Origin of the sequence: Snuella lapsa (assembly GCF_039539345.1) — a bacterium.
In the GTDB taxonomy this organism is placed as follows: domain Bacteria; phylum Bacteroidota; class Bacteroidia; order Flavobacteriales; family Flavobacteriaceae; genus Snuella; species Snuella lapsa.
Map to the genome: position 1 here is coordinate 1 of NZ_BAABCY010000064.1, position 57,671 is coordinate 57,671.

At 38.8% G+C, this 57,671-nt stretch carries 55 protein-coding genes and 1 tRNA gene (1 of these 56 running past the window's edge); 17 read left to right on the plus strand and 39 right to left on the minus strand.

Annotated features, from left to right (window positions below; all coding sequences use genetic code 11):
* Positions 1-130 precede the first annotated feature (130 nt).
* Entirely contained in the window at positions 131-1,318 is a 1,188-nt protein-coding gene (locus ABD792_RS11655) for a tRNA modification GTPase (protein ID WP_345006248.1), read from the minus strand.
* A gap of 86 nt (positions 1,319-1,404) precedes the next feature.
* Entirely contained in the window at positions 1,405-2,412 is a 1,008-nt protein-coding gene (gene fbp / locus ABD792_RS11660; protein ID WP_345006249.1) for a class 1 fructose-bisphosphatase, read from the minus strand.
* A gap of 120 nt (positions 2,413-2,532) precedes the next feature.
* Between fbp and ABD792_RS11665 the strand changes: the two genes are divergently transcribed.
* From ABD792_RS11665 to ABD792_RS11675, 3 genes are read left to right on the plus strand one after another with little or no spacing between them, the layout of a single operon-like run.
* The gene (locus ABD792_RS11665; protein WP_345006250.1) at positions 2,533-3,012 is read left to right on the plus strand and encodes a GNAT family N-acetyltransferase; all 480 of its coding nucleotides are present in this window, start codon (positions 2,533-2,535) and stop codon (positions 3,010-3,012) included.
* 1 nt (position 3,013) lies between these two features.
* Complete coding sequence (locus tag ABD792_RS11670; RefSeq protein ID WP_345006252.1) at positions 3,014-4,264, plus strand: aspartate kinase; 1,251 nt, start codon at positions 3,014-3,016, stop codon at positions 4,262-4,264.
* A gap of 22 nt (positions 4,265-4,286) precedes the next feature.
* Complete coding sequence (locus tag ABD792_RS11675) at positions 4,287-6,116, plus strand: GNAT family N-acyltransferase (RefSeq protein WP_345006254.1); 1,830 nt, start codon at positions 4,287-4,289, stop codon at positions 6,114-6,116.
* On the opposite strand, the gene ABD792_RS11680 is transcribed toward ABD792_RS11675, so the two are convergent.
* The 16 genes from ABD792_RS11680 to ABD792_RS11755 form a co-directional block, all read right to left on the minus strand.
* Entirely contained in the window at positions 6,113-6,532 is a 420-nt protein-coding gene (locus ABD792_RS11680) for an arsenate reductase ArsC (RefSeq protein WP_345006256.1), read from the minus strand. The genes ABD792_RS11675 and ABD792_RS11680 overlap by 4 nt on opposite strands.
* Before the next feature lie 57 nt (positions 6,533-6,589).
* The gene (locus ABD792_RS11685) at positions 6,590-7,084 is read right to left on the minus strand and encodes a GNAT family N-acetyltransferase (RefSeq protein ID WP_345006258.1); all 495 of its coding nucleotides are present in this window, start codon (positions 7,082-7,084) and stop codon (positions 6,590-6,592) included.
* A gap of 3 nt (positions 7,085-7,087) precedes the next feature.
* Complete coding sequence (locus ABD792_RS11690; RefSeq protein WP_345006261.1) at positions 7,088-7,582, minus strand: DUF6428 family protein; 495 nt, start codon at positions 7,580-7,582, stop codon at positions 7,088-7,090.
* Positions 7,583-7,603: 21 nt separating this feature from the next.
* Positions 7,604-7,927 carry an ArsR/SmtB family transcription factor gene (locus ABD792_RS11695; protein ID WP_345006263.1) on the minus strand — a complete coding sequence of 108 codons (324 nt, stop codon included), beginning with the start codon at positions 7,925-7,927 and terminating at the stop codon, positions 7,604-7,606.
* Between the two features lie 253 nt (positions 7,928-8,180).
* Complete coding sequence (locus ABD792_RS11700) at positions 8,181-8,600, minus strand: TM2 domain-containing protein (RefSeq protein WP_345006264.1); 420 nt, start codon at positions 8,598-8,600, stop codon at positions 8,181-8,183.
* Positions 8,601-8,662: 62 nt separating this feature from the next.
* Positions 8,663-9,427, minus strand: coding sequence for a sulfite exporter TauE/SafE family protein (locus tag ABD792_RS11705; RefSeq protein ID WP_345006265.1), 765 nt, complete (start codon positions 9,425-9,427; stop codon positions 8,663-8,665).
* A 22-nt stretch (positions 9,428-9,449) separates the two neighbouring features.
* Entirely contained in the window at positions 9,450-9,839 is a 390-nt protein-coding gene (locus tag ABD792_RS11710; protein WP_345006266.1) for a VOC family protein, read from the minus strand.
* Position 9,840: 1 nt separating this feature from the next.
* On the minus strand, positions 9,841-10,299 hold the full coding sequence (locus tag ABD792_RS11715) for a DUF1801 domain-containing protein (protein ID WP_345006267.1): 459 nt from the start codon (positions 10,297-10,299) through the stop codon (positions 9,841-9,843).
* 36 nt (positions 10,300-10,335) lie between these two features.
* Positions 10,336-11,271: a 2-hydroxyacid dehydrogenase gene (locus tag ABD792_RS11720; protein WP_345006268.1), complete on the minus strand. Its 936-nt coding sequence runs from the start codon at positions 11,269-11,271 to the stop codon at positions 10,336-10,338.
* Positions 11,272-11,377: 106 nt separating this feature from the next.
* Entirely contained in the window at positions 11,378-12,751 is a 1,374-nt protein-coding gene (mgtE, locus tag ABD792_RS11725) for a magnesium transporter (protein ID WP_345006269.1), read from the minus strand.
* A 17-nt stretch (positions 12,752-12,768) separates the two neighbouring features.
* Positions 12,769-13,542 (minus strand): 16S rRNA (adenine(1518)-N(6)/adenine(1519)-N(6))-dimethyltransferase RsmA, encoded by a 774-nt coding sequence (gene rsmA, locus ABD792_RS11730; protein WP_345006270.1) that lies wholly within the window; start codon positions 13,540-13,542, stop codon positions 12,769-12,771.
* Between the two features lie 43 nt (positions 13,543-13,585).
* Positions 13,586-13,909 carry a DUF4286 family protein gene (locus ABD792_RS11735; RefSeq protein ID WP_345006271.1) on the minus strand — a complete coding sequence of 108 codons (324 nt, stop codon included), beginning with the start codon at positions 13,907-13,909 and terminating at the stop codon, positions 13,586-13,588.
* 66 nt (positions 13,910-13,975) lie between these two features.
* The gene (locus tag ABD792_RS11740; RefSeq protein ID WP_425568154.1) at positions 13,976-15,757 is read right to left on the minus strand and encodes a tetratricopeptide repeat protein; all 1,782 of its coding nucleotides are present in this window, start codon (positions 15,755-15,757) and stop codon (positions 13,976-13,978) included.
* 266 nt (positions 15,758-16,023) lie between these two features.
* The gene (locus ABD792_RS11745) at positions 16,024-16,146 is read right to left on the minus strand and encodes a hypothetical protein (protein WP_345006274.1); all 123 of its coding nucleotides are present in this window, start codon (positions 16,144-16,146) and stop codon (positions 16,024-16,026) included.
* Between the two features lie 154 nt (positions 16,147-16,300).
* Positions 16,301-17,572 (minus strand): serine--tRNA ligase, encoded by a 1,272-nt coding sequence (gene serS, locus ABD792_RS11750; RefSeq protein WP_345006275.1) that lies wholly within the window; start codon positions 17,570-17,572, stop codon positions 16,301-16,303.
* A 139-nt stretch (positions 17,573-17,711) separates the two neighbouring features.
* Complete coding sequence (locus ABD792_RS11755) at positions 17,712-18,647, minus strand: bifunctional riboflavin kinase/FAD synthetase (protein ID WP_345006276.1); 936 nt, start codon at positions 18,645-18,647, stop codon at positions 17,712-17,714.
* A 79-nt stretch (positions 18,648-18,726) separates the two neighbouring features.
* Here ABD792_RS11755 and ABD792_RS11760 point away from each other — a divergent pair, with 79 nt between their 5' ends.
* Positions 18,727-21,570 carry a zinc-dependent metalloprotease gene (locus ABD792_RS11760; protein ID WP_345006278.1) on the plus strand — a complete coding sequence of 948 codons (2,844 nt, stop codon included), beginning with the start codon at positions 18,727-18,729 and terminating at the stop codon, positions 21,568-21,570.
* Positions 21,571-21,590: 20 nt separating this feature from the next.
* On the opposite strand, the gene pth is transcribed toward ABD792_RS11760, so the two are convergent.
* The 3 genes from pth to ABD792_RS11775 all read right to left on the minus strand — a co-directional run bounded on the left by pth (position 21,591) and on the right by ABD792_RS11775 (position 23,891).
* Entirely contained in the window at positions 21,591-22,223 is a 633-nt protein-coding gene (gene pth / locus ABD792_RS11765; protein WP_345006279.1) for an aminoacyl-tRNA hydrolase, read from the minus strand.
* An 84-nt stretch (positions 22,224-22,307) separates the two neighbouring features.
* Positions 22,308-22,931: a 50S ribosomal protein L25/general stress protein Ctc gene (locus ABD792_RS11770; protein ID WP_345006282.1), complete on the minus strand. Its 624-nt coding sequence runs from the start codon at positions 22,929-22,931 to the stop codon at positions 22,308-22,310.
* Between the two features lie 18 nt (positions 22,932-22,949).
* Positions 22,950-23,891, minus strand: coding sequence for a ribose-phosphate pyrophosphokinase (locus ABD792_RS11775; RefSeq protein WP_345006283.1), 942 nt, complete (start codon positions 23,889-23,891; stop codon positions 22,950-22,952).
* A 213-nt stretch (positions 23,892-24,104) separates the two neighbouring features.
* Here ABD792_RS11775 and ABD792_RS11780 point away from each other — a divergent pair, with 213 nt between their 5' ends.
* The 3 genes from ABD792_RS11780 (at position 24,105) to ABD792_RS11790 (ending at position 25,926) form a co-directional block, all read left to right on the plus strand.
* On the plus strand, positions 24,105-24,353 hold the full coding sequence (locus ABD792_RS11780) for a GIY-YIG nuclease family protein (protein WP_345006285.1): 249 nt from the start codon (positions 24,105-24,107) through the stop codon (positions 24,351-24,353).
* A gap of 14 nt (positions 24,354-24,367) precedes the next feature.
* A tRNA-Leu gene (locus tag ABD792_RS11785) sits at positions 24,368-24,449 on the plus strand.
* A gap of 238 nt (positions 24,450-24,687) precedes the next feature.
* Positions 24,688-25,926: a site-specific integrase gene (locus ABD792_RS11790; protein WP_345006286.1), complete on the plus strand. Its 1,239-nt coding sequence runs from the start codon at positions 24,688-24,690 to the stop codon at positions 25,924-25,926.
* On the opposite strand, the gene ABD792_RS11795 is transcribed toward ABD792_RS11790, so the two are convergent.
* From ABD792_RS11795 to ABD792_RS11865, 15 genes are all read right to left on the minus strand, one after another.
* On the minus strand, positions 25,910-26,722 hold the full coding sequence (locus ABD792_RS11795) for a DUF4138 domain-containing protein (RefSeq protein WP_345006288.1): 813 nt from the start codon (positions 26,720-26,722) through the stop codon (positions 25,910-25,912). The genes ABD792_RS11790 and ABD792_RS11795 overlap by 17 nt on opposite strands.
* A gap of 11 nt (positions 26,723-26,733) precedes the next feature.
* Positions 26,734-27,693, minus strand: coding sequence for a conjugative transposon protein TraM (gene traM, locus ABD792_RS11800; RefSeq protein WP_345006289.1), 960 nt, complete (start codon positions 27,691-27,693; stop codon positions 26,734-26,736).
* Positions 27,674-28,297 (minus strand): conjugal transfer protein TraK, encoded by a 624-nt coding sequence (locus tag ABD792_RS11805; protein ID WP_345006291.1) that lies wholly within the window; start codon positions 28,295-28,297, stop codon positions 27,674-27,676. Before ABD792_RS11805 ends, traM begins: the two co-directional genes overlap by 20 nt.
* Positions 28,298-28,343: 46 nt before the next feature.
* Positions 28,344-29,180 carry a hypothetical protein gene (locus ABD792_RS11810; protein ID WP_345006346.1) on the minus strand — a complete coding sequence of 279 codons (837 nt, stop codon included), beginning with the start codon at positions 29,178-29,180 and terminating at the stop codon, positions 28,344-28,346.
* An 8-nt stretch (positions 29,181-29,188) separates the two neighbouring features.
* Positions 29,189-29,776: a conjugal transfer protein gene (locus ABD792_RS11815; protein ID WP_345006292.1), complete on the minus strand. Its 588-nt coding sequence runs from the start codon at positions 29,774-29,776 to the stop codon at positions 29,189-29,191.
* A 25-nt stretch (positions 29,777-29,801) separates the two neighbouring features.
* On the minus strand, positions 29,802-32,225 hold the full coding sequence (locus ABD792_RS11820) for a TraG family conjugative transposon ATPase (protein WP_345006293.1): 2,424 nt from the start codon (positions 32,223-32,225) through the stop codon (positions 29,802-29,804).
* On the minus strand, positions 32,212-32,496 hold the full coding sequence (locus tag ABD792_RS11825; RefSeq protein ID WP_345006295.1) for a hypothetical protein: 285 nt from the start codon (positions 32,494-32,496) through the stop codon (positions 32,212-32,214). The genes ABD792_RS11820 and ABD792_RS11825 overlap by 14 nt, the downstream gene beginning before the upstream one ends.
* Positions 32,497-32,499: 3 nt before the next feature.
* A complete protein-coding gene (locus tag ABD792_RS11830; RefSeq protein ID WP_345006296.1) occupies positions 32,500-32,787 on the minus strand; it encodes a hypothetical protein in 288 nt (95 codons plus the stop codon).
* A gap of 297 nt (positions 32,788-33,084) precedes the next feature.
* A complete protein-coding gene (locus tag ABD792_RS11835) occupies positions 33,085-33,918 on the minus strand; it encodes a nucleotidyl transferase AbiEii/AbiGii toxin family protein (RefSeq protein ID WP_345006297.1) in 834 nt (277 codons plus the stop codon).
* Complete coding sequence (locus tag ABD792_RS11840; protein ID WP_345006298.1) at positions 33,893-34,909, minus strand: type IV toxin-antitoxin system AbiEi family antitoxin; 1,017 nt, start codon at positions 34,907-34,909, stop codon at positions 33,893-33,895. Before ABD792_RS11840 ends, ABD792_RS11835 begins: the two co-directional genes overlap by 26 nt.
* Before the next feature lie 92 nt (positions 34,910-35,001).
* Positions 35,002-35,691 carry an ATPase gene (locus ABD792_RS11845; RefSeq protein ID WP_345006300.1) on the minus strand — a complete coding sequence of 230 codons (690 nt, stop codon included), beginning with the start codon at positions 35,689-35,691 and terminating at the stop codon, positions 35,002-35,004.
* Complete coding sequence (locus ABD792_RS11850) at positions 35,688-36,227, minus strand: hypothetical protein (RefSeq protein ID WP_425568155.1); 540 nt, start codon at positions 36,225-36,227, stop codon at positions 35,688-35,690. The genes ABD792_RS11845 and ABD792_RS11850 overlap by 4 nt, the downstream gene beginning before the upstream one ends.
* A 6-nt stretch (positions 36,228-36,233) precedes the next feature.
* On the minus strand, positions 36,234-36,512 hold the full coding sequence (locus tag ABD792_RS11855) for a helix-turn-helix domain-containing protein (RefSeq protein ID WP_345006303.1): 279 nt from the start codon (positions 36,510-36,512) through the stop codon (positions 36,234-36,236).
* A 276-nt stretch (positions 36,513-36,788) separates the two neighbouring features.
* Positions 36,789-37,628: an RteC domain-containing protein gene (locus ABD792_RS11860; protein WP_345006304.1), complete on the minus strand. Its 840-nt coding sequence runs from the start codon at positions 37,626-37,628 to the stop codon at positions 36,789-36,791.
* Positions 37,629-37,640: 12 nt separating this feature from the next.
* Entirely contained in the window at positions 37,641-40,046 is a 2,406-nt protein-coding gene (locus ABD792_RS11865) for an aminotransferase class I/II-fold pyridoxal phosphate-dependent enzyme (RefSeq protein WP_345006305.1), read from the minus strand.
* 200 nt (positions 40,047-40,246) lie between these two features.
* Between ABD792_RS11865 and ABD792_RS11870 the strand changes: the two genes are divergently transcribed.
* The 5 genes from ABD792_RS11870 to ABD792_RS11890 all read left to right on the plus strand — a co-directional run bounded on the left by ABD792_RS11870 (position 40,247) and on the right by ABD792_RS11890 (position 43,722).
* Positions 40,247-40,639, plus strand: coding sequence for a DUF7793 family protein (locus ABD792_RS11870; protein ID WP_345006307.1), 393 nt, complete (start codon positions 40,247-40,249; stop codon positions 40,637-40,639).
* A 43-nt stretch (positions 40,640-40,682) separates the two neighbouring features.
* Positions 40,683-41,645: a helix-turn-helix transcriptional regulator gene (locus ABD792_RS11875; protein WP_345006308.1), complete on the plus strand. Its 963-nt coding sequence runs from the start codon at positions 40,683-40,685 to the stop codon at positions 41,643-41,645.
* 162 nt (positions 41,646-41,807) lie between these two features.
* Entirely contained in the window at positions 41,808-42,257 is a 450-nt protein-coding gene (locus ABD792_RS11880) for a MauE/DoxX family redox-associated membrane protein (protein WP_345006310.1), read from the plus strand.
* Positions 42,254-43,375 (plus strand): hypothetical protein, encoded by a 1,122-nt coding sequence (locus tag ABD792_RS11885; RefSeq protein ID WP_345006312.1) that lies wholly within the window; start codon positions 42,254-42,256, stop codon positions 43,373-43,375. Before ABD792_RS11880 ends, ABD792_RS11885 begins: the two co-directional genes overlap by 4 nt.
* A gap of 83 nt (positions 43,376-43,458) precedes the next feature.
* Positions 43,459-43,722, plus strand: coding sequence for a DUF6520 family protein (locus ABD792_RS11890; protein ID WP_345006313.1), 264 nt, complete (start codon positions 43,459-43,461; stop codon positions 43,720-43,722).
* A 97-nt stretch (positions 43,723-43,819) separates the two neighbouring features.
* Here the strand turns inward: ABD792_RS11890 and ABD792_RS11895 are convergent, their stop codons facing one another.
* Genes ABD792_RS11895 through ABD792_RS11905 form a run of 3 tightly spaced genes read right to left on the minus strand, consistent with a single transcriptional unit; the run spans position 43,820 to position 50,628 of the window.
* Positions 43,820-46,177: a zinc-dependent metalloprotease gene (locus tag ABD792_RS11895; protein WP_345006314.1), complete on the minus strand. Its 2,358-nt coding sequence runs from the start codon at positions 46,175-46,177 to the stop codon at positions 43,820-43,822.
* A complete protein-coding gene (locus tag ABD792_RS11900) occupies positions 46,164-47,567 on the minus strand; it encodes a RagB/SusD family nutrient uptake outer membrane protein (RefSeq protein WP_345006316.1) in 1,404 nt (467 codons plus the stop codon). The genes ABD792_RS11895 and ABD792_RS11900 overlap by 14 nt, the downstream gene beginning before the upstream one ends.
* Before the next feature lie 10 nt (positions 47,568-47,577).
* Positions 47,578-50,628: a SusC/RagA family TonB-linked outer membrane protein gene (locus ABD792_RS11905; protein ID WP_345006318.1), complete on the minus strand. Its 3,051-nt coding sequence runs from the start codon at positions 50,626-50,628 to the stop codon at positions 47,578-47,580.
* Positions 50,629-51,458: 830 nt separating this feature from the next.
* Here ABD792_RS11905 and ABD792_RS11910 point away from each other — a divergent pair.
* The 5 genes from ABD792_RS11910 to ABD792_RS11930 form a co-directional block, all read left to right on the plus strand.
* Complete coding sequence (locus ABD792_RS11910; RefSeq protein WP_345006320.1) at positions 51,459-51,692, plus strand: helix-turn-helix domain-containing protein; 234 nt, start codon at positions 51,459-51,461, stop codon at positions 51,690-51,692.
* A gap of 277 nt (positions 51,693-51,969) precedes the next feature.
* Complete coding sequence (locus tag ABD792_RS11915) at positions 51,970-53,886, plus strand: ATP-dependent nuclease (protein ID WP_345006321.1); 1,917 nt, start codon at positions 51,970-51,972, stop codon at positions 53,884-53,886.
* 9 nt (positions 53,887-53,895) lie between these two features.
* Entirely contained in the window at positions 53,896-56,313 is a 2,418-nt protein-coding gene (locus ABD792_RS11920) for an HD domain-containing protein (RefSeq protein WP_345006322.1), read from the plus strand.
* Positions 56,314-56,690: 377 nt separating this feature from the next.
* Positions 56,691-57,191 (plus strand): hypothetical protein, encoded by a 501-nt coding sequence (locus tag ABD792_RS11925; RefSeq protein ID WP_345006325.1) that lies wholly within the window; start codon positions 56,691-56,693, stop codon positions 57,189-57,191.
* 189 nt (positions 57,192-57,380) lie between these two features.
* Positions 57,381-57,671, plus strand: the 5' portion of a protein-coding gene (locus ABD792_RS11930; RefSeq protein ID WP_345006326.1) for a hypothetical protein. 96 nt of this gene lie beyond the right edge of the window; the window shows 291 of its 387 coding nt (coding positions 1-291); its start codon is at positions 57,381-57,383; its stop codon lies beyond the right edge, outside the window.

Below are 57,671 nucleotides of genomic sequence, written 5' to 3' on the forward strand. Positions count from 1 at the left end.
TAATTTTTAATATAACTAAAGTGCTGCAATGAAATTGCAGGGTTTTAGACCCTAATTTGAAACCAATAAACTTCTCAACTATTTAACTTAAAAGGGCAAATTTTTAAAATTTGCCCTTTTATATCTTAAGCTAGAAAAGGGTATACCCAAAAATTAATGATACTCTTTCATAATCCGATTTCCAACTAACTTGACGACCTATTATACCCCTCCTTAACCCATGTCTTAATTCCAAAGCATATCTATAATATTTGTAACCAACGCCAATAGAAAAACTAGCATTTGGATCAATCCTTAATTCATCTGCCTTCTCATATTCTATTTTTGAATTTGAAAAATTCATTACTAACAAGCCATTCAAAAACAATCTTGAATTATCGTTCAAGAATAAATAATGCCGAACTCCAAAAGGAATTTCAAAGGATTTATAATCAACTGTAGCTGTACCAGCTGTTGTATTTAATTCCTTCTCAGCTTTAAAATTATAATAAGAAGGCTCAGCAATCACCGCCCACTTATTACTATTAAATGGCAATACATACTCTACTTCAGCTCCTATTCTAAAACCTAATTTATTCCCAAAATCTGCATTCTTAAATTCTTGCGCTGTACTTGAAACCTCAAGAGAAGCACTACTCATCCCAGGTCTAATTGCTAAGTTCAAAAAGCTGCTTCTTTGCTTTTTATTGAAATTATTAAACTTAGTATCTGTACATTCATTATACCTCACAAACAAATTAACCAATTGTTGTTTTCTATAATCTAAACCCTGAACACCTTCTAAAGGCTTTCCCTTACACCTCAAAGCGTCCCATAACTGTTTTTTAAAATAACTGTTGGTAGCTATAGTACTAAATTCCGGTTTATACCTTTTAAAGATTAATTGCTCAATATTACCATTACTCGTTTTGAAAAAGAACCTTGTTAAATTTCCATTCACATATTGGTACAAAGAAGCCTTTCCCTCAACCAATACTTTTAATAAAAGTTGCTGCTCTTCAAATATGGGCTCTTTTACATCACTCAATGCACTTGTCACATCACTAGACTTGTCTAAATTAACAATAGACCTGTAAAATTTTGATTCATTATATATTCCAAACTCTTTAATCTGGTCTGTTTTAATACTTTTAACTTCTTCATCGTTCAATAATCTATATTGGAATTCAACAGGATTATTTTTCCAATCACTATTTTTAATTAAACATTCAATTTTTTTTCCTGAGTTATCAATATAATATCCTTTGTCAAAAGAAATCTGCGAAAAGCAATTAATACATACAAAAACTGTAAAAAGGTAAATAAGCTGTTTTTTCATAATTTATTTAAATATTTAGTTTAGAAAAAAATCTCTCATAAATATAAATAATATCCTATATAATCTCAGGTAAAATGTTATTTATATCAAAGTGTTTTCTGCATAAACGCTTCTGCCTTTTCAACCATGTTCTTACTCCCACAAATAAAAGGCACACGTTGGTGAAGTTCAATAGGCTGAATATCTAAAATTCGGGTAAAGCCATCACTTGCCTTTCCATTAGCCTGTTCTGCTAAAAAAGCCATTGGGTTGCACTCATATAACAAGCGTAACTTGCCATTAGGATTCTTCGAACTTTGCGGATATATATAAATACCTCCTTTAATCATATTCCTATGAAAATCGGACACCAAAGAGCCTATGTACCTTGAAGTATAGGGTCTGTCGCCCTCTTCCTCTTGACAATACTTGATATAGTTTTTTACGCCTTGTGGAAAATGACTATAATTCCCTTCATTAATGGAATATATATTACCATCTAATGGAAATTTCATATTAGGATGCGACAAATAAAAGGAGCCTATGGCTGGATTCAGCGTAAACCCATTAACCCCAGCTCCCGTAGTATACACCAACATAGTTGACGTACCATAAACAATGTAACCAGCCGCTACTTGCTGACTCCCCTTCTGTAAAAAATCCTTAAGTGTCACCGGAGTACCAACAGGCGTTATACGCCTATAAATAGAAAAAATAGTCCCCACAGAAACATTTACATCTATATTCGAAGATCCATCCAATGGATCAATTAGCACTACATATTTGTTTTGATGATTCTCATCTTGGCTGTTAATGGCAATAAAATCATCTTCCTCTTCACTTGCAATACCACAAACAATATTTCGTTTGGTTAATGTTTGTATAAATTTTTCATTTGCGTATACATCTAATTTTTGTTGGTCTTCACCTTGTATGTTTGTATCCCCAACGGCACCTATAATATCTACCAAACCAGCCTTATTCACTTCATGATTTACAACTTTTGCTGCCAATCTAATAGAATTAATAAGTCTGGACAGCTCGCCTGAAGAATACTTAAAAGCAGCTTGGTTTTCTATGATAAATTCCCCTAAGGTTTGTATTTTATGAGACATAATTAAAGTTTTAGTTTGTGCAAATATCCATTAATTTTTAGCCAACTACAACGTTTTCGTTAAAGATTAATCCAAGAAATAAACAACTTTAAACTATATTTGAAAGCTTTAAAAAGGATTATGGATTTCACGATAAGACACGCCAAAAAAGAAGACATGCCGCAGGTGCTTGAATTAATCAAAGCACTAGCTAAATTTGAAAAGGAAGAAGATGCTGTTGAAGTTACCGTAACAGATCTACAAACAGATGGTTTTGGAAAACAACCTGCGTTCCTTTGCTTCGTAGCCGAAGTAAACAATAAGGTAGAAGGAGCAGCAATAGTATTTCACCGATTTTCTACCTGGAAAGGAAAGATAATACACTTAGAGGATTTAATCGTTAATGAAACCATGCGTGGTTTAGGTATTGGAACTGCTCTTTTGGACGAAGTAATTCGCTATGGGTATAGTCTAGGTGTTAAACGTATTAGTTGGGAAGTGCTAGACTGGAACGCCCCAGCCATTGCATTATACGAGAAAAAAGGCGCACGCGTTTTAAGGGATTGGGACACTGTACATTTAGACGAACAAGGCATTAAAGCATATATATCCAATTTATAGTATGCAGGTATTTAAATTTGGGGGTGCATCTATTAAAGATGCTGAAGGTGTAAAAAACTTGGTAACCGTTTTACAGAAAACAGAGCAAAAAAGCACACTAATTGTTATCTCTGCAATGGGTAAAACCACCAATGCCTTAGAAAAGGTCATAAACAATTATTTTAACAAAAAAGCCGAATTACAAAGTGCCCTGCAAGATGTTAAAAAATATCACAATGCTATTTTATTAGACTTATTCGACAACGAAAACCAGGCTATTTTTAAAAAAGTAACTGCCTTTTTTGACGAGCTCAGTAATTTTTTAAAAATCAATAAGTCTCCCGATTATAATTTTGTTTACGATCAAATTATTGGCTATGGCGAATTGATTTCTACATCAATCGTAAGTGGTTATTTAGACACCATTGGCTTAAAGAATAACTGGATAGATGTTCGAGAACATATAAAAACAGATAATTACTATCGACGTGCCAATGTAGATTGGGACACCACACAACGCTTAATAACTTCCAACTTTAATCCCAATATACTCAATATTACCCAAGGCTTCTTGGGGAGTGACGCCAATAACTTTACAACAACACTAGGACGAGAAGGTAGTGACTTTACTGCAGCCATTTATGCTTATTGTTTAAATGCCAGCGGTGTTACGATTTGGAAAGATGTACCAGGTGTTTTAAATGCAGATCCAAGATATTTTGAAAATGCCCAATTGCTTCACGACATTTCCTATCGCGAAGCTATTGAACTGGCCTTTTATGGAGCCTCGGTTATACATCCGAAAACTATACAGCCTTTGCAACGTAAAGAAATTCCCTTATTTGTAAAATCATTTTTGGCACCCGAAAACCCTGGCACTAAAATAAGTAGAGACGTGGTCTTAAACCCTATGACCCCATGCTTTATTGTTAAGAGAAAACAAATACTTATTTCTTTATCTTCACTGGATTTTTCATACATTGTTGAGGAAAACATAAGTAAAATATTTAGTTTATTGCACCTTTATAAAATGAAAGTAGATGTTATCCAAAATTCCGCAATTAGCTTTTCGGTTTGTATTGATGACATATATAACAATCTGGAAGATTTATTACAACAGTTAAAAGCTAAATTTAAAGTAACATGTAACTCAGATGTATCGTTGTATACAATTAGGCACTATAACGAAAAGGCCATCAACCAAATAGAATCTGGTAAAACAGTACTTTTAAAACAATTAACGCAAGAAACCATTCAAATAGTAACTAAATAAACAATTTAGTACTTTTACACTCATGACCAAGCAACAAAATACAGGACTGGTAACAGCAAAAGAAGTTGCCAGAGCAATAAATGTAGACAAATACGGATTTATAGGCACCTTTATTGGTTGGTTGCTAATGAAACTCCTTAAGATATCTACATTAAACAAAATATATAACAGAAATAAACACCTTAACGAAGTTCCCTTCTTAGATGCCATTCTAGATGATTTTAAAATAAAGTTTGAAATTCCTGATGAAGATTTAAAACGCCTCCCGAAAGGTGGCGCTTACATTACTGTATCAAATCACCCTCTTGGGGGTATTGACGGTATCCTACTTTTAAAATTAATGTTGGAACAACGCGAAGACTTTAAAATTATTGCAAATTTCCTTTTGCACCGCATTGAACCCATGAAACCTTATATTATGCCTGTGAATCCGTTTGAGGACAGAAAAGATGTTAAGTCGAGCATTGCTGGATTTAAAAATGCGATTCTACATTTAAGGGAAGGGCATCCGCTTGGCATATTTCCTGCCGGAGAAGTATCGACCTACAGAGATGGCAAACTAGTTGTGGACAGGCCTTGGGAAGAAGCGGCAATGAAACTTGTAAAAAAAGCAGAAGTTCCTGTTGTTCCTATTTATTTTCACGCAAAAAACAGCAAACTGTTTTATAAACTTTCTAAAATTAGTGACACCCTTAGAACAGCCAAATTGCCATCAGAACTATTAACACAAAAACGGCGTGTTATTAGAGTTAGGATAGGCAAACCCATTTCGGTTACCGACCAGCAAGAATACAGCAGTCTTGATGAATTCTCAGAATTTTTACGTCGAAAAACATACATGTTATCCAACTCTTTTGAAGACAAGCCCAAGATATTAGATAACATATCATCAACCTTAAAAACCGCTAAAACCCCTAAACGTATTGTTACGCCAGTTGCTACCGAGTTAATGGAAAAAGAAGTGGAGCTCTTAAGAGAAGCTGATGCCCGTTTATTGCAAAGTAAAAACTATGAAGTGTTCTTAGCCCAAGCTCAAAATATTCCCAATATTTTACGTGAATTAGGTCGTTTACGGGAAATCACGTTTAGAGAGGTTGGAGAAGGCACCAATGAAGCAATTGATTTGGACAACTTTGACTCTTATTATCATCACCTGTTTCTTTGGGACAATGAAACAAAGGTGATTGCTGGTGCATACAGAATGGGGCTAGGATCTAAAATTTTTGAACGTTTTGGGATTAACGGCTTTTATCTTCAGGATCTTTTTCGTTTCGAACCAGAATTATATAAAATGATGAGTGCATCTATCGAAATGGGGCGGGCATTTATAATAAAGGAATACCAACAAAAGCCCATGCCTTTATTTTTACTATGGAAAGGCATAGTGCACACAACATTACGTTACCCCGAACATAAGTTCTTAATAGGCGGCGTAAGTATTAGCAATCAATTTTCGAATTTCTCGAAATCCTTGATGATCGAATTTATGAAATCGCATTATTACGACCCATACATAGCACAATACGTACATCCTAAAAAAGAGTTTAAAGTTAAGTTAAAGGATGCCGATAAAGACTTTGTATTTGATGAAACCAAAGCCGATCTAAATAAATTTGACAAATTTATCGATGAAGTCGAACCTGGTGCTTTACGCTTGCCGGTATTACTTAAAAAGTACATCAAACAAAATGCCCGTTTGGTAGCATTTAACGTCGACCCACTATTCAATAATGCCGTAGACGGCCTCATGTACATTAAAATTGCCGATTTACCTGAAAGCACTGTACGCCCCGTCATGGAAGAATTCCAAGCAGAATTGGAACGTAAGTTTATGGAAAATAATGGTAGCTAAAAATAGGTTTCTACAAACTCTTTAAAATACCCTTTTATCTCTTCACGTGCTTTTAAAAAAGCGGCGTGCTTTTCTTCATCTGTGCCTACCACCTTTGAAGGATCGAAAAAATTGTGATGCAATCGCAATGCATTTTTACTGGGAATATAAGGACAATTTTCGTTGGCATGATCGCAAACGGTTATAATATAGTCGAAATTAACATCGGCATATTCATCTACGTGATTCGACGTGTGGTGATCGATACTAATTCCATCTTCTTTCATAATGGCTAATGCCCCAGGATTTAATCCATGGGTTTCTATCCCTGCACTGTAAACAGTTGCTTTGCTGTTATCCAGAAAATGGTTTAAATAGCCATGTGCCATCTGACTTCTACAGGAATTCCCTGTACATAATACTAAAATATTCTTCATTAAATGTTTATCTTAAATAATTAAAATCTTTGTTAAACCGACTATGGTCCTAAGGTATTACTGAATGATTTCACTTCGTCTTTCCAAAAGGAGGTTATCATACCATGTTCCTTTTAATTTCCCTATTTTTTCCCTTACACCAACCATCCTAAACCCACATTTTAAGTGCAAATTAATACTGGCTTTATTTTCTGAAAAAACACTAGCCTGCAAGGTCCAAATACCGTTTGCTTCACTTTCTCTTATTAGCATCTTTAATAAACGCTCTCCAACATGTTGGCCTCTAAACGCTTCGGATACGTATACGCTAACCTCTGCGACACCTTTATATACAATTCTTTTTGAAACTGCTGCTAAAACAGCAAATCCAATAACAGCATCATTTAAGACAGCTACTAACCTACCATGCGAAAGATACTTATTGTTCCATTGTTCCCAAGAAGGGTATTCTGTTTCAAATGTTGCAATTCCAGTGGCAATGCCTTCGCTATATATCTTTGAAACCGAATACCAATCATTCTTATCCAATGGACGTAACCTTATAGCCTTCACAGCCTAGCAACAATTACCACCTGGCTCACAGCATGGTTGTTCATCTGCCATTGATAATTCGGCCTCTTGTACACCACAGGTTGCTTTGGCCTTACAGTCCGTTTTTTCGACGGCTAATTTAACTATTAATCTGTCTCCCTGTATTTCGAAATCGTTAACAAATAATTGAGCAGTATGGAAAGATGCATTGCTATATTCAAATTTAACTTCTGCCTCTAACACATAGGGTCTCATCTTCCCTACTTTATTGAGAATTCCTAATGCCTTATACACAGACATGTATTCCGTTTTTCCTAACTCATTTGGACTTTCCCACAACTGTATAATGGTTTCTTTCCATGCATCGGTTTGCGAACCACAGTCCACAGCATCAATGCTAACGTGCTTTACTTCTGTTATATGATAATTTGCCCCAACAAATAAACTCGGTGCGTATTCAAATAACAAAGCTTTACCCTTGTTTTGTTCTAATACTTTAAATAACTCTTGTGTTTTCATGTGTTACTGTTTTATTTTTGTTTAACAACAATTTGATTTTGTTTTATTAAAAAAATTATTTAGTTGATTTTGTAATGTTTCCCAGCGCTCAACATTAATACAATAACACATCTTTTTCCCTTCAATCTCCCCTTTTAGCAATCCAATACTTTTTAGTTCTTTTAAATGCTGCGAGATGGTTGCTTGTGCCAAACCAATTTCTTCTACCAAATCATTACAAATACAAGCATTTTGATTACTTACATATTGTAAAATGGCCACACGTGCAGGATGCCCCAATACTTTAAAGAATTGAGCAAGGTCGTTTTGCTCCTCATTAAATATTTGTGTTTTTGTAATACCCATAATCCAATCATTTTAATATTGCAATATTACGATAATAAAATTTAATAAAAAAGCCAAAAACATTTTTTTTGGCTTTTTATACCAATTCGATTTTAAATTTGCTCAATAGAAAATGATGGATTTTTGCGCTAGACGAAAAAGAAAAATCAGGCATAGCCATAGCTACGGTTTATTTTTGTGATGATGTATAGCGTAAAAAGGCGTATTTTATGTGTGTAAATTTAAAGTTGAAATGGTATTGTTGTATTTAGAACTAAAACCAGCCTTTTTTCCCAACTTGATAGGTGTTATAAAACTCTTCATCTGACTTGGTTAAGTATATAATACCTTCAATAAATGGAATTATTCCGGCAATACCGCAAGTAACTATGGAGGCTATAAGTTGAATAATGCCTTCTTTAGTATATCCTAAAATGAATTTATGAATTCCTAACGAACCGATTAAAATGGCAACGATACCGCATACTAATTTTTTATTTTCACCTTCAAAAGCTTCTTTAGCTCCCTCAGCAAACTCATTAGCGGAATCCTTAGCTTCGCTAGCAAACTCTTTGGCCTTTTCTTTGGCTTCTTCGGCAAAATCACCTGCTTTATCGGCAGTTTTCTTTGCACCTTCTTTGGCATCTCCTAACATATCGTTAAGGTCATCACTTAAATTTTTTTCATCAGACATTGGTATAATGTTTATTGGTTAAGGATTATAAAGGTAAGAAAAAATTGAATTGCTTTTAATGTTTATCTAAATAGCATAATAAGCCCCCCTATTGCAGTTACTATTAATATAAACCGCCTGTAGTTTACATTAGAAATCAGCTTAACAATTGACACTCCTACAAAAAAACCAATTACAACAGAAGGGATCAAAACCGAATTTAAAACCAATGTTTCCACATTAACGGTTTTCCATATGAAAATATGAAAGGGTAATTTAAATACATTAACTATAAAAAATAACCAGGCTACGGTACCTATAAATTCATTTTTTGGAAACCTTACTGCTAAAAAATAAATATTGGCTATTGGTCCAGCCAAGTTCCCTATCATGGTTGCAAAGCCAGCCAAAAAACCCATAGTTCCCGAAAACAACTTACTCTTGGGTACATTAGTAGATTTTTTGTTTTCATTATAAAACATGATGCCAACAGAAAGTACAATAATAACAGCCATGATACGCTTAAAGAGCAATTCTGAAATATCATTACCTATCCAAACACCAACGAGTACACCAATAACCATCCAAGGCAAAAGCTTGAATATGTAGTGCCACCTTGCATGTCTATTATAATACACAACAGCTAAAATATCGGCAACAACCAACATGGGAAGCAGAATACCTGTAGACGCTTTTTCTCCAAAAACAAAAGCAAGAACCAAAATAATTATGATTCCTATACCTTTTATTCCAGACTTTGATGCCCCTAATATAAAAGCGGCCAAACAGATTGCCGCCCATTGAAATGTTGATAGATTGAATGTATGGAGTATATCTAAAAAATACACATAAATGATTTAGGTTCGCAAATTAAAGGTTAGCTGCATTAACTGGTGGTTCCCATAGCTCTATCTTATTGCCTTCGGGGTCTAAAATCCAACCAAATTTACCGTATTCGTACTCTTCAACCTCACCTACGATAGTTACGCCTTCTTCTTTCAGGACCTTTAATAACTCATGTAAATTCTCTACGCGATAATTAAACATAAAATCTTTTTTTGAAGGCTCATAATAGCTTGTATCTTCTGGGAACGGGCTCCATTGGGTGGCTGCATCGTTTCCATCATTATCCTTCCATCTAAAAAGACAGCCATAATCGTCGGTATTAAATCCTAAATGCTTCTTATACCAAGCTTTGATAGCCTTAGGGTCACTGCTCTTAAAAAACAGCCCCCCAATTCCTGTTACTCGTTTATTCATTTTATTTCTTTTTTATAGCTGCCTCATAAAGATTAATCCAATCGTCCACACTCATTTTGGTACATAACTCTCCTATTAATTCATAAGGAATAGCATCTGTTTTCTTAAAACGGATACAACTTTTACCCATATCCAGTTTATAACTACATTGTTTACTGTAGGCTGTTTTAAACCATTGTAAAAGTGTTTTATCTGCATATATTCCCATATGATAAAGGGCAATATAATGCTTTTGGGATGCTAAATTGATAAAGGGCAATGGTTGTTTGTTGTCACAATGATAACCGTATGGATATACCGAATGGGGTACATAAAAACCAATCATACTGTAATTAATTCCCTCTTCAAAGCCGTCTGGCAAACTTTCTTTGATGGTTTGGCGTAACCTCGTTATTGGTTCTTTCCTATCTTCCGGCAACTGTTTGATATAATCCTCTGGTGAATTTGCATCGTATTGCATAAGCCATGTTAAAGTGTAAAGATAAACTTTATAAAATTAACAAAACTTAGCTTTAATCTTATCTACAATAGTCTGCGCCAATTTTTCCTTGCTTTCTACCGTCCAGCCTGCTACATGCGGACTTAGAATAACGTTATTTGCTTGTATTAAATACTGAAAGGCTTCGGGTAAATTAGACGTAAATAACTGCTCGAAAGACGCTTTTTCGTACTCCAGTACATCCAATCCAGCACCAAGAATTTTTCCAGATTTTAAGGCATCTACCAAATCTTGAGTTACAACACTCTTTCCCCTAGCGGTATTCAAGAACCAAAACGGTTTTTTAAATTGTTCTATAAAAGCAAGATTTATCATCTTTTGGGTTAATGGTGTTTGTGGCGTATGTAAACTAACTACATCTACCTGTTCCTGAAACTCGGATAAACCAACTTGCTTTGCTTTGTCATCCCCTACACCGTCTTTAATATCATAGCACAGAACGTTCACATCGAAACCACGGAGCTTTTTTGCAAAGGCCTTACCCATGCTGCCATAGCCAATAATACCAACTGTTTTTCCATCGAGTTCTATTCCCCTGTTGGCTTCTCTCAACCATTTCCCTGAACGTACTTCGGCATCGGCTTTATTAAGCTTATTAAACAAAGACAATAACATCCCCAAGGCATGTTCTCCAACCGCATTTCTGTTACCTTCTGGCGCTGCAATTAAGGCAATTCCTTTTTGCTTGGCATATTCGCAGTCAATATTTTCTAAGCCAGCACCAACCCTTCCAATAAATTTTAAGTTGGTAGCTGCATCCAAAAACTGCTTATCTATGGTAAACCTACTACGAATAACAATGCCATCGTATTCCGATATTTTTGCTTCAACCGCTTCTTTTGAAGCAACATATTCTTCGTGATTGGTAAAACCTAACTTGCTTAGTTGACTAATAAGTAATTCGTGATTGGTGTCTAAGTGAAGGATTTTCATCTATTATAATTATCGATCAAAATTACAAAGTTTTGAATTAGGGTTCGAAATATTTTGAGGATTCTTATGTGCGCAGGAATGACATAATGACTGGTAACTTCAAAAATTATATCCCCAAAATCATTTTAGCGATCCAGAAATAAAGCAAGATTCCCAAAATATCATTGCTTGTAGTGATAAACGGGCCGGTAGCTATAGCTGGATCTATTCCTCTTTTATCCAGAAATAAAGGCACAAACGTACCTATTAAACCTGCAACAATAATTACTGCCACCAGAGAAACTGAAATGGCAAGACCCAAGTCTTGTCTACCTTCTGAAACCCAAATGAAAAAGAAAAGAAAAATGGCCAGTATGGTTCCATTAAGTGTTGCCAGTAACATTTCTTTTAGCAACCTGCTGTTAACACTTCCTTTTACATCATCGTTAGCTAAACCTTGTACAATAATTGCGCTAGATTGCACCCCTACATTTCCTGCCATGGCCGCTATAAGTGGCGTGAAAAAGAAAATCTTAAAGGCATCTCCTGTAAAAGACTTCTCAAAACCTTCCATAATCATGAAGGCTCCAACACCCCCTATTAATCCTAGGAACAACCATGGTAATCGTGCTTTAGTAAGTTCAATAATGCTGTCATCTGAATCTACATCTTGGGTAATACCAGCAGCCAACTGATAATCCTTATCGGCCTCTTCCTTCATAACATCTACGATATCGTCTATCGTAATACGCCCTAGCAAGGTATTTTCTTGATCAATAACCGGGATAGCTTCCAAGTCATACTTTTGCATTATTTTGGCTACTTCTTCTACATCTTCATCAACGTAAACAAAATCGACATTGGAAATGTAAATATCTGCTATTTTTTGTTCACTTTTTGCTACAATAAGATCCTTTAGGGAAAGCCTTCCAACCAGTTTTTCCTGTTTATCGACAACATAAATGGAATGCACACGGGTAACTTCTTTAGCTTGTCCTCTTATACGGCGTAAACATCCAGCAACGGTCCATGTTTCATAAACCTTAACCAATTCTTTTGCCATAAGTCCACCTGCCGTATCCTCGTCGTATGCTAAGAGCTCTTTAATTTCTGCCTTATGCTCTTCATCTTCAATTTGGGAAATAACCTCTTGCTGGCGATCTTCTGGTAATTCGGCAATAATATCGGCCGCATCATCGGTATCCAACTCTTCAACTTCTTCGGCTATTTCCTTATCGGACAGGTTTTTTAACACCTTTTCCCGATTGTCTTCATCGAGCTCCATCAACACATCTGAAGTCGTTTCAGAATCCAATAATTTTATAATATATATTGCTTCTTCGAGATTAAGTTCATCCAAAATTTCGGCAATATCGGCATAATGGAACTCATCCAGCAACTTCTTAAGTTCCTTATCGTTCTTTGCTTCGATAAGAGACTCAACTTGCTCAATAAGTGCATCAGTCAATTCAAATTGTATGTTTTCTTTTTCTTCGGACAAACTAGATATAGTAACTATTAAATATTGCTTTCAATTAATTGTGTTAGTGAAATAAATTCGTGAACACTTAGCTGTTCGGGGCGTTTGCCAAATATAACATTTGCTTTTAAATTATCTGACAAATTAAATGTTTTTAAACTGTTACGAATAGTTTTTCTACGCTGTTGAAAAGCTGTTTTAACAACTTTAAAAAACAATCTTTCATCACATGGCAAAGCATAATCTTCTTTTCTAATAAGCCTTAAAACTCCAGAGTCTACTTTTGGTGGCGGACTAAAAACGGAAGGTGGTACTGTGAATAAATACTCGGCGTCATAAAATGCCTGTACCAAAACCGATAGGATACCATATACTTTATTTCCTTCTTTAGAACAAATACGCTGCGCTACTTCTTTTTGGAACATCCCTGAGAACTCTGGAATCTGATCGCGCATTTCTAAAACCTTAAAGACAATTTGGGTTGAAATGTTATACGGGAAGTTTCCTATGACAGCAAAAGGGGTTCCTTTAAAAACAGTATTAAGGTCATACTTTAAAAAATCCTTTTCAATGATTCTGGAAGCCAGCACTAAATAATTTGCCTGTAAGTATTCTACCGATTCGGTATCAATTTCTATAACATAGGTAGTCACTGGCTTTTTAAGGAGGTACTTAGTCAACACCCCCATACCTGGACCAATTTCCAAAACTGTTTGATACTTCTTTAATGTTAGGGTGTTTGCAATATCTTGAGCGATGTTTTCATCATTCAAAAAATGTTGCCCTAAATGTTTTTTTGCTCTTACAGTCATTCACAAATTTTTAGATAATATTAGCTTCGGAAACTGACAATGCTTATTTGAAATTTACCGTATACTCATCAATAATCTCCAGTTCTGTTCTAAAAGCCAGCATTTTATCGGCAAACTTTTTGAGACCTTCATTTCGTAATCTATCGGCATCCTCTTTATAGTAAGCATCTAAAGCTGCACGAGAATGGGATCGGTACTGAATGGAATATGTAACTCCCCCCATATCCTCTTCAACCAAAACCCTAGTCAATTTAGCATCTTTAAACTTTCCTGTTGCTAATACTTGAGGAATATGTTCTTTTATCCATAGTAACCATTCGTCATGAATGGATTCGTCAACATTTACAGTTACATTATATATATACATGGTAATTCTAAAAATGGTATTGTTTATAGTTTTGCAAATAACCGAAGTTTATACTTCTATCGCAAGCTAATTAATCATATCTCCGCGCAAAGCCCTATATTTTCTTCTGGCTTCAACAAAATAAATACTGTCGGCATGATTGAAAATAATCTGTTCGTATAATGCCTTTGCCTTTTCGGGCTCATTCAAATAATTCGCATAAATACCTGCTAACCTAAAATAGGCATCGTCTATTAAAATCCCTTCGCGATAATTTGCTATAATGGCTTGGTAATTGGCCTCTGCCTTATCCAATTGTTTCTTAATTTCAAATAATTGGCCTTGTTTGTACAAAGCCTGAGCCATAATCGGTTCCGTTTTATGTGCTTCTAATATTTTATCTAATACACTAATTGCTTCATCATTTCTATTTTGAAATGCTAACAAATCGGCTTTTGCATATAGTTTTAAGGCTATTTGCAACGAATCTTCATATTTATTATCTGAGATTAGTAACTTTAAATCCAATGCATCATTTGCAATGAGCTGTGACGTTGATGCTTTTAATATTTTAAGCTGTGATTCTGCCCATTTAAAATCGCCTTTATAATAACTTGTTTTTGCTACTTTAAAACGTGCCAATTGAGAAATAGTACTGTTCTTTAAATTTCGCTGAATTTGGGTATAGTATATTAAAGCATTGTTGAATTTTTCCTGTAGCACTAAGATATCACCCAATTCCAACTTAATCTCTGCCTGCTGTAGTTTAGTTAAGGGCAAGTCCAAAGAATTCTTTAAAAATACTGTCGCTTTATCTGCTTCATTTCTATAAAATGCTAAAAAATGGGCGTAGGCAATTTGTAGCTTAAAGGTTTGTGGCAACTTCCCATATTTTTCAAATATATTTAGATACTTTTCCGTTATAGTATCATAGTTTTCTTTACCACTAATTTTCGTTTCTAATTGCAGTAAATTATAATGGGCTTCGAGTAAGGTATCTGTATCTTGGGCTGTATTTATTATAAACGCAAATATTTCCTTAGCTATTTCTATTTCATTTTCTCCTGAAGCAATAAGTGCTAATTCTTCTATCCTACTTAAACTTTCTGGTTGCCTGTTAAAAATAGCACGCTCTTGTATAAAGGCCTTTTTGTAATCCTTTTGCTGAACAAACATCCAACTTAGCATATCATTCCATACTAAATCTGGTGATTGCTGTATTTTTTTCAGTATTATTTTTCGAAGGAGCACATTATTTTCATTTGTGGCATCTTCACTTATAAAGTCATTAATAGCACGCTTAACATTACCCAATGCTATAGGATTGGAAGCTACAAACCCCATATAGCTGGAAAACATTTTTTCGATGTTACCCTGTTCTCCATAAATTTGGGCTACTTGCAGACTAAAATTGAATTCGGGCTTTAGCTGCATGGCTTTTTCGTAAACGACAATTGCCTGGTCTAACAGCGTATGGTTTTGAAAGCTTCGTGCAACGGAAAATGCATAGTTAGCATTTGTATCCAAACTAGCAATCGCTTTGTTATAATATGTGGTCGCTGCATCCAGATCCCCTTTAAGCTCATGGTTATAACCAAGTTCTACAAATAGAGCGGGGTACTTAATGCGCTCCATCACTTTTAATATAAATGCTTCGGCTTCATTATATTGCTCTAATTGTTGCTGGGTCTTAATAATTTGATTTACATAATTGAAATTACTAGGGGCTTGGGCATATAGCCTTTTATACTCATATAAAGCTTTTTCAAAATCACCATTTTTAAAATACTCTTTTGCAAGCAAATCGTCTTGCGAAAACGCAGAAGTACTTATAAAAATGAATATAATAAAAAGGCGTTTCAAGCACATACGTCTGTTAATAATTTGGCAACGAAAAACACTTTACAAATGGGTTCCTTACGGTCACCGTTCCACTGATTAACACCAGCAAATAAACTTACCTTTGTGGTGTTCTACCATGTAAATATAACAAATGTGTTTTGGAGCGTATATAAAAAATGCCCGAATTTACATTCGGGCATTTACCAACCAAAATAAATGTCCAATTAATTACCGTTAATTAAAAACGATATAATTACTCGATTGGGGACAGTAACCTTAAAATAGAGTTGATTTTACTTACTTACTATCGCTGTTATTTTGTTTTCAGGCTTAGAAATATCAAAATCTGAAAACAAAACTTTTCCCGCAATAAACACCAAAGTAATCAAAAGTACTATGCGTTTAACATTCTTCATGGTAGGTCAGGTTTAGATTTGGTAAAGCTAACTTCTAAAATATAATCCTAACCACAAAAGAAATAAGCATAAAATCGTCAAACAGCAATCGTTTTTTGCTTTTTATCGATTAAATAAAATAAAAATAGTTTATTTTGAGAGATGAAACCTACATTTAATTAATTTTAGAAAATCCTGTATAAGGCTGCAATACCTCTGGAATCAAAATTCCATCTTCGGTTTGGTAGTTTTCTAATATCCCTGCAAGAACACGCGGTAATGCCAAAGCACTTCCGTTTAAGGTATGTGCCAACTCATTTTTACCATTATTATTTTTAAAACGTAGCTTTAAACGGTTAGCCTGGAAAGTTTCAAAATTAGACACCGAAGAAATCTCCAACCATCTGTCTTGTGCTGTAGAGAACACTTCAAAATCGTAAGTTAAAGCAGATGTAAATCCTAAGTCACCTCCACAAAGCCTTAATATTCTGTATGGCAATTTTAGTTCTTGCAAAATAGACTTTACATGGTTTACCATTCCGTCTAATGCATTATAAGATTGTGATGGGTGTTCTACTCGTAAAATCTCAACCTTATCGAATTGATGCAGTCTATTTAAGCCTCTTACATGCGCACCGTAGCTTCCGGCTTCACGACGAAAACAAGGCGTATATCCTGTTATGGCTATTGGAAAGTCGCCTTCATTTAACAGGGTATCTCTAAAAATATTGGTTCCCGGCACTTCGGCTGTGGGAATTAAATATAAATTATCTTCTGTAACGTGGTACATTTGACCTTCTTTATCTGGCAATTGTCCCGTTCCAAAACCTGAAGCTTCATTTACCAAATGAGGCAATTGGTACTCTGTATAGCCTGCTGCCGTATTTTTATCTAAAAAATAGGCAATCAATGCTCTTTGTAACCTAGCTCCTTTACCTTTATAAACAGGGAATCCTGCTCCAGTAATCTTGTTACCAAGTTCAAAATCTATAATATCGTACTTCTTTGCTAATTCCCAATGTGGCAAGGCGCCATCGAACAACTTAGGTATTTCTCCTTCTCGATAGACTTCTTCATTATCTTCATCTGAATTTCCCGCTGGAACAATTTCATTAGGCACATTGGGTATTTTATACAATAGTTCGCTTAAAGCTTCTGCCTTAACGTTAAGTGTTTCGTTAAGTTCTTTCGTTTGTTCTTTTAACTGACTTGTTTTCTTTTTTAAAAGATTAGCCTTTTCTACTTCTCCCGATTTGTATAAGCTCCCAATTTCTTTAGACAGCGTATTCGATTCTGCAAGCGCATTGTCTAATGTTGTTTGTATTTGCCTTCTTTCTTCATCTAAACCAATAACATCATCGATCATTTTAGATGCGTCGATATTTCGCTTAGCTAATCTGGCTATTACTAAATCTTTATGTTCTCTTATAAAAGGGACCTGTAGCATAGTTAAAATTTTTAGGCAACAAATTTAGGGAATTACTAAAACATTCGCTTGTCTTTAATGGCTAAAATCCATAAACATTATTTTTCTTAAAACTTTGGACAACCTGCTGGAATTTTAGTTCCTGTTTGTTTAATTTTAGTTAAGAATAATACTCTGAAATATAGGCTTGGGCTGTTTGCTTGTCTTTCAATAATTGTGCTTTAAGTTGATCTACCGATTCGAATTTTTGTTCGTCACGTAACCTATGTAATAGTGAGACTTTTATTTTACTACCGTAAATATCTTTATTAAAATCGAAGAAATGTACTTCAATCGTTTCTCCATTACCTTGTACTGTGGGGTTTACACCAATATTCATCATTCCGTAAACTTCCTTATCATCTATAGTGGCTACTACCACATAAGCTCCGTGTTTAGGGATTAATTTATATGTTTCTTCTATATGAATATTGGCCGTAGGAAATTCAAATTGCCTGCCCAATCCCTTGCCCTTAACCACTATACCGGTAAGCATGAATTGATAACCCAAAAAGGTATTTACCTTATCAATATCTCCTGCATTCAAGGCCTTTCTTATTTTAGTAGAACTTACTGCAACATCATCAACGTCTTGTGCAGAAATCTCTTCTACTTCAAAACCGTATACATCACCAAAGGCTTTCATGTCTTCAATACTCGCATTTCTATTCCTTCCAAATCTATGATCGTAACCAATAATCACTTTTTTAACCCGCAGTTTATCTACCAATATTTGCTTAACAAAATCTTCTGCTGATAAACGCGAAAACTCGGGAGTAAACTTTTGAATAATTAAATAATCTAAACCCAAAGCTTCCAAAATTTCACGGCGTTCATCAATAGTATTTATAAGCTTTATGTTCGCATCTGTTTGCAATACCATACGTGGATGCGGAAAAAATGTTAAAATAACTGATCGCAACCCGTCTTGCTTTGCCATTTTTATTAAACGCTTAACTATTTTTTGATGCCCCATGTGTACTCCATCAAAAGTTCCTATAGTTACAATTGCAGGTACATCCGATGTATACGATTCAATATTTATAACATTCCCCATAAATCAGGTTAAATTGCTAGTTTCATTAAAATCAATTAGCTTTGTTTAGCAAGTAATAGAATTGCCCTAAAAAAAATTTATGAAAACAAAACTACATTATGTTTTGTCAATGACAATGCTTTTGTTAAGCTTTTCGGCTTTGGCACAAAATTCTTCATGGAAAAAGATAGAATCGGTTAAAAATCCTGAAAATTTATCGAAATTTCATTTAAACAAAAACAAAGTCCAATTATTCGAACTCAATTTCTCTTTATTAAAAAAAAATATCGCTTCTGCTACAAAACGTGGCAGCAATACAAAACAAAGTAACGCTACAGTTTCGGTTCCTATATCTGCTGATACTTTTGAAACATTTAAAGTTTATGAAACCTCAACGCTGTCACCTAGTTTGGCTGCCAAATTTCCCGATATTAAATCGTATACAGGGGTAAGCATAAACAACCCAAAAATGCGATTGCGTATGAGTGTATCGCCCCAAGGCATTCAAACCATGATTTCCAATACCGATAACCCTTATGTGTTTATGCAGCCTGTTAGTAAAGGGTCCAATCAATATGTGCTGTATGACAAAAGGGGCAAAACAAATGGTACGGATGCGTTTAAATGTGCCTCTCTCGAAACACTACACACGCAGTTCAACAAAACAGAGCAATTGGCAAAAACAAATGACGAAGGCGGTGCCAACGACCAAACTTTACGCAAATTTAGATTAGCTATTTCTACAACAGCCGAATATACGGCTTATCATGATGACGGATTTGGAGGAAACGGAAATGCCGTTGCAGATGCTTTAGCTGCTATAAACGCTACAATAACCCGTGTAAACGAAGTCTTTGAAACAGACATGTCCATAACTTTTGAAATAGTAGATGCTACCCAATTAATCTATACAGATGCAGCTACAGACCCTTATTCTGATGCCGCTGTTGGGGTGCATGACGACAACGCAAACAACCTCAACGGATGGGGTTTACAACTTCAAAAGACTTTAAGTGATGAAATTGGAAATGCCGCATACGATATCGGGCATTTATTTGGTGCTAGTGGTGGCGGTGGCAATGCTGGATGTCTAGGTTGCGTTTGTAGGGACGACAATACTAGTATTGATACAGACAAGAACAAAGGCGCTGCCTATACCTCTCCATCGGATGAGATTCCCGAAGGCGATACCTTCGACCTTAATTTTGTAGCCCATGAAATCGGCCATCAAATGGGAGCTAATCATACATGGGCTTTTGATACTGAAGGCTCGGGAGTAAACTCTGAACCTGGAAGCGGCTCAACCATTATGGCATATGCCGGTATTACTGGAGCTGATGATATACAGAATGACAGTGATCCTTATTTCCACTACCACAGTATCAGACAAATTTTGAATACTATTTTAAATAACAGAACCTGTTGGCAAAACAACTCCGTTTACAATCCGGGTGATATTACAAACAACCCTCCTATTGCCGATGCCGGCAACGACTATATTATTCCTGCTGGCACACCGTACATGCTAATTGGTTCGGCTAACGACTCCGATGGCAGTGATGTGCTAACATATTGTTGGGAACAAACCGATAGCGGTGAAGTGGATTACTCAAATTTCAGTTCTACACTAGTCAGCGGTCCCATGAATCGTTCTTTACTCCCTAGTAGTTCTCCTGTAAGGTATATACCAAGACTGAGTAGTGTTTTAAAAGGCAATATTACACAAAGCAATCCCGGACTTGGAAGCGACTGGGAAACGGTAGCAACGGTAGATCGGACTTTAAACTGGGCTTTAACTGTTCGAGACAGGGATCCATCAAGCCCAACGGGAGCTCAAAGTAGTTTTGACACCATGCAAATTCAGATAATCGACGGCACTACAGAAAACCCCGTAGGCCCCTTTCAAGTAACATCGCAGGCTACAACAGGCATTAGTTGGACACAAGGCGAAACCATAGAAATCACCTGGGATGTTGCCGGAACCAATGGCAATGGCATTAACACCTCTCAAGTTGACATTTTACTTTCTACTGATGGCGGGCTAACCTTTCCCACAATACTAGCTAACAATGTTAACAATGATGGTTCTCAGAATATTACCGTACCCATCATCGCTGCACCTTTTTGCAGGGTTATGGTAAAACCAGTAAATAATATATACTATTCTGTAAATCCCATTGATTTTGCTATTGGTTATACCGTTACTACCACTTGTAACCAGCAATTTATTTCTGATTCGAATTTAAATGTATCGATTCCAGACGGTATTGGAGAAAACCAAACGGGTCCTTCGGTATCCAACACCATTAATGTGCCATCATCTGGCATTATTAGTAATATTAAAGTTAACGTCGATATATCACATTCTTATATTGGAGATCTTACTGTAACCTTAACTCATCCCAATAATACAACTACAGTAAAATTATGGGACAGAAATTGCAACGAAGATCCAAGCAATGAAGATTTTGACATTGTATTTGAAGACGGCGCTAATGGTGTTATGTGCAACGACCCAACGACAGGCACTTTCTCTCCTGCCATGTCTTTAAATGCTTTTAACGACCTTGACAGTGAGGGAGATTGGACACTTACCATAAACGATAATTATATAGGGGACACTGGCACCTTAAACGATTGGTATTTGGAATTTTGCACTACAACCACTACCCTTAACAACCCTAATTTCATTGGTTTTGAAAATTTAAAGGTCTTTCCTAACCCCAACAACGGAAGCTTTACAATAACAACATATACAGCTACTAAAACCCCCATGAACGTATATGTTCACGATATTCGTAACCGTCTTATTTACAGCAAAACCTTTGACAAGTCTGAACTGTTTAGTGAAACGATCGATCTAGAAAATGCCCGGTCTGGAATGTATATTTTGACCATAAGTAACGACGAACACAAAACTGTTAAAAAAATTATTGTTAAATAAGTTTCTAAAATATTAGCGCATTATTTACCATTGAAAGTATTCATGGTATTGCTCGCTCCAGACAATACAAACGACTTGATTAGTTTTACAGACTGATCGAGGCGTTCTCCTAATTTTTCTGTTTCTTCCTCACTCCAATCCCCCAATACATAATCAACCTGCCTGCCTTTACTAAATGCATTGCTGATACCAAACCGAAACCGGTTGTATTTGGTTGTTTGTAATTTATCCTGAATGTCTTTCAATCCATTGTGTCCACCATCGCTACCTTTTCCCTTTAATCGGATGCTTCCAAAAGGCAGATTTAAGTCATCGGTAATTACCAATAAATTCTCTAATGGAACTTTCTCTTTTGTTAACCAGTACTGCACCGCTTTTCCACTTAAATTCATATAGGTGCTTGGTTTTAATAAAGTACAGGTTCGACCTTTAATTTTATAAGTCGCTACGTCACCCAATTTTTGGGTTTCGAGAGACAAATCTTCTTGTTGTACCAGATGGTCTATAATCTTAAACCCAATATTGTGTCGGGTGTTGGCATACTTATCACCAATATTGCCAAGGCCAACAATTAAGTATTTCTTCATGGGATCTTGTTGTTCTAAAGTGTCTTTTTTACTTCTTTTAAATACTTTTTTAAAAAACCGACACATAGTACATTTCTTTCTGTAAAAATAAAAAAGCATCCTGAATAATACAGAATGCTTTCCATTTAGTTATATACTTTAAGCAGTAGTTTACTCTGTTGCTGCTGGAGCCTCTGCTGCAGTTGCTTCTACTCCATCTTCATCTTCATCGTCGCTATCGTCCACAGATGTTCTAGAGCGTCTTACTTGACAAACTACCGTGTTATCTGGGTGCATAAACTTAAACGCATCATTTTCTAAAGTCGTAATATAAAGCTTATGTCCTATACGTAATGGCGTAATATCTGCCTCTATAAAATCTGGCAAGTTAGCGGGTAAAGCCTTCACTCTTAAGCTACGTCTATTTTTACGTAGCACACCACCATTTTTAACACCTCGTGAGTTTCCAACAAAAATAACAGGAATATCCATAGTTATTTCTTTATCTTCAAATAACTGATAGAAATCTACATGTAAAATTTTGTCTGTTACTGGGTGAAATTGAATGTCTTGTAAAATGGCATTAAAGGTTTCACCATTTTCTAAAGCAATCACAACTGTATGCGCATTAGGCGTGTATACTAGTTTTGAGAAAGCTAATTCTGCTGCAGAGAAATGAACTGGCTTATCTCCTCCGTATAATACGCAAGGAACCTGCCCAGCATTACGTAAGGCTTTTGTTGCTTTTTTGCCCACGCTTTCTCTTTGAGACCCGTTGATTGTAATTGATTTCATTTTATTTATATTAAGTTATTACATTACAAATTTTGAACTAATAGACTTGTTGTTATGCACCTTTTGCATGACATCTGCAAACAGGTCGGCACAACTCAACACGCGTACCTTTTTACTTTCCTGCGAAAGTGGAATCGAGTCTGTTACTATAAGTTCTTCTAATTTCGATTGCTCTAATCGCTCATAAGCATTACCCGATAAAATAGGATGCGTACAAATAGCCCGTACACTTAATGCCCCACGTTCCATCATTAAATCTGCCGCTTTGGTTAAAGTGCCAGCTGTATCTACCATATCATCAACCAAAACTACATTTTTACCTTTAACCTCACCAATAAGCTCCATATGGGAAATAACATTGGCCTTAGCACGCTGCTTGTAACAAATAACCACATCGCTACCCAACGCTTTAGCATAAGCATAGGCACGTTTCGATCCACCCATATCTGGTGAAGCAACAGTTAAATTTGGCAAGTTTAAACTCTGCAAATAAGGCAAGAATATAATCGACCCATACAAATGATCTACTGGTTTTTCGAAAAACCCTTGTATTTGATCGGCATGTAAATCCATTGTAATAATACGTGTCGCTCCTGCTGTTTCCAACATTTTAGCTACTAATTTAGCCGCTATAGGAACTCTAGGCTTATCTTTTCTGTCTTGTCTGGCCCATCCAAAATAAGGCAATACAGCAGTGATATGCCTTGCCGAAGCACGCTTGGCGGCATCGATCATAAGAAGCATTTCCATTAAATTACCAGGGCCTGGGTTGGTCGAACCGATAATAAAAATACGTGTACCTCTAATAGACTCCTCGTAAGAAGGTTGGAACTCACCGTCGCTGTAAGTGGACGTAATAACATTACCTAAACTGGTACCGAAGGATTCAGCAATTTTTTCACCAAGAACTTTACTCTGGCTACATGCAAAAATTTTGGCTTCGGTTATTACAATTGGCATGGTTAACTTATTGTTTTATAGCGCTAAAGCGCATATTATTTTTTAACGAGGTGCAAATTTATACATTTATTTTAACCTAAAAAGTATATTCCCGAGTATTTTTATGTTTAATATCAAAAAAATATCTATTTTTGCTGTCCGAAAAGCTCAAGTGGCGGAATTGGTAGACCTGTCTGCCGACAGGCAGGCGCGCTTCTTGAAACGTTCTTAATTATGTTTTACATTTACGCCATCTCAAGTTTAAAACGCAACTATATCTATGTTGGTATGACCGTCGATCTTGAGGCCAGAATAGAAAGACATAATCAAGGTAGAGAAAAAACTACCAGGGCTTACCGGCCTTTTGAATTACTTTATTCGGAAGCGCTGGACGTGGAACGACACGAAGCCAGAAAAAGAGAAAAATATTGGAAATCAGGAATAGGCAAAGAAAAACTTCGTTTAATACGAGATAAACGTTAAATTTGCCCCGCGAAGCTCAAGTGGCGGAATTGGTAGACGCGCTGGATTCAAAATCCAGTTCTTTCGGGAGTGTGGGTTCGATTCCCACCTTGAGTACTTTTTTAACATCAATTTTTCATAAAAACCTGTAAATTAAATGTTTACAGGTTTTTTAATTTTATTTAGTTCCAATTAACTACATAAATTATTAAATAAAAAGGAGCTAATTCGGTGTCACTTTAGAAATTAAAAAAGTGACACCGAATACATATTAACAAATTGAATATCAGCACATTAAAAAGAATGTCATTTGTTTTATTTTTAGTATATTCAAGTCTAAAAATCACTGACACCGATGAATAAATCTTTTTCACTTTTATTTTACATTAAAAAAAGTAAAGCCGATAAACAGAATAAGGCCAACATATATTTAAGAATAACCATTGATGGAAGGAGAGCTGAGTCAAGTATCCATCGTAAAATAGACATTAATAGATGGAGCAGTGAAACTGGTTTAGCTATAGGCAGCTCTAAAGAAATACAAGAGATTAATAGGTATATCTCTTCCATTAAAAATAAAGTATATCAACATCATCAACGGTTCATAGAAAAAGGAGAACTTATCACGGCTATAAAACTACGAGATGCTTTTTTAGAAAAGGACACAAATACGAAAATGCTATTAAAAATCTTTCAAGAGCATAATGATCAAATTGAAAAACTCATAGGAATTGATTTCGCAGCTAATACCTTAGTACGCTATAAAACAACTCTTAATCACTTAACAAATTATGTCACCGAAGAGCACAAAGAGGATGACATCAATTTAAAAAAAGTTGATATTATATTTATCAATGGCTTTGAATACTTTTTAAAAACCTCTGAAAATTGTGGCCACAATACAACGTTCAAGTATGTCTCCAACCTTAAAAAAATAATTCGGATTGCCTATACGAACGGATGGATTGAAAAAGACCCTTTTGCTCATTATAAAACAAAATATAAAACAGTAGACCGAGAATTCCTATCAGAGCAAGAAATTCAAAGTATCATCGAAAAAGATTTTAGAATAGAAAGGCTTAATCAGGTTAAGGATATTTTTATTTTTTGTTGCTATACAGGTTTAGCCTACATAGATGTTAAAAAACTTTCAAAAAACAATATTGTCATAGGTATAGATGGAGAATACTGGATTAATACAAAAAGAACGAAAACGGATAGCACTAGTAATATTCCTCTTCTTCCATCTGCTTATGAAATACTAAAAAAATACACCAATCACCAAGACATTAAAAACACCGACAAAGTTCTACCTGTGTTAAGTAACCAGAAAATGAACTCATACTTAAAAGAGATTGCTGATCTATGCGGAATTCAAAAAAATCTAACATTTCACTTAGCAAGACACACATTTGCTACTACGGTTACCCTAAACAATGGTGTTCCTCTTGAATCTGTAAGCAAAATGCTAGGACATAGATCGTTAAGAACCACACAACATTACGCCAAAATATTGGACAGAAAGGTAGGCGATGACATGAAAGCGTTACGAGATAAATTTGGTGTTAACAAAGACGTCAATAATGCTGTATAACTTTAGTGGTCTCTAAAACCACTTTCCTACTCCCCTTCAATTCCCTAAGCTCCAATTGCAATCTTTCACTTGCTCCCAATACAAACTTTGGCAACACATATACAAACCGCTTCGATTGCCCGACCTTAACTTTAAATAGCCAATCCTGTTTATAGAGAACTTCCATCCAAAGCTTTTGAAACGATGCCTTACGTCCTGAGTTACCATTAACCCTAAACACATCCAGGTAGTCCAGTTCAAAATCAATACCAGACTGATTTTGGATATTTAGCACCAGGTACACTTCAGAGCCATTGTAAACTATTTTCTCCAATCGAAGTTTGATCCCTTTTTTGCGTTTAGTTGCCAAATTGCCCTTATCGGATTTCAATAGATAGGCACAGAACTTTTGATAATGCACCCTATGATTTAGGCTGTCCCTAAGAGCTATTTTATCCGGAGTAACTTTAACTGGCACTGGCTTTTCTGTACCGATACTTGCTTTTGGCTGGATAAAATAGTTAAGCTTAGGTAATGAATCCGAATATTTCAAAATATAGGAATACACCTGCCCATCACTGGTAATGATAAGCAGGTTGCTTTCTGTTCCAGGTGTGGCCTGTAACAAACCAAAGCACTGCTCCTTTTCCCGGTTATAGGTAAATACAAAGTCGGAACTTCCCGTAACTGCTTGCCGAATGGGGTTTGGAAAGAACAGGGCGACATTTTTATGTTCATTGGCATAGATCGTATCCAAAACAGTCTGTCCAAAAGACATTTGAGTTGCTAATAATAGTATGTTTATAAATATTCTCATGATTATATTTTTTACGGTCTCTTTGAGGCCTTTAAGATTAATTGATAGTTATCCAGAATGGTTACTTTGACATGTCGGTTATTTCGCTGAAACAGCTTTTTGACACCAGTCACCTGTGGCATCCCGGCAATGTTAATATCGTCCACCACATCACCGATAACCTCACGTGTTGCTTCTGCCCGAAAGGTATTTTCCACATAAATGCCCTCACTGCCATCCTGTAAGTCAAAGGCTTTTAATTTGACAGGCCTATGGTTGATGTTATTGATGGTAATGATAGCCCGATTCGGTTTAAAGCTCAAAAACCCATAAATGAAAGTATTCTTTGGAAACAACGTTCCATTAATGCAGGTCGGTTTCATCAGGCGCATCCTAAGCCTAAAATCCTTTTTCACCGTTTGGGTGCCATCGACCCGGACATAAATAGTGTTGTCCGTTTTTCGATCGATCGTATCAGGCTTACCCTTGGGATTGGAAGCAAAGAAAAGTTGATGCTCCAAGGCCAGTTCCTGGACTTGGATACCTGGATCTGGCACTATGACTTCAGGCTCCGTGACCGTTTCTTCTTTTATCACATCACCTGTTAATCCCCTATCTTGTTTAGGCCCATGAAATCCATAGCCATCATCAATGGCGTTGATAAAACGGATATCATTGTAAAGACTGTCCACAATACGCAGCTTCTCTTTCTTTAATAGATCTTTATCATAAACCCCTGTGGAATCCAATAGGCGTTCATCATAAATGCTAGGCGCATTGGTTTCCCGTACCTCCTTTAAGGCGTCCAATGCCTCTAACTTGGATTTATAGGTTTTATGGCTATCCTCATCCAATTCCGGTACGGGGATTTGGTTACCATCTATTAACGGGGCTTCCTCCTCTCCCATCATGAGCGAGGCATAAGCACCAATAAACAGGAGGACACAAGTTATAATGGTCATAAAAACTATTTTACTCTTTTCGATTTTCATGTTCTATACGTTTTAAGGTGTTTTCAAAAAAATTGGTAATTAGCAGGCCATGGGTATTATTCGGAAAATGCCGGTCCACATGGATCAATGCTCCTGAAGTTTTAAGCTCATATCGGTCAACAACAGATCCGCGATTGATTTCAAATACCGTGGTCGTTTCAAAGTGGTAGGGTTCTGCTTCCAGATTCACTTTGGAATCAACACGGATGACCTTCTGTACCAAAGAATACTGTAGCAACCTATTATATACCCCATCTGCTCTCTTTTGACGGTACAATGCATCAACGGAACTATTGCCCAACCATAGCGCCTTTTGCAAATGCTTTTCGTAGTTACTGGCATCGATATGATAGAAGTAGGTATGGAAGCGTTCCAGGTGTGCCAGAGCCTCCACCTCAAGGTTTTCCCTTTGGGAGACCAGTTTCAAGGGAATCACCTGTCCCTTGCCGTTGACCACAAAAGCACTGTTAACGGTTTCCTTGTGCAGTTTTATGACCATAATAACCGAAACAATACAGGTCAGTACCGACCCAATGACCACTGCCAGTACAATAAAACGGTTGAGCCTTAAAACCTTGTAAATATTTTGATAGGGTGTTTTCATATTAATTTATTTTAGTTTTAGTATAGTAGGATTAACTGAATGTGCCTTAGGCACCTCCGGCAAATAATTTTAAGGTAAAGGAGATCGCTTTCCGGTATAGTTTAAACTTCAGCAGTACAATAAAACCGATCGACGCCAGCTGAATGAGCGGCGCAAAAAACTGACTGCCCCAATCCGTTCCAAAAAGTTCGTTCCAGAAATTGTCGTTCACCTCGGTATAGAGGTTATTGACAAATACGTTCACCAGGAAAAAGGCAGGCACCAGCATATACACCCCTGCATAGAGCTTAAAAAAACTATAAGCCAGGGTGCGGAACTTTTCAAAAACGGCCAGGCTGATCACAAAGGGAAAGAATGCCTGCATGATACCTAACAGAAAAAAGCGCTCCGCCAAAAAAAGTGGATAGATAAACAGGTCCAAAAGCCATAGGAACACCCCTATGATAAATGCCAATAGCTTTAATCCGTACAATGGGGTCACCAAAGCTTCATATAATATGGCCATCGCTTTTTTGGCGGCTTCCAGGGCACCCATATCCTGTTCGATGTCGATATCTTGCATCTGTAACGGGAGGAGTGCCGGAGCCGTATCGCGGTAACGCTCCTCTATAGCGACCAGTATGCCATCGAACACATCCAGTACTTGTGTGGAAAAAATAACCAGTATAATGATCATAAAATTCTTTGCCAGTTCCGTCGGGGTAAGTCCCCAGGTATGGTCATCGGTAGATGCAATGCCCTCATTGTATTTTTTCAGGATATTCACCAAAAAGAACAGGACAGCCAGTGTCTTCATACCGGTAATGGTATACTGCGAAAAGTCACTGTTCTTGATAACGGTAAACACCGTGTCGATATATTCGAGGCCTATCCCTAAAAACATCATGGTTACTAATAATTGGTTTGTCTATGGTTTACGGCATCCTGCATTTTCCGGAAGGCAATGATCTCATGGTAGCGTCGTACCTTGGCCTCAATCTCGGCCACCATCTCTTTGGACTGTTGTTCTTTTTCCTTCAGGATCGCCGCCCGCTCGGCATCGCCCATTTTAAGGTTATTGCTGGAGAGTATCTGTTCAATATAATTGAGGCTCTCCAGAGAGTTGTCTATGATATCACTAAAGGTCTCCGAGATACGACCTACTTCACCGGCCTTGATATAGGGTGAATTGAGTATCTCCCGCAGATCGTTTTGTACGGTACGATACAAGCGTTGATGGTTTTTGGTCAGCTCCCTGACCGCCTTGAGCTGTTTGATAACATTGTTGACCTTCTCAAGGTTCTCTTTTTGCTGTTTTAAGAATTCAACCGTCTTTAAGAGCTGTGAGGTCTGTTTGGCCGATTCAATCAATTGTTTGGCCAGACTGATGAAATTGGTGTTGTCATACACCGGCATCCCCTGGGCCTTAGCAAGGCCGGGCAATGAAATGGTAAAGACCAGTGCCAATACCAGTTTTTTAATGTTTAATCTGTGTTTCATTACATAAAGTTTTAAGGGTTATTAATTATTCTGATTTTGATCTCTCCAGAAATTCCTCTATTGATTGCTCCATATCTCCTGTCCTTTCATAAATGGCCATTATGGCCTCGTTTTCGGTGCCATCGGTGAGATAGGCCGCATAGGCCTCCGGCGGCACCTCTAATCGGAAAATGTTACTTTCCTTCCCGATCTTGATAAACATTTCCGTGTACTTACGGGATCCTGTGAGGTTATTACGGATGGACTTTAACTGGTTCAGATCATGGCTTGATAGGTGAAGCCTTTTTTGCAGTTCTTCATAGCCCTTTTCATTTCTAAGGCTGTAGATAACCTGGGTGTTTTCCAGGATACTGGCAGATGTTGCATTACTGGGTAATTGGTTTATGGACTGTAAAATAATCCCGATGGCCCCGTTCTGCTTTCGAATGGCCTGGTAATAGAACTCCACACTTTCCAATACGTTATCAAATTTGAGCTGCTTGGCAAACTCGTCAAAGAGGATGATGCCCCGTTCGGAGCGGTTACGCCAAATGGTGCGCTGGATAGCGGATTTGATAAGCTTGAGCATCACCGAAAGGATCTCCTTATTATCCTTGACCTCGTCGAGCTCAAAAACGATTATGCGTTTGTCCTCAATCTTATAGGTCTGGTCTTCGTTTACGTTAAACAGGAAACTGTACAGCCCGTCCCCCACATATTCCGATAGGATATGCAAAAAGTTATAGACACTAAAATGTTCTTCCCGTATGCCCAGTTCTTGAATTAGTATATTCTTTTTGTTATTTACAAACCGATAAAGTGATGCCAATGAGTGGGAACTGCGAATAGTATCGTAATAGTGTAACAGTACTTTTTTTACGGCTACCTCATGGGCCTTGGTACTTTCCCTTAGGGCCAACAGTTCCAATAGAAAAACGGCCAGGTCTTCCAAACGCTCCGGGGTCAGGTCGGAATCGTTGCTTATATAAAATGGATTGATGCCCAAGTTTTTGCCCTGCTCGTAACGCAGGATGATATGATCCTTGGGATAGAGCTTGGCAAACTTGTTATAGGAACCTCCCAGATCAATGATCACCAACCGGACCTGATCCTCAAAATACTGCCTAAGGATATTATTGGCCAAAAAGGACTTGCCCTCACCTGTTGGGGCAAAAATGGCAAAGTTCCGGGCCTTGATGCGTTTCTTTTTTTCGTCCCATACGTCCTTTAAAACGGGGGTATTGTACTGGCGGTCGTTAAAGATAATACCGTTGGCATCGGAACGGTAATTGGTATTGTTGATATATAGGCAAAGGGCATGCTTAAGATCGGTAACATACAGGTCATCATTGGAAAAGTTGGATGCAAAACAGGGGTAACTGTTCAGGAAATAATGCTTGCGCTCCTCTCCCTTGGGATAGTAAGGTAGCATATCCAGCTCCTTAAATTCGGTCTTGACCCTAGAAGCCACCCTGCTTAGCTCTTGTGCTTCTTGGCTCCAAAAGATAACGTTCAAATGGCCACGGATAATACGTGAAGTATCATCTTCATTGATCCGGCCGACAATATGTTGTATCTTTTTAAGGACGACCTTGTTCTGCGTTCCGAAATTGGAACTCTTGCTGAGTTCTTCAATTTTCTTATCGAGGATCTTTCGCCATTTGTGTTTATCATCCATATAGATGATATGGTTCACGATATGGTTCTCGTTAAAGTTCAGGCCAAGCCCATCGATAAAGCCCTGATGGAACACAAAATCATCGGACGTGAATTTGTCATTGGTCTTACTGCTCTGCACGGTATCGCCAAAGCACCGTTCACTGTTGATGGCCAGCACATCAAAATAGTGGTCACCCACTGTGATGTGCTTCCTTTTGCCTTTTTGGGCAGGCTCCAATTGAATATCGGTGTCAAAACCTTCGTTAAAGCCGTTAAAATAAATGTTGGTAAGACCAATAATACCCTTTTCAACCAGTGGCCTCAAAATAATCTTATTGCCATTATTGATAAAGGACACCGTATCGTTTACGGCCGCAATTAACTCCCGGACGTTGTGGTCCAGTTTTTTATGGATAGCCTTACCTGCTTCTCTAAAGGGATTGACAAATTTGGTATTTAGGTTTTTGTTCAGTGGTAAGATGAAATACAAATAACTTTGGTGTTCCAAATGGTCACGCCCTTTGAAATAATTATAAGTCGCCTTTTGAAGAAAGGTATCCTGAGGTAAAGTATATGCTGCATAGTGTCTTCTTTGATAAATATCTTGTTTATGGATAACTGTGCCCACCGGCAATGATTTAAAAGCCTGGAACCAACTGCCGTGCAGTTCTTCAAAGTCAGATTCAGATAATGAGTAGATTTCAGGTAGATCTGCCTGATAGCAAAGCACCACATTACCATTACTGGCAAAAACAATATGTTCCTGGATGTCCAATATAGGATGGCAATCGGATAGGTTAATGGTCTTCATAGTTTATCGGAGAGACTTTCTTGTTAGAAATGGTTTTTGGAAATACTTTTTTAAAGTGCAATAGGGCCGGATGCTTGGCCAGGTGGGTCAGGGCTATGTATAGCTTGCCGTTAACCAAAAAGACGGAGATGATCACTTTTAAGCTAAAGGAAAAAATGATAAATAGTAAGGAGCCGATGACCGACATCATCATAATTGCAAATGATGACACCGGCAGCCCCATTACCATGGCCCGCTTTCGAATGTTCCTATAGACCTCGAACTGTTTCATGACCTATACTACTATGCCAATGAGGTAAGTAAAAATGCCTACCACCGCTCCGGCGATAAGGACAAAAACCAGTACTCGGGTAATGCCTTTTTTAAGATCGGCATTCTCGCCAAAGAAGTGCCCGGCATTGAACAAAAAGCCCACCAAAAAGATGACCCCAAGGATTATGGGGAAAATGGCCCGAATGGTATCGGAGATATCGTTAACGGAATCCTCGATGCCCCCTATTTGGGCAAACAAGGGGTTGGCAATTAAAATTAAGAGTGACGTAAGGTACAGTACTTTTTTCATATCAAAACAGGTTTAAGGGTTTGTAAATTTTGATATTGAAAAATTACTATGATTACGGGTTCAAATCACTGAATATCAAATATTTGTTAATAAAATAGCTTTTAGACCAAATGACCTTATTTTGGTATGAATTGGGGGTGGAATTTATTGAATTTTTGAGCGGTGTTGTTGATAACTAGACCACACCCCTTTTATTGCGGAGGGCAAAACGTCAGATTCTATGGAATTCATGAACAAAACCTTTAGGTTTTCCATGAACAAAAGCAAAGGAATGGCAACTATAGATCCAGGCTTCAACTATTCCAACAGGCCAAGCTTGAACGCTTCTAAAATTTCAACCGGATACTCCAAATCCCATTGGTTCTTGCTGGCCCATTGTCTTGCAATTACTGATTTTTTTGCATCAGCATTATCGTTTAGGGTCCGTAAAATTCTAGCGTTTATCTCTTTTGAAATATTTAAATACTGGCTTGCCTTTCTGCCCAATACCCTTGCAGCAATTTTGAGTTGGTCAAAATCACCTTCCTCTGGAAAGGTGTCATTATGGTGCTCAACGATATCGTCAAAATCCAATTCAAAATAATGTTTGATAATCCTTAGGATATCATACAAATCGGTATCGCGCTCCTCAGGCCTATCGCTCCATGCTATTAACTTTAAAATTATCATCCCCGGCAATGATGGGACCTGTATAGACTTTTCTTCAATTTGAACTGTTTGGGGGTCTTGTAATACTTCACGAAATCCAAAAACATGCAAATCGGTATAGCGCTCATTAAAGTTAATTGTGTGGTTTTCTTCAATTTCTCCGAAAGGAAGCAAATCAATGGCCACATTAAATGTATCGTTATATAGTGTCCAGGGGGCACTCACCTTTATAAAGCCGAAGTTGGACAATTCCTGTACAATGGTCTCGAATTCCTGTATGGATGATATCATTATGGCAAAATCGATATCTTTTGTACCCCTACTGGGTTTTATTCCCTTCTTCAACAGTTCCAAGGCTATTGCGCTTGCCCCGATCAAATAATAGGGTATGTTCAGTTTTACCATAACCTTATCGATGCAATCAAAAACTTCCTTAAAATAGGGAATGGCCAATTCTTTATAGGTTTGGCTGGATGTACTCATCAAATATTAATTTAGCTGTTTCTTTGCTCCTTTTATCGCTATTGATCATTAAATCGGCATACACCAATTCTTTTGGTGCCGTAGTGTTTACCTCGGCTGTCCAAAACATTTCATACACCCATACATCGCCTTCGTCATCTGGCAACAGTCTATAATTGACCATTAATTCCCTTATGGTCTCCTTGGTATATATAATGAATTTTTCTGGACGCAGGTGATTGGTAATGATGTCTCCTGCGGGCTCGCCCCCCCATACGGTTTTTTCCGTGTTAAGCTGTAATGCCCTCCAATCTTGATCTTTGTTTTGGAACCTAAACCGTTGCCTGAATAATGTTGGCCTTAATGTTTGTTCAAATTCGACAATCCACTTGTTCAGCAATGCTTCATAATTGTTGACCACGTAATCTTTCCTATCTAATTTTAAAATGAGATTATTATCCAATAAACCGTTAATAACCAACGGAATATTACCCAATGCTACATTGGTAATCTCTGCAATTTCCCGCTGTGTTTGATTTAAAAGATGTGGGTTTAACAAGAAATGGAACACTACTTTTAGCCCAGTTTTTGTAAATGCCCGATTTCCTTTTTCCTTTTGGTATTTAACAGTTTTATTTGTGTCTATATAAAGAAAAACATTTGTCACGTTAATATACACATTGCCATTGCCTTCAAGATAATTTACCCGATTGTCCCTAAGCTCTTTCTTTATTTTTGGATAGAGCCTTTCAGCAACCAGCAAAAAGTTTTCATACCTGTTATTGTATTCAATAATCTTTAATAGCTGATGGTTCTTGACATCTTTCTTCACCTCGACAATCATTAGGATCTTTTGGTTGTTCATTGTTAGTTCCAATTCTCCGTCAACGCCAACACCCTCATCACGATCGATAGTTCTCCAGTCCCATGTTAATGGAACAATCGTTTCCAAGTTACGGACTGCATTATTTAAAATATCTATTGCGTTCATCCCTACAATTCTTTTGTTCATTATTTTTAAATGTTCATTATTCGTGAACAAAACTAAAATATGAACAAATATATAAAATATAATTGGTTTTGCCATAAAAGTACCAGCACAGCTCATCTTCGCTTATCAATCGTCTTCTTATCAAAGGCTACTAAATTAAACAGCTCGCGCATCCTGGATCGTACGCGATTACCATAACGCGCTTCCAATTCCTGTGCATTGAGGTTGGTCGTGGCATGGGTTTTCACTATTTTGGATATTTTGAAATTCAACCCCGATGTTTTGGTAAACAGCTCATGTCGTGACAATAGGATTTCCCCCATGACGTTACAGTCCTTTCCAAAATGCCTTCCGGTAGGCTCCACCCCAAGATCATCGAAACAATAGAAACCATGGTCGCCATATTGCTCCATGACCTTAAACCCCAAATGGTTAAATCCAAATACAATGTTCCTGGTGGGTATCACATCGTATGGCTGGTAATGTGGCGTGATAAAGCGAAGTAATTTCATCAAGGAGGTTTTACCACAGCCTACAGGGCCGCTAAGGAGCAGTCCCTTATTAAGATCTATTTTTAGCTTTTTACACATGTCCCAATCCCTGATCTGATAATTGGAAAGCTTAAAAAGCACTTCCCTATCCTCCTCATAGATCCTGAATTTTTTACCAAACAGTAACTTCCCCTTGGCATCAAGGTAGACCAGGATCTTTTCAAAATCATAGAGAATGCATTGGCCGTTCAGGGTTCCCAAAGGGTATTGTACGCCTCCTTCGCTGATGACATGGGGGTTGATAAGTTTCATAGGGGCTCACTGTAATTTTTGTCCGAACTGGTCTTTAAGTTGTCCTCAAATGGGACAGCTGCCATCTGTTTATCTTCCGTTTCCAAAACATTCAAATCTAAATTTTCAAAATTTTGCGGTTTGATATTGTTTTTATTGTTTTCCCTAGTTTGTATATGTTTTACTATAGGTACCAGTGCTTGTCCACTGCTTGTCCCGATATTGGTACGGCTTGGGTACACAGCTTGTCCACTACTTGTCCCAAAATCGAACATCTTGATACGGCTACCCTTGAACGGGTTGTGTGATGGGGAATAGAGGATATAGTGCCAATGGCTCAATTCCTTGATACACCTATGGTAGGTGGACTTGGAACCGATCTTTGCAAAGCTCATCACCTCTTCCCTATTGATGTAGAATTCCTCCTTAAAATAGTTGTTGTTCCATAACTGGAACAAAGCCACATAGAGACTGATATGGGTGGGGTTCAATCGGCTGTCCCTGGAAAACTGAATAAAGACCTTGTTAAGGTGCCTAATGTAATTTACATCTTCCAACACCGATCAAAACTTGCTGTTCACACGGTTCTTTTCCATAACCTCCAGGATCTCGATATAATCATAGTACAACACCCCGCCCACTTTGGTATAAGGCAGTGTCCCATTGATCCTCAGGTTTTGAAGTGTTCCCGGGGAAATTCCCAAAAGTTCCCTGACCTCGGGTGATTTGAGCCACTTCTTGGCTGGCATCCCATTTTGATTCAGAATAAGCTGTTTAATGCCTTCCAGTAATTCCTGTTTAAATTCCAAAAGGTCTTCACTTGTAATAATTGTTACTTCCATTGTATAACGATTAAGATTAAAAAGGGCCATCTTTAAAAATATCCCTTATTTGATGGCCCCTTCACTGATTTGACTTTCGTTGTACAAAATTGATAAAGGGCTTTGGTACTTTTTCAATAGCTATGATAGAGGTGGGAAAGATTTTTAAATCCTATATCTTATTGCAATTTGTACTCAATTAAACGCACAAGGGCTTACGGTATAAACCAATACCAACCAAATCCTATTGGATAGATCATATTTCCAAAAAAAACCAACTTGGGTCATACTTGGGAGTTATTCGTCCAGGGTTTCCATACGTTGGTTCAATAGCTCAATGAGTTTATCCAAAAACTTGGTCTTACTGTTCTTGCGGGAGCGGATCTCAATAAAGGTATGGTAGTAATTGCCCAGATCGATGTTGTACATATACTCAAAATGCGAGGCCAGTTGTTTGATGTCCACGGTGCCGCTATTGATTACATTACTGGAATGCAGGGCATAAATGAGTTCGATCAGATCGGTCTTGCTACCGGTCCAAAAAAGTCTTGAGGGTCTTTCTATGCTGTTATGGTTTAGGTTGTCCATATTGGTTTTTATTTTATCTATTTCCTGTTGTAAGTAAACGATCAACATGTCGTAGGCCATGATCGTTGCCACCGTGCTGTCCTGACAGGTAGAGAACTGGTCGTCGATAAGAAAATGTAAGGATTCCGGGGGCAGCCTCAGGTCGCTGTTGCCCCGGACAAAATATTTATCGTCCAGCGAAGTGGCGCCACGGCGGTAATAGTTGTAAAACTCCAGATTATCGCTAAAGTAGGCCTGTAGCTTTTCGATCTGGGCGTTAAAGTACTTGATCTGGTTATTGGCGCTGTTCCGGGGTCTTTTGCTCTCTATATTAAAGAGCTTTACATAATAGATCAACTTGCTGAAAATCTGGGGCTTAATATGCTTGAAAAAATATATTTCATCGTTCAGGCTTGAAAACTGCTTCCTGGTGATCTCCAGCTGCAATCTTTTGATGCACTTCTCAACATGGGCAATCCCCGATTCGGCGATGTACAATATATCCTCATTACCGGATTCAAGTTGTTCCAGGTTGGATTCAAATTCCGATAATAAGTTTTGATACTTCATATGGTACTCACTCTACTGTTGGCGTTCCATTACTCCCAATTGGTCCAAAATAAAATTGTCCGCTGTTTGCAGGTAAGCCACCTTTTCGGTTACGGTCGCTCCCAGTTTACGCTTTTCGAAAGCTGCCGTCATGCCCAGGTCAATGCGTTTAAAACCCATGGCCATAGCCCGCTTTATCGTTTGGAAGAGCAACTGCCTATAGGTATGGTGCGACCTGACGTATTGGTAATCCATCCCGATAAAGGCAGGCACGTAGGTTAAGTCCAAATTGTTATAACAGAACATAACGCCAATGATCTTTTCGGGAGCTGTTTTAAAACGTAAGGTGATAAATTCCCATTGGGGATGGCCGGACATTATGGAAAATAATTTTGACGGAAAGGAAAAGGTATTCAGTCCAAGGTTATTTTTCCTCACTTTTTCATACAAGGCTTCCATTTGATCCAGCTCTTCCAACGAACATTGCTTTAATATCCGAACCTCAAACAAAGGTTCAAAAGCAGCAATTTCTTTCTTATAGTGCTTTCGGTTACGTGTTGACAGTTTAGCAATATGGGATGCTATATCCACCCCTTCCTGAAGTTCTATATAGCAGCTCTCGGGCATATTTAGCTTTACAAAGCCCTGGCCATGGAAAAAGGCATTCAAAGTTCCATTAACAGAAAAGTCCCTTAATACGAGCATTTTTGCCCCGCAGGTCTTTTCCATGGATTCAAGGGTTCGCATCATAAGATGGAGGGCCTGCTCCTTCAGGGGGTGCGCTTCATTGATAAATAAATGCTGTCCCTCGGTAAAAAGCGACCCCATGCTCAATACTTTTGAGGTCATGTGATAGGGATCGTTCATGCGGCTGGCCTCGACCATACGGGATACTCCGGGCTTGGAGAACATATCGTCCTTCCATAGGGCAACGGTAAAGAACGTCATTAGGACGGGCTCTTGGTCACTGTCCAGTATGCACAAGTATTTAAACTTCCAGTTATGTTCTTTCAAAGCATTCCCTGAAAATACAGTTTCCAAAAATTTTAGGCCCATCCAATCGAAGGTGCCCTGCCCCTTCATATGATTGTCCCACTGTTTCTTATCAATGCTATCAACAGAGTCCTCCAATTGTATTGCCAACTGGCTATTTTCAGGATATGCCGTAACGGTTTTATAGGGCAACCTAAACGCATGGTATACGCGTTCCTTAGTGGTATGGGTGTCTTCCAGGGCTTTGGGATAGTGGTAAACCATGGCATCTACCAAGGCCTTGATCTCTTCAAACTGGTTATGACGGGAAATGGTAATGCGCACGCCGGTATTCTTTACCGGAACGGCCGGGAAAATGCCCAGGTTGACAAAGAAGCCTTCATTCATTAATCGATTTACAAAATTATACCCTGTTTTTGGCATACCGGTTCCTATATAAAAAACCGGGGAGTTGTTATTGTCAATCAATGGTAGATCGGTTTGTTTCAGTAGCTCGTTGAAATACTTTGTTCTTGAGTTCAACTCCTTTTGGAGTCTATAAATTTCCGGGGATAAGTGGATTTTTGCCGATGCTGTGGCTGCTGCCACTGAGGCAGGTTCCAATTGGGCCGAAAAAGTCAAAGGGCCTCCAAAGGTCTTTATCTTTTTGTAAAGGGCCTTGTTCTTACATACTAATACCGCTCCGCTGGCACCGAAGGTCTTACTGAGCGTCCCAAAGAGGAGCATCCGGTCGGTGGGTTCTTCAATTTCGCTCATAATATAGCCCGTGCCGTTCCTTCCCGTCCAGGACATCCCATGGACGTCATCGAAATACAGGTGCAACTGGGGGTATCTGTCCATCAAGAACATTAATTCCTTTACCGGGGCATAATCCCCGTACATGGAATAGATCCCATCGGCCATATACCAGATCCTTTGACGCGTATTGGCGTACTTCTTTATTTTGTCCTCTAGCATATCCAGGTTATTGTGTCGTACCAGTTCTATGGGAACGCTCCTATTTTTCAGGATCTGGGCGGCATTCTGTACGCTCCAGTGCACCTGGTGATCGAGTACAATGGCATCCCGGTCATCGACCGCACTGGGGATAACCCCGATATGCCCCAATGTACTGTTCTTGGTAATGATAATGGGATGCCCGTACATTTGGGTCACGGCCGCTTCCAGTTCCCTGTACAGCGGATGGGAAATGTAGGTCTTGGAAAGGGGAAACTGGGTTCCATACTGTTCAATGGCCGCTATCGCTGCCCGTTTGAGCCGGGGATCCTGTTCGAGTGCCAAATATCCGGTCGTTCCAAAATGGAACAAACGCTTGCCATTTACGATAATGGTTCTTCCGGGTCTGTCATTGTCGTTTGCATAAAGGTGCAGTACGCCTTCATTGGTAGCATCCGTAAACACCTCGTTTACGGTTTCCAAAAAGTTGTTGTGTTTTATCTTTGCCATGATTTTTGATTTAGGGACATAAAATTTAATGGCATTTGTTGGAAATTATAGAATAGTCAAACTAGTTAATCCGTTTTTTACAACTTTTAATCCCTTTCTTACAACTGAAAGCACCGTATTTGCAATGCAACGTACCCAACTTATAAGAAAATATATATAAATTTTAGTAACTTTATCAATGAACCAGTTTTCTGCCCACTATGAAATCAAACCATTTAGAAAATGGCTATGCTACCTACTCCATTGATGACGGCATAATGCATATAACCTATAAAACGGGTGTATATATCGATTTAAATGCAGCTGTTAAAATAGTTGAGGATAGGCTTAGCCTCCAGAATGACCGACCCTATCCCGTGCTATGCGATATACATGGGGTCAAGGCCGTTGACAAATCTGCAAGGGACTACCTTGCCATCGAAGGTTCGGTACTGGTTAGCGCAGTAGCTTTTATAGTTAAGCCTCCCGTATCGACCTGGCTCTCCGAATTTTACCTAACGGCAAATAAGCCCGCAGTACCAACAAGAGCATTTACAGAACCAACAGAGGCTAAACGTTTTTTAAATCAGTTTAAGAATAAAAGGCATCCCTGACCGAATTGGTGTGCCCCAAAATATCAATTAAAAAACAGACCCCATGCCAGATAAAGAAGACCGAATGCAACAAATCCTGCGTATGCTATTGGAAATGGCCAATGGGAACTTTTTCTTCCGATTAGAGCGTTCCGACAGGGAAGATAACCTAGAGGCCATGTCGGTCATTTTGAACATGCTTGCCGAAGAAATACAGGAATCATTGGTAAATCAAATGCATATCAGGCCAAGGGGCACCACCAAGCATATTGTTCAGATGTGCTTTTTACTTGATGGGCAGGCCATTATCAAAATGACCAATCAAAAGGCATGTACCATATTGGCGGACACCTATTCAAATATCATTGACCGCCCCTTTGAAAGTTACCTAACCAAGGATTCAAGGGATATCTGGACGAGGACATGGAAACGACTGAACAATAAAGGGGGCTGTGACACTTCCGCATTGCTTACCTTTAGGACAAATGAAAACTTACTGGTTTCCGACAATTGTTATATTACGAGCTTTAAAGGAATTGACAATGCCACGAAACAAACACTCGTAACGATCATCCATCAAACAAAAGGTGCATACGAACTGGAAAAAGAGCTCAAAAAAAGTATTGTCAATTTTAAAAGCAATAAACAAATACCGTTTAAACGTGATGCTGGCCCAAAAACATCCAGACCAACGCTTCGTTCGGACGATTTGAACAAGATCCGTAATGGCCAGGATTTTATCATGAACAATCTAGAAAAGGACATCCCCAACCTCAAGGATTTAGCCTTACTACTTGGGACCAATGAATTTAAGCTAAAGCATGGGTTCAAGGAACTGTATGGTGTGAGCGTCCATCAATTTTTAATTAGGGAACGCTTGCGCAAGGCCAAGATGCTCGTCCAGTACAGCAGCATACCCCTTAAGACCATCGCTTTCATGGTGGGGTTTAAGACCAATTCCTATTTTTCAAAAACATTCTCAAAGAAATACGGTTATACCCCTAGCGAACTTCGAAAGAAAAGCTGAACCTACACGCCCCAAGAGGCTTAACAAGACAGACCGTCCCTGTAGCGTCCTCAAAGACCTGCCCCCCAAACCCAACAAACAACTGATAATCCGCTTTTTACAATAAAAACTCCCAAAAGCACAACTTTTTGTCACGAACTTTATCAAATCAATTCAAAAGATATGAAAAGCTCAAAGGCAAGTCTTCATTTTATCACAAAAACAATAGGAACCATATACATTATATTGTTCGTTTATGCTGCCACGAGCAAGCTCATTGATTTTAACGAATTTAGGATCCAACTTGGCCAATCACCGATCCTAACGGCCTATGCCGATTGGGTAGCCTGGGGCATTCCCCTTCTTGAACTGGCCCTTGCAGGACTCTTTCTCGTTCCGAAATATACACTGTATGCCTTTTACGGTAGTTTTACTTTAATGACCATGTTCACCACGTATATCGTGCTCGTTCTCAATTTCAGTGATTATATCCCCTGTTCCTGTGGTGGGGTATTGGAAGATTTGGGCTGGACAGAGCATATTGTATTCAATCTGGTATTAACGATCATGGTCATTTTTGGGACCATCCATACCGAACGGCATTTAGCAACCTTTAAGACCACTGCCCCATGAAAGCCATCACCAGTAAAACGCTTATCAGATTGGCCATCTTAGGGTTACTGGGTATTGCCTGTATGGTCACCTTGTTTCTGCTCTCCGAAAATGAAATGCACCGTAACAATGCGTTTATCAGAAGATATCCCCACCACCCCATTAGCAAAACATACGACCTTGACCTGAAGTACAACTCCTATTATATTGCCGGACATGCGAACGATCTCCTGTATTTGGGCAATACGACCGCTCCCCTGCACCTTCTGGAGGTCAACTTAATAACCAAGGACACGAATCATATCCGGATTAAATTGGACGAACCTGATTTGCCTTTCCGCTCCATAAGGATAGGGATTCTCGCCCCCTACTTCTTTGTAATGGATGGCAGTGTTCCCTGTATCTTTCGTGGCAGTATCACGGACTGGAAAGCCCACCTTTGGATGAAAGACCATGCCTATTTTACCCGTGCCCTCCCCATTGATCCCAATACCTTATACATAAAGACCATCAGCAGTAAAACAAACGAGGCCGTACTTGGGATAATCGAAAAGCAGGAAGGGACATTCAATGTAACCTTAAACCCAAACATCCTGGAGCGGCAATTGGACGGTATGTTTGACGTTGACGGTACCATGCTGGTCTCGGGGGACAACTCCCAACTGGGCTATGTTTACTTCTACCGTAACCAATTCATGGTCATGAACCCCGATCTGGAGCTGTTGCGCCGCGCAGAAACCATAGATACCGTTCAGGTGGCAAAGATACAGCTCTCCCAAAGAAACGCCCATGGCGAAATCAAAATGAAAGCCCCTCCATTGCAAATAAATAAGGGAGCCGTATTATATCAGGACCTGGTCATGGTCCAATCCGACAGGCTTGGCAAATATGAGGATAAGGCCATGTTGGACCAGGCCGCCATAATCGATGTTTACAACTGGAACAAACAAACCTACCAATTCAGCTTTTACCTCTATACCATTGGTAAAAAAAAGGTAAAGGCGTTTACCGTCTGTGGGGATCGTCTGGTGGCCATAATTGAGGACGAGCTTTCGGTATTCCGGTTAAAGCCCACACATTTTAAAAAACCCTTAAGGGCCCAGAACATGGCCAATGGCTATGAGAGAAGCCCCGAATAAAAAAATTACCGGCCGGTAACAGGGATGAGACCGAAAACCTGTAGAAAAGAGTAGGTCATACTATTTATTTAAAAACAATAATTATGAAAACGTTCAAGTCTAAATTGTTAATTCCGGTTGTAGCGATCCTTTTTGCCCTAACCAGTGCCTTTTCCACTTCTGCCAGTTCAAAAGCCGTTAGTATGGCTACTATAGATGGCTACACCGATGCTCCAGTACCTTGTACAGAACGCATCGATTGTTCACCAACAGGTGATCTGGTATGTACTAATGCACAAGGACAACAAGCCTATGCAAAACAATTTCCGGGCCAAACAACATGCCCCTTAATTGTATACAAACCATAGGGATTTTGGTTAGTTAGTTGAGGAAAGGGGCACTTGGCTCCTTTCCTTTTTAAAGATTGTTTATACCATTATCAACGGTTTAAACACCTAATTATGCTCAATTACTTTCCTTTAAAATACTATCAATGTGTTGCAAGCAACGCTTTAGGTGGGCAAAAGTAATACCGTCCTTAACGCTACTGCCCGTATTTACGATATCCTTTCGCAATGCCATTACTTCCGAAATGAATACGCTCTTGGCGTAATCACTAATTACATAGTACTTATCAGTTGGTGTTGGAGACGCATAGTTTTTTTGTTTGGATATGGCCCCTGTCAAAAAAGCAATATAGGCACTCTGTAATTCCTGTCTTCGGTATCCAATATTAATGTCCTTTTGGGTCAATTCGCTCCAAAGCCCCAGTCGCAACATGCTAAGTAGCCCTTTAACGGTATCCTCTTCGCCAGAAGCCAGCATCGTATGCGCTATCCTTTTAAGCCTCAAGGGCTCCAAAACTTCCGATAATAACTTTAGCTGATAGGACAGTACTTTATCCTCCGATGTGGAATATTTAATCCTACTGCTAAAGCTGGGATAAGTTAACCAGTCTGGTACATTAAAGGCATTTGCACATAGAAATGCCATAGCCTCCTCCTGGGTGTCCATGGGTATGGGTGTGTAAACAGGCCCTTTCTGGTCACCCGATTTATAGTGCGTGGAATAGCCCCCAATTAAGGACATAACATGTTGCATTTGCTCATACCACAGTATTACCGTTTTATTGTATAAGCGTTCCAAAAGCACATTATCGATTTGTGCCTTTGTCACCACGGGTAAAAGCGCGATGACCCTTTCCATATTTAACAGCCCCAGTTCGGCACTCTTTATGGGGTCATTATTATCGGCTACGTTATTGCTGCAGTCCGGGCCTATTTTTTCATATTGCCCGATATTATACCGGTACCAGGGAACGGCATCCTGCTCCCGGACCATTTTTTCCAAATTGGGCCCTTCGTCCCGGGGCGTGCTGATACCGGGAAAGGGTTCATAGCCCCATTTAATGTTGTAAATATCGGTAGGCCCCAGCTTCTGGACCAACAAAGCCGGTGGTACGCCGTCTTCAGGCTGAACCAAATAGTTATGCCGTGCATAGGTCATGATACTTGGTGTATGTCCCATGTCTCGGAGCCATTGCTTGTCCCGCATTTTTTCGAACGGATAGGTATATTCACCATAGTTGGCATCCCTGAGACCAAAGGCGTGCCCTGCTTCATGCGCCACAACGTATTGGATAAGCTCCCCCAAGAGGTCATCGGGAAACGGGTACTGTTGTGCGCGCTTGTCCAAGGGGCTACACCTTATAAAATAGTCATCCGAAAGGCGTTCATAGGAGCTTTTTATAATGATATCACATTTTAAAATTTCACCTGATCTTAAGTCCACTATTTTGGACACCGTCGATCCACCATCGGTATCTTCTCCCCGAATACCCTCTTTGTTTGTCCATCTTACAACGGAATACCCAACACTCTGCCGGTTTGTTTCTCCCCGGGGCCATTCTTCAACCTTAATGGCATTTTTAAAGCCTGCGGCCTCAAAGGCGGGCAACCACTCAAGGATCCCCGCTTTTATATAGGGTTTCCACTTATTGGGAATGTTGGTATCCAAATAAAAGGTAATGGGCTTTACGGGATCGCTTGTTTTTTTGTCCTTATGCTTCTTCTCCAAACGCCATCGTTCTATACTTCCCCTGGCGCTTTTGGGAAAATAATTGATCGGGCTTAGCTCTTCATCTATAAAATAACCCATACGGTGGTCCCACAACCTCGGGCTCATGGGCTCTGGTAGCATGAGGAAACTATAATTGACCAACTTTTCCAAATACCCTGCTTTGCCTGACAGGAAGTACCTTGCCTTGATGATGAGCTCGTTTTCCAGATACTGCACCTCCTCTATCGCGGAAACATTAGGAAGCAAGGTTTCATTTAAACCAGCATACCAGGGTATATGTGACTTTAGGAACAAATTCGTCACATCGATATAGACGCTATTTTCCGTACTTTTTTCGGCTATAACCGGAAACATCCCAATGATCGCCTTTTCTATGGTGGGGTCGTTGTTTACTGAAATCATAACCCCGGTCAGGGATTCAATTCTCGGGGTCTCTAAAAAGATTTGGTCCTTGTATTGGGTAAAGGCCACCTGCTTATAGCCCGCATTGTGCCTTACAAACAATAAGTCCTTCCCCAATAAACTTTTATTGAGTTCGAAGTATAGCTTACCATCTTCTAAATGGGCTTTTATAAAATTATGGGGTGCCCGAAGGCCATGAGTGGGTAATTGGCCGACCTGCCCCCATAGGGAGCAGGTAGCCAACAAAACAATAACTGAAAACAATAGCACACTGTTGAAGGTCAAGTCAACAGCTTTCAGTTCGTACCAGGTGCTTTGGGGGATTCTTTTAATAGCCATCATTTTGTGGGTTCAAATTAGGGTTTAAAATGAGTTCGGACTCCGGGATCGGTAACCGTACATCGGTAGATTGCCAATTGGGCTTTATCGGCGACAGCTCGGCATCTGCCCTATCGGTACGCTTCAGGTCCAAAAAGCGATGCCCCATTTCGGTAAAGAGCTCTATCCTGCGTTCCTGGAAAATAGCCTCCAGAAGGGACGCACTGTCCGTATCGGTTAGGGCTGCCAGGTCTGCCCGCTCCCTTATGGCGTTTAGTTGTTCCAGAGCCTCGCTTGTATGCCCCAATTGTGCATTGGATTCTGCTGCCATAAGGTATATCTCGGCCAGCCTGAAAACAATGGAACACTCCATGGTGGTTCCCGTATTACTATTCTGCTTATACTTAAAGGGGTAATACCAAGTATCGACCCCATTGGTAACGGCTCCTGTCCAATGTGTAAAACGGGCATCCCCGCTTTCAAAAGCATTCATAAATGTATCGGACAGGGCACTGTTGGGCGGTGGGCCACTTGTAAAAATATAGGTCTGCGCATCAATGGTATTGGCTCCCGCGATGCCGGCATCGAATTGCCAAAGGGTCTCAGGGCTGTTCTTTAGAAAGACCTGGTCTATCTCGGTATTGAGTACATAGTCCCCATTTGAAAGGATTTGTGTTGTTTCGTCAAGGGCAAGGCTCCACTTTTCATCATAGAGATAAACGCGCGCCAGGAGCGCTGCGCTTACCCATTTGTTGGGGCGCGTTCTGTTTGCCCCGACATAGCTTTCGGGCAATAAGGATTTGGACAGCACAAGGTCATCGATCAGTTTTTGGTATACCTGGGCTTCGCTAAGCCGGGCGACCTTAGTGTTTGTCCTGTAATCGGTTGACTCGACATAGGGAATATCCCCAAAGAGGTTCACCAGGTAAAAATGCACAAATGCCCTGATAAAATAGGCTTCCCCCAGAAATTGGTCTTTATCTTCCTGCGTCAATGCCGATGCCTTTTTGGTGTTCTCTATGATGTTATTGGTGGCGTAGATAAGGTTATAGCTGCTGTTCCAAAGGCCCAGCACGGCACTGTTGGTGGCCAATAGGTTATTATCATAGAAAAATTGTACTTGCTGCAAGGCGGTACTGTAGAGCGTGAGCTCATCGGTGTAATGCCCTAATAGGTGGGCAACTCCCGATGTCCCGCCATTGGTAAGTGCGCCATCCCTTAGCTGCGCGTAGATATCGGCCAAAGCCGCATTTACGGTAGCCGCGTCCTCAAACACAATGGCTCCGGTAAGCTGGTTGTCTGGTGGGGCGATCTCCACAAAGTCCTCACAGGCAGAGAAGATTGTGGTTATGAGCAGCACCAACGTTAATGCCGGGCTTCCCATACTGGGTATTAATTTAAAAATCGTCTTCATAGTATATGTTTTAAAAGGTGAATTGTGCCCCTAAAGTGATAAACCGTAGCGGTGGCACGGTGGCACTGTTACGGTTTTCCGGGTCAAGGCCATTATAGTCGGTAAGTGTCCATAGGTTTTGCCCCCTTAAAAAGAGTGTACAGCCAAGGTTATTGGTCTCCTTGTTACAAACCGTGTAGGATAAAGCCAGTGTCTTTAGGCGCACATAGGACGCATCCACAACGGCCGCATCGCTCTGGGTATAATTAATATAGGCCGTCAGCCCTTCGGGGTTGAGCCCACTGGTAAAGCGCTGCACGGTGGTTTGGTCGCCTGCTTGTTTCCAACGCTCAAGCACAGCCTTTGGCTGGTTAAGCATGGCCCCGGTAATCCCGTTGGTGGCCAGGTAATCCAGCCCTTGTTGTTTGGTAAACTGAAAGAGCAAGTCCAACTTGAATCTTTTATAGGACATGCTGTTGTTGATACCGCCATAATACCTGGGGTTTAGGTCACTTACCACCTGTTTGTCATCCGGGGCGGAAATGGTGCTATCACCGTTAAAATCGGTAAACCCGTACAGACCTGTCTGGGGATTGACCCCATTGGCCCCGTATAATTTCAGGATATTCAAGGGTTGCCCGACCACCAGGGTATTGGCATAGGTAGAACCTTCCAGATCGGGAAACTGCAACAGGGTATTTTTGGGAATGGTCAGGTTAAAATCGGTAGTCCATTTAAAGTGATCACCATTGATGTTCACCGAGCGCAGCTCGAATTCCCAGCCCTTGTTTTCAACAGTGGCATCGAGGTTTGCATTTAGGGTACTAAAGCCCGTGGTTCCCGGTAATGGAATGCCCACAAGTTGGTTGGAAGAGGTGTTGCGGTAAAAACCAGCGTTTAAGGAGATCCTGTCCTTCCAAAGCCCCAGTTCGATGGCCAGTTCCAATTTTTTATTGGACTCCCAGCTAAAGTCGGGATTGTACAACCTTAAGGGACGTATCCCCACGATGTTCTGGTATGGGGCATTTCCAAAGGCATAGGTATCCAGGTACTGGTAATCCCCTATCTGGTCGTTCCCCGAGGTACCATAACTCCCCCTAAGCTTACCAAAACTTAAAAAGGGCAATGCTTCTGCCACAAAGGCTTCTTTGGAAAATATCCAGGCGGCCCCCACCGCACCGAAATTGGCAAACTTCTTATCGGAGCCAAAGCGACTGGATCCGTCTCGCCGTCCCGTTAAATTAAGAATATACTTCCCACGGTGGTTCAGGTTGATACGCCCAAAAAGAGCCTGGTACCTGTACTGCGCTTTTGTATCGCCCAATATAAAGATGGAGGATGCAGCCGCCAGGTTTTTAATAAAGCTGTTATTGGTAAAGCCGCTGGCAAATTGCGATAAGCGGTCGCTGTTTTCTTCCTGGAACGTCAACCCCACCAGGGTTTGCACTTTGGTATGGGTATTTTCTGCATGCCATTGTAGCTTGGGCTCAATAATCCAGGAGTCCCGGTTGGCATTGTTATGAATGGCCGATGAAAACTCGCTACCCAAACCATAAGCGGGATTAAAGGTTGTGGACGGGATGGTCCTCAGTTCCTTGAGTCTGCTCTGGGTATACCCTAAACTGGCAGACGCTTCCAGACCTTTATATATCTTATAATTTATGGATGCATGACTAATCAAGTTGGAACCATTGGCAAGGTATTTACTGTCCAAATTCCTAAGCGGATTGTTCCATGTAGAGTTTTCCCAGTTAAGCGACCCATCGGCATTGTATATGTCCGGGGCATTGGGTGCCAGGCGTACGGCTTCCCGTACCAGGCTTATTGCAGGCAGGTTATTATCGTTTAAGGTATAGTTTGCCGAAAATTGCAGTGCCAATTTATCATCTTGGGACTGGTGGCTCACATTGCTGAGCACGGAAATCTTATCGTTGTTAAAGTCGCCCGGGAAAACGGTGGTCTGTTGGTTGTAGTTACCACTAATTAAAAACTGCGTTTGCCGGTTCCCTCCCGAAAAACTTCCCTCTACATTGGTAAGGTAAGCGGATTTCCCAAAGAGTTCCTCTTGCCAATCGGTATGCCTGTTGGTATCCCAAGTCCCGTTAACATCGTAGGCATTAAACGGGAGCGGGTCTATCCCGTCGTTGGCATAGGCCTCCTTGCGCATGGCCAGGTACTCGGCGGTATCCAGCAGGTCTATCCTATTGGCCACTTTGCCAAAACCGGTAGCTATATTGATCCGAAAGGCCGTACTGCCCATTTTGCCCTTTTTGGTGGTGATCAGTACCACCCCATTGGCACCGCGCGATCCATAAATGGCCGTGGCATCGGCATCCTTAAGGATCTCAATGTTTTCGATGTCTGACGGACTGATATTATTAAGGGGACTAAAGCCGATGCCGGGAACGATCGAGGCCGATGTTTGCCGGTCTCCCAGGGTCGCCGACGCATAGGGCACCCCATCAATAATATACAGAGGTTCGTTACCATTAGACCGGATACTGTTCCGGCCGCGGATCCTGATTTCAAAACTGGCCCCGGGAACACCCGATGTTTGAGTGATCTCCACCCCGGCCATACGCCCCTGGAGAGAAGCCAACGGATTGCTTACCGGTTGCTGTTCTATAGTTTTTGAAGTGATCCGGGCAATACTCCCCGTACTCTCCTTCCGGGAGACTTTATAATATCCCGCATTGATGGTAACCGTGCCCAGATCGGTAAGCTCGGGTTGGAGTACTACATCAATCCGGGTTTGGGTACCGACTGTGATTTCCTGGGTACCATACCCAATATAGGAAAACATCAGGACGGCAGTAGCAGGTGCTTCTATTTGGTAGCTCCCATCAAAGTTGGACACCACGCCCTTATTGGTGTTTTTTATTTGGACACTTACACCAGGCAGCGGTGCGCCTTCGGGATCTGTAATAACGCCTTTAACCACCTGTTGTTGGTTAACGGATGTCACCATTTGCGGTCGCCTTTTAACCGCATAAGTGTTGTTTAAGGTAAATGAGACGACACCCATTAAGATAAGGGTATACTTTAAGAAGCATTTAAGCCTCTTAACATAATTATTTTTCATAATTTTGAATTAGAGTTAAACATTAATTTGTTTGATCGCTAAGCCTCCTATGAACCGTGTGAAAGTTGTTTAGGAGGTTTTGTTGTTTTTAGTGTCTGTACATAGGCAAAAAAGGGTTTAGTTAATACCAGTTTAAAGTGGCCTTCATCAGCCCCTTTACGGCTCTGTTTTTATACAGGGATGCCCTGTACGTAAGTGACTAACCCAAAACAGATAAGGCAAAAGGGCCTTTGAAAGCGCATGTACTAATGGCTATTAATCGAAGTTTGTCCGGATACAATTGGTGTGGATACGTTAATTATGGGATAAAAAAGGGTTGCGTGGTTCCGAAAAATGTATGTGTAACGTCAATCCCATAACAAAAATAGCTTATATAGGGTTTTTGGGCTTCTTTTTAAACAGGATATCGAACACCGTAAGCCCCAACAATAAAAACTGCTGGAAGCCTGCGTGTTGTTTTACAAAATAAAACCGGTGTTGCATACCATTTAAATTTAAAATGCCCATTGCAATGCCCCGAAACTAAAACAACGCTAAGAAAAGAAGGTAACACGGCTAAAACAAAAAGCGTGAGACTCAACTTACCAACTTGAGGTACTGGTATACCGTGCAACGATAAGAGAGCTCACGCCTAGGTCGTGAGCAAAGTTACTTATCATCTCGTTGCAAAAATTACCAGTTTTCAAGTTGAGATTCAAAGCAATTGCTTCTAATATTTTTCTATCTGAAGAATTGCAAAAATAATTATTCAATGGCTAAGATAATAAAATATTTCAAATTACGGTCTATCGACCGAAATATTTTAAATACCATAACATTCCTTTGCTAATATGACGAACATCAATGAGAAAATATGTAGTTATATTACCAAGGAATGGCTATTCCCTTGGTTAAAAGAAGGTAAGTCTCAAAATTCTTTTGCAATCAAGCATAACATTGACGAAAGCACTGTTCGGAAAATAAAAAGTAAAAATGGATATAGAATACCTGTTGAGACACTAATTAAAATCTGTGAATCAAGAGGTATCAAACTATCCGATTTTTTTAGATTGATAGGTTCCTAGATTTTAAAACCTCAATATTTATCCAATAATTTACCCGATTTAAAACTTTGTAAGTTTTCTGTTTTTATTTATACCATAGTACTCAATTTCTACAAAATGCTTGACTGGTAAATGCAAATGTTGTTGCCATTAAACTTCTTACTTTCTTAAGAAATAAAGTTGAAAAAACCACTTAATACGTAAGAATATTATACGTATATTTGGATACGTATAATGGAAATATAGTTATCAAGGTAACTATATTCAATTGTTGTGCTTCATGTAAAAGAACCTACCAATGAAAATTGAATCATTAAGAATAGAAAACTTCCGTGCCTTTAAAGACGAAATAATTGAATTTGATGATTACACCTCATTTGTAGGTCCAAATGGAGTTGGTAAGTCGACAGTTTTTCATGCACTTAATTTATTCTTTAGACAGAGTAAAGACAGTCAAACCGATTTGCTTAAACTTTCAGCGAATGACTTTCACCATGCCAATATAAGTCAGCCGATTAGAATTACTGTTACTTTTTCTGCCTTATCAGACCAAGCGAAAGAAGAGTTGGCAGATTATGTTCGACAAGATAAATTGATAATAACGGCTATTGCTGTTTATGATGCTATTACTGAAAAGGCAGATGTAAAGCAGTTTGGAAACAGATTAGGAATGGAGGAGTTCCGAAAGTTTTTTGAAGCTGATAAAAGCGGCGCAAAAGCAGCGGAATTAAAGGAAATATTCAAATCATTTAAGGAAAAGTATGAGGACATTTCTAGTGCCAATTCAAAGGCAGATATGATATCCGCATTACATGATTACGAGAGCAAAAACCCTGAAAAATGTATCTTAATACCAAGTGAAGACCAATTCTATGGGGTTTCACGCGGAGTAAATAAATTAGAATCTCACATTCAATGGATTTTTGTCCCAGCGATAAAAGATGCAACTGAAGAAAGTGAAGAGTCTACCAAATCAGCTTTAGGACAATTACTAGCTAGAACTGTCCGTTCTCAAGTATCTTTTGACGAGAACATTAGGGATTTGAGAAACAATGTGCGAGCTGAATATCAGAAGCTCTTAGACGCAGAGCAAAAAACTCTTGATGATATTTCGGGTTCTCTACAGAATAGATTATCAAATTGGGCACACCCAAATATTACCGCTTCAATTCAGTGGAAACAAGACCCTGACAAATCAATCAAAATTGAAGAACCCTTAGCAGGACTTAAAGTTGGTGAAAGGGGATTTGAAGGTGAATTGTCAAGGTTTGGACATGGCTTGCAACGCTCGTATATGCTCGCTTTGCTTCAGGAGCTATCAATGTTTGACTCTGAAAACGTTCCTACTTTATTAATGGGGATTGAAGAACCTGAGTTATTTCAGCACCCACCACAGGCAAGGTATTTGGCCGAAACTTTAATTGAGTTATCTGAATCAAATTCTCAAATTATTATCTGTACACATAGTCCTCTATTTATTCCAGGCGATAGCTTTGATAAGATTAGACTTGCTCGTGAAGAAGGAGAACCGAGTGAAACAAAAATTAAAAGACTGACCTATGAATCTTTGGCCACAGAATTACATTCTGTTGGAGAAAAGCTTGTGACTGAAAGTGGAATGATTGCCAAACTTTACCCTTCGCTAAATCCAGTTGTTAATGAAATGTTCTTCTGCAAAAAATTAATTTTAGTTGAAGGTCATGAAGATATTGCATACATAAGCTCTTACTTGCTCCTAACAGGTGGTATGACCGAGTTCAGGCGCCATGGTTGTCACATTGTTCCCGTAGAAGGGAAAAACAAGTTAATCAAGCCGTTAGCAATGGCAAAACTTCTTGACATACCAACTTTCGTTGTCTACGATAGTGATACTGATAAAACAACGGAACATGAGGTTCCAAAACATAAAAAAGACAACAAAGCAATTCTCTCATTAAAAAACTATGCAGATGTTGACGAGTGGCTTGCAAGTACGGTAATTAAAGATGACTTGACCGCATGGCAAACCAACTTGACAAATGAAATTATTAATGAACTCGGACAGGATTTAAAAAAACATGAAGACGAAGCAGCTGCATTTTATGGAAATGCAGGTGGATTAAAAAAGAATCCTCTAGCGATTGCAAAGAGTTTAGAGTTAGCATGGAACGAAGGAATCAAATCTCAAATTCTAATAGACTTAACTGCAAGAATTATAGAATTTATCAATAAATAAAATATTAAAATGAATGATGACTATAAGGACGAGTTTTTATTAAGGCTGAAAAAAAGTGAGTTATATAAAGCCCTTAAAGAGAATTGTTCTGATAAAGACGTTAATGTAATACCGCTTGTTGAAGATTGTACCTCTTATGCATTTCAAAGGACCAAAACCATTGTGAGACACATGGGGGAATTTACTCTCCATGATGGCGACCATCTTTTTAGAGTTCTAAACTTAATGGAGCGATTGATTCCTAAGGAAACTATTGATGAACTCACTAGTCCTGAATTATTATTGCTAATAATCAGTGCCTTTTTTCATGACATTGGAATGGCTCCTGATGAAAAAGAAGTTTTAGCGTGGAAAAAAGTTTGGGATATTGAACCGATAATTGATGAGAATGAGCAAAACACATTCAATGATTTCAAAAGATTTTACAATTCTCGACCAGAAGATGAGAAAAGATTGAAAGATTTGATATCTAAAGGTAATATTTCACAGGCAGACACTATAAAATCATATCTCATTACAGAATACATCCGTCAGACACATGCTGATAAGGCAAGAGATATAATTGAGCAAGATTGGTCGGAGAAAATCAAATTTAGAGATACTGACTTAACTGTTGAATTAGCTCAGATATGTTACAGTCACAATGAAGACGCATTAGCTCTATTGGATTTAGACAAAAACTTACTTTGCGGTTCAGGAGTTTATGCTTGTTTACCACTAGTCGGGGTGATTCTAAGATTAGCCGATATTCTAGATTTCGATGGGAAAAGGACTCCTTCAGTTCTGTTCTCGCATTTGTATGTTAGAAATCCTATTTCAATTAATGAATGGAACAAACATAGAGCAATAGAAGCTTGGGACATTAGTCCTGACTTAATTCAATTCAGTGCAAAATGCACGCATCCAGTTATAGAGTCATCGATACATGAATTCTGTTCTATGATTGATCATGAACTAAGCTTGGCAAATAACATTATTTCTACTCTAAACGAATTTCACACAGCAAAAGATAGAAACTTACAAATCAAGTTACCTCTCAAGGTAAATCGGGAAAAAATAAGAACCAAAACAGACATTAAAAACAGACCAGTTTACATCTATAAAGACACTAAATTCAATCTAAGTAAGACCCAAGTCATTGAACTATTGATGGGTACAAAGCTTTATGGAAATCCTGAAGTCGCATTGAGAGAACTTTTGCAAAACTCAATTGATGCTTGTTTACTTCGTAAGGCGCAGGAAGACAAATGGGGTAATTTGTATCAGCCTAAAATTCTTGTTAAGTATTACACTGAAAATGAAGAAGATGTTCTTGAGGTAATCGACAACGGGACAGGAATGGATGAGTACATTATAGATAATTATTATTCTAAAATTGGCTCATCATTTTATAAGTCCAAAGATTTTTACAGTCTGAAAGCTGAAACTAATGCTGATTTTTCACCTACCTCTAGATTTGGTATAGGCATTCTCTCATCTTTTATGATTTCAGATGTTTTAATTGTAGACACTAAAAGAGTGTATGGTCCTCACAAATCAAGCGACCCATTGAACATTACAGTTGAAGGCCAGGAAAGTATATTTTGGATAAAGTCGGGAACACGTGAAACACCAGGAACATCAACTAGATTAATCCTGCGAAAAAGTCATAATCCATGGGATAGAATGACAGAGAATGAGTTTATTGAGAATGTTGAAAATGTTATCCCAAATCCACCTTTTGAAATCAGCATTGAAACCCAATCTCATAAAAAGAAAAGGGATGAAAATAGTTTTAAGGAAATAACATCATACTCACTTAAGGACTACACTTGGCAAGAAAATGAGAATATCAAATTTATAGACATTCCTATTGATAGAAAGGATATAGGATTGGTAGGGTCTGCTACTGTTGCTATTTTAGAAAGCAAGAATAGACCAGTTGAAAGAATTGAATTAAACTCCAGAGATATTGAAATAGAAGGAGAGTCTTACACCTTAGAAAGAGAACTTAGAATTGATGTTAATTCTATAAAAGAATCATCAAAGACAATCACAATTAGTGATGATGGAGACATTCGAACAGATGACTCGTCCAGTAAATTGGCAAGTTCGAATTCAAAAATTTCTTTACATGGTATTGAAATTCCTTCAAGTCTTTTTCCAGAAAGATGGAGAATGAAAAACAATCAAGTGAAAATAAATTGGCCATTTCCGCTGATAATCGTAATTGATGTTTGCGGTAATCGAGATTTAGACTTGAACTCTCCAAGAACAGAAATAATAATAAGTGAGAAATGGACTGATTTTGAAGAGCAATTGGCACGTATTGTTTGTCAACATATTAAGGACTCCGTTGAAATAGAATATTGGAATAACCTTTTTGAAATATTCAATAGCTCAAACAGTAGCGAAAATTTCAAAAGAGCTCTAAATGAATTGAAATAAAACACGAAAGCACAATCGAGTAGGCGGCCGTGAACGATAAGTCCACGGTGCACCTCTCACACCACCGTACCCTTCGTCTAGTGCTCAGGATAAACCAAGCGGGTCGCGTATACGGCGGTTCAAAAATGATATTTACCTTTGTAGTATGTTAGCATACTTAGGTAGCCTTGTAGCCGTTTAATTATTGGGTTAAAAAAATGGTTTGATGTCATTTTAATAGAAAGAAGGCTTCTCCAAACAAGGGTTGTAAGTTTTTATCTATATTTATACCCTGAAAGTTATAATTAGTGGTATAAAAGATCCTCTTATCCCGAAACAAAAGATGGTAAATTGGATAATGATGCCGCGTTTAACGAGTTACCTACAATATGAAAAACTTGACTGCAACAAAATTTGTAGATAGATTAAAAGAACTTTTAGAAAATTACAATTTGACAACTGAACAGGAATATCTTAACGAGATTTTAATACCTGAATCAAAAAATAGCAACTTAAATCTAACTAAAAATTTCTTATCCGATTTACATAATAATTACGACCTATCTGGTCGTACAATCGGATTTGATTTTCTTGGACGGTTAAATGAGAATTTTGATTATGTGTTTTTTGCCATTAATGACCCATTCTACATAGGACTAGACAAAAAAACTAACGAAATAATAATGTATGATATGGAATTTGAAAAGATACATTTAAAGTTGGCGAAGAATATTGAACAGTTTACACAGATTATTCTATTGATTTTTGAATTTGGACTTCCTGGATGGATTAATGAAAAACAATATTCGACAGACGACCGAAATAATTTATTGACAAAAATTAAGGATATAACTGGTTCGGAATATTGGACTTTTTATGAACAATCATATGGAAATTAAAAATACTGTAGGTAGTCAAGTAGGTAAAGGGGAATCTCACCCCTAAACCTCTCGATTCATACGACTCTTGTTATACAGTCGGTAAGGCCTAAATAGTTAGACCAGTTTGTATCCCAATAAAAGTTGAAAATGGACCTCATGTTGTTTTCAATCTTTATGATGGAACTGTTGATAAAATTACAATTGTGGATGGACACCAAAACCACTGATTTTTTGTTAGGATGTAAAAACCTTTATTTTTTAGGAATTCATCCCTTCGATTTTAGCAAATCGGACTCTGCCGAATACAAAGGAATTGTTGAACTTGGAAAGGAAATAATACAGGTAATCGGAATTCAAAGTTTTGCGGAATTTATTTTGGAATATCAATATCGTGTTGGAATTTGGTCATCGTTTATAACATTAGAGTTTGGAAAACCTGACCGAAATGAAATTCTAAAAATCAGTGGAACTGAAACAATATTTTCAGTTTGTTTGGAG

Bases quoted from the DNA above. Each gene is read 5' to 3' on its own strand.
- ABD792_RS11755 (WP_345006276.1), bottom strand. From the start codon at position 18,647: ATGGGGAATGTTATAAATATTGAATCGTATACATCGGATGTACCTGCA.
- ABD792_RS11695 (WP_345006263.1), bottom strand. From the start codon at position 7,927: ATGGGTATTACAAAAACACAAATATTTAATGAGGAGCAAAACGACCTT.
- ABD792_RS11910 (WP_345006320.1), top strand. From the start codon at position 51,459: ATGACGAACATCAATGAGAAAATATGTAGTTATATTACCAAGGAATGG.
- ABD792_RS11775 (WP_345006283.1), bottom strand. From the start codon at position 23,891: ATGCCAATTGTAATAACCGAAGCCAAAATTTTTGCATGTAGCCAGAGT.
- ABD792_RS11780 (WP_345006285.1), top strand. From the start codon at position 24,105: ATGTTTTACATTTACGCCATCTCAAGTTTAAAACGCAACTATATCTAT.
- ABD792_RS11915 (WP_345006321.1), top strand. From the start codon at position 51,970: ATGAAAATTGAATCATTAAGAATAGAAAACTTCCGTGCCTTTAAAGAC.
- traM (WP_345006289.1), bottom strand. From the start codon at position 27,693: ATGAAAATCGAAAAGAGTAAAATAGTTTTTATGACCATTATAACTTGT.
- ABD792_RS11720 (WP_345006268.1), bottom strand. From the start codon at position 11,271: ATGAAAATCCTTCACTTAGACACCAATCACGAATTACTTATTAGTCAA.
- ABD792_RS11795 (WP_345006288.1), bottom strand. From the start codon at position 26,722: ATGAGAATATTTATAAACATACTATTATTAGCAACTCAAATGTCTTTT.
- ABD792_RS11670 (WP_345006252.1), top strand. From the start codon at position 3,014: ATGCAGGTATTTAAATTTGGGGGTGCATCTATTAAAGATGCTGAAGGT.
- ABD792_RS11900 (WP_345006316.1), bottom strand. From the start codon at position 47,567: ATGAAGACGATTTTTAAATTAATACCCAGTATGGGAAGCCCGGCATTA.
- ABD792_RS11830 (WP_345006296.1), bottom strand. From the start codon at position 32,787: ATGAAAAAAGTACTGTACCTTACGTCACTCTTAATTTTAATTGCCAAC.
- ABD792_RS11715 (WP_345006267.1), bottom strand. From the start codon at position 10,299: ATGCAATACGATGCAAATTCACCAGAGGATTATATCAAACAGTTGCCG.
- ABD792_RS11700 (WP_345006264.1), bottom strand. From the start codon at position 8,600: ATGTCTGATGAAAAAAATTTAAGTGATGACCTTAACGATATGTTAGGA.
- serS (WP_345006275.1), bottom strand. From the start codon at position 17,572: ATGCTACAGGTCCCTTTTATAAGAGAACATAAAGATTTAGTAATAGCC.
- ABD792_RS11710 (WP_345006266.1), bottom strand. From the start codon at position 9,839: ATGAATAAACGAGTAACAGGAATTGGGGGGCTGTTTTTTAAGAGCAGT.
- ABD792_RS11880 (WP_345006310.1), top strand. From the start codon at position 41,808: ATGAAAAGCTCAAAGGCAAGTCTTCATTTTATCACAAAAACAATAGGA.
- ABD792_RS11745 (WP_345006274.1), bottom strand. From the start codon at position 16,146: ATGAAGAATGTTAAACGCATAGTACTTTTGATTACTTTGGTGTTTATT.
- ABD792_RS11760 (WP_345006278.1), top strand. From the start codon at position 18,727: ATGAAAACAAAACTACATTATGTTTTGTCAATGACAATGCTTTTGTTA.
- ABD792_RS11855 (WP_345006303.1), bottom strand. From the start codon at position 36,512: ATGGAAGTAACAATTATTACAAGTGAAGACCTTTTGGAATTTAAACAG.
- ABD792_RS11655 (WP_345006248.1), bottom strand. From the start codon at position 1,318: ATGAAAAAACAGCTTATTTACCTTTTTACAGTTTTTGTATGTATTAAT.
- ABD792_RS11690 (WP_345006261.1), bottom strand. From the start codon at position 7,582: ATGAAAACACAAGAGTTATTTAAAGTATTAGAACAAAACAAGGGTAAA.
- pth (WP_345006279.1), bottom strand. From the start codon at position 22,223: ATGTGTCGGTTTTTTAAAAAAGTATTTAAAAGAAGTAAAAAAGACACT.
- ABD792_RS11870 (WP_345006307.1), top strand. From the start codon at position 40,247: ATGAAATCAAACCATTTAGAAAATGGCTATGCTACCTACTCCATTGAT.
- ABD792_RS11885 (WP_345006312.1), top strand. From the start codon at position 42,254: ATGAAAGCCATCACCAGTAAAACGCTTATCAGATTGGCCATCTTAGGG.
- ABD792_RS11890 (WP_345006313.1), top strand. From the start codon at position 43,459: ATGAAAACGTTCAAGTCTAAATTGTTAATTCCGGTTGTAGCGATCCTT.
- ABD792_RS11770 (WP_345006282.1), bottom strand. From the start codon at position 22,931: ATGAAATCAATTACAATCAACGGGTCTCAAAGAGAAAGCGTGGGCAAA.
- ABD792_RS11740 (WP_425568154.1), bottom strand. From the start codon at position 15,757: ATGTGCTTGAAACGCCTTTTTATTATATTCATTTTTATAAGTACTTCT.
- ABD792_RS11680 (WP_345006256.1), bottom strand. From the start codon at position 6,532: ATGAAGAATATTTTAGTATTATGTACAGGGAATTCCTGTAGAAGTCAG.
- rsmA (WP_345006270.1), bottom strand. From the start codon at position 13,542: ATGACTGTAAGAGCAAAAAAACATTTAGGGCAACATTTTTTGAATGAT.
- ABD792_RS11790 (WP_345006286.1), top strand. From the start codon at position 24,688: ATGAATAAATCTTTTTCACTTTTATTTTACATTAAAAAAAGTAAAGCC.
- ABD792_RS11845 (WP_345006300.1), bottom strand. From the start codon at position 35,691: ATGAAACTTATCAACCCCCATGTCATCAGCGAAGGAGGCGTACAATAC.
- ABD792_RS11905 (WP_345006318.1), bottom strand. From the start codon at position 50,628: ATGAAAAATAATTATGTTAAGAGGCTTAAATGCTTCTTAAAGTATACC.
- ABD792_RS11860 (WP_345006304.1), bottom strand. From the start codon at position 37,628: ATGAAGTATCAAAACTTATTATCGGAATTTGAATCCAACCTGGAACAA.
- ABD792_RS11835 (WP_345006297.1), bottom strand. From the start codon at position 33,918: ATGAGTACATCCAGCCAAACCTATAAAGAATTGGCCATTCCCTATTTT.
- ABD792_RS11675 (WP_345006254.1), top strand. From the start codon at position 4,287: ATGACCAAGCAACAAAATACAGGACTGGTAACAGCAAAAGAAGTTGCC.
- ABD792_RS11735 (WP_345006271.1), bottom strand. From the start codon at position 13,909: ATGTATATATATAATGTAACTGTAAATGTTGACGAATCCATTCATGAC.
- ABD792_RS11820 (WP_345006293.1), bottom strand. From the start codon at position 32,225: ATGAAGACCATTAACCTATCCGATTGCCATCCTATATTGGACATCCAG.
- ABD792_RS11805 (WP_345006291.1), bottom strand. From the start codon at position 28,297: ATGAAAACACCCTATCAAAATATTTACAAGGTTTTAAGGCTCAACCGT.
- ABD792_RS11665 (WP_345006250.1), top strand. From the start codon at position 2,533: ATGGATTTCACGATAAGACACGCCAAAAAAGAAGACATGCCGCAGGTG.
- ABD792_RS11840 (WP_345006298.1), bottom strand. From the start codon at position 34,909: ATGAACAAAAGAATTGTAGGGATGAACGCAATAGATATTTTAAATAAT.
- fbp (WP_345006249.1), bottom strand. From the start codon at position 2,412: ATGTCTCATAAAATACAAACCTTAGGGGAATTTATCATAGAAAACCAA.
- ABD792_RS11825 (WP_345006295.1), bottom strand. From the start codon at position 32,496: ATGAAACAGTTCGAGGTCTATAGGAACATTCGAAAGCGGGCCATGGTA.
- ABD792_RS11895 (WP_345006314.1), bottom strand. From the start codon at position 46,177: ATGATGGCTATTAAAAGAATCCCCCAAAGCACCTGGTACGAACTGAAA.
- ABD792_RS11865 (WP_345006305.1), bottom strand. From the start codon at position 40,046: ATGGCAAAGATAAAACACAACAACTTTTTGGAAACCGTAAACGAGGTG.
- ABD792_RS11815 (WP_345006292.1), bottom strand. From the start codon at position 29,776: ATGAAACACAGATTAAACATTAAAAAACTGGTATTGGCACTGGTCTTT.
- ABD792_RS11920 (WP_345006322.1), top strand. From the start codon at position 53,896: ATGAATGATGACTATAAGGACGAGTTTTTATTAAGGCTGAAAAAAAGT.
- ABD792_RS11875 (WP_345006308.1), top strand. From the start codon at position 40,683: ATGCCAGATAAAGAAGACCGAATGCAACAAATCCTGCGTATGCTATTG.
- ABD792_RS11810 (WP_345006346.1), bottom strand. From the start codon at position 29,180: ATGTTTTTAGGGATAGGCCTCGAATATATCGACACGGTGTTTACCGTT.